Here is a 56,057-nt window from a genome sequence, read left to right as displayed (position 1 = left end):
GGCGCAACGCCCGCCCCATCGCCCCGTACCACAAGGGCGACGGCCACATCACCGACGACACGCTCATGACGCACGCGCTCATCCGCGTGTACGAGAAGGCGCGCGGCCACCTCGACGCGTACGCGATGGCCGAGCACATGGTGCCCGAGCTGATGGCCGAGCGTCAGTGGATCCCCGAGCTGGAGGCCGAGGCGCTGCCGCTGCAGCGGATCTTCCTGGCCGAGAAGTGGATCGTCGCCCGCCTCCACTACGGCCACGCCGACCCGCGCGAGGCCGGCACCGGCAACATCGTCAACTGCGGCGCCGCCATGTACGTGGCCCCCGTCGGCGTCGTCAACGCGGGCGACCCCGACGCCGCCTACGCCGAGGCCGTCGACCTGACCGGCGCGCACCAGTCCAGCTACGGCCGCGAGGCCGCAGGGGTGATGGCGGCGGCGGTGGCCGAGGCGATGCGGCCGGGCGCCACCGCCGACTCGGTCGTCGCCGCCTGTATCCGGCTGGCCAAGGACGGCACCCGCGCCGCCATCGAGGCCGTGTGCGAGACGGCTCGCGGGCTCGGCCACTGGGACGGTTCGTTCGAGGCGCTCCGCACCGCCGTGCGGCCCTACGACACGGTCGCCGACACCTACCGCGACCAGGGCCTCGGCGCCCGCAGGCCGAGCCGCGTGCACAGCATCGAAGAGCTGCCGCTGGCCCTGGCCTTCCTGGTGATCGCCAAGGGCGACTACCGGGAGACGGTGCTGGGCGGCGTCAACTACGGCCGCGACGCCGACTCGATCGCCTCCATGGGCGGCGCCATCGCCGGCGCGCTCGGCGGCCTCGGCACGGTCCCGCAGGAGTGGATCGAGCGGGTCGGCATCGCCAGCCGCACCGACCTGGTGGCGCCCGGCCGCGCCCTCGCCGCCGTCGCCCGCCGCGTGCACGCCGGCGACGTGGCCCGGCGCCGCGCCCACGAGGCCGCGTTCGCCGCGCTCCTGGAGGAGCGATGATCCGGCTCACCTGGGTCCAGCCCGAGGATCTGGTCGGCCACGAGCTGAGGCAGGCCGCCGAGGACGGCAGGGACGCCACGCTGGTCGCGAAGCGCTGGCACGCCGCCGGCGGGCACGACGCCCCGCCCCGCGCCGGCGCGTCCGAGCCCGGCGCGCGGGCGCTGCGCCCGCTCGCCGAGGAGCTCCTGGACGAGCTGGCCGCCCTCCCGTCGCCGCTCGACGAGCCCGGCGACCTGCTCGCGATCATCGCCGCCTGCCCCGGCTGGCCGCGGCCCGCGCGCGGCGTCGTCGCGGCCCACGACCGGGTGCTGGGCGCCTGGCAGGGCCGCGCCGCCGGGTGCGTGCTCGGCAAGCCGGTCGAGAAGATCCCGCGTACGGGCATCAGGGAGATCGCCGAGGCCACCGGGAACTGGCCGATCCGCGGCTGGTTCACCGCCGAGGGCCTGCCGGACGAGGTGGCCGCGCGGTGGCCGTGGAACCGGCGCAGCGCCGTCAACTCCCTGGCCGAGAACATCGACGGCATCCCCGAGGACGACGACCTCAACTACCCCTTGCTCGCCCTGTCCGTGCTCGAACGGCACGGCCGCGGGTTCTCCACCGACGACGTGGCCAGGCTCTGGCTCGACGAGCTGCCCGCCGGGCGCACGTTCACCGCCGAGCGCGTCGCGTACCGCAACCTCCTCGACGGCGTCGAGCCCCCGCGGACCGCCACCCGCCGCAACCCGTTCAGGGAGTGGATCGGCGCGCTGATCAGGGCGGACGTGTACGGGTGGGTCAACCCGGGCGATCCCGGCACCGCCGCCGAGTACGCCTGGCGGGACGCCCGGCTCACCCACACCGCCAACGGACTCTACGGCGCCATGTTCGCGGCCGCCATGTGCGCCTCCTCGATGGTCGCCGGCTCCGCCGAGGAGGTCGTCGAGGCGGGGCTGTCGGTGGTGCCGCCCCGATCCCGGCTGCACCGGGCGGTCCGGCAGGCGGCCGAGGACGCCGCCCGCGAGGACGACTTCGAACGCGTCGTCGACCTGCTGCACGAGCGGCACGGCGACCTGCACTGGGTGCACACGATCAACAACGCCGCCCTCATCGCCGCCGCCCTCGTGCACGGCCGCGGCGACTTCACCGCCACCGTCGCCGGAGCCGTCGCCGGAGGCTGGGACACCGACTCCGCCGGCGCCACCGCGGGCTCCATCGCCGGCGCGCTGAACGGCGGCGTCCCCAGCGAGTGGGCGCTGCGCGACAGCCTGGCCAGCAGCCTGACCGGCTTCGACGGCATCGGCCTGGAACAGCTGGCCCGCCGCACCCAGGAGTTGACGCACCCGTGATCACCGTCTTCGGCAGCGCCAACATGGACCTGGTCGCCTACGTCGGCCGCGCGCCCAAACTGGGCGAGACCGTGACCGGGCGCGACTTCCGCACCGTGCCCGGTGGCAAGGGCGCCAACCAGGCCATCGCCGCCGCCCGCGCGGGCGCCCCGGTGACGTTCCTGGGCGCGGTCGGCGAGGACGCCTTCGGCGCCGAGATGCGCGACACCCTCGCCGGGGCGGGCGTCGACGTCGGGCTGCTGCGCCGGGCGCCCGGCGTGAGCGGCATCGCGCACATCGTGGTCGACGACGAGGGCGGCAACTCGATCATCGTCGTCCCCGGCGCGAACGGCACCGTCACCGGCCCGACCGCGGACGAGCGCGCCGTCATCGCCGCCTCGCGGGCGCTGCTGCTCCAGCTGGAGCTGCCGATGCCGGCCGTCACCGCCGCCGCCCGCGCCGCCCGCGAGGCCGGCGTGCCCGTCATCCTCACCCCCGCCCCCGCGCAGCCGCTGCCCGAGGCTCTGCTGGACGCGGTCACCCTGCTGCTGCCCAACGAGCACGAGGCCGCCGGCATCACCGGCGCCGCCGACCCCGGCGCCGCCCTGGACAAGCTGCTCGAACGGGTCGAGGAGGCGGTCATCACGCTCGGCTCCCAGGGCGCGCTGTACGGATCGCGCGCGGGGGAGCGGCTCCACGTGCCCGCCGTACCGGTCAAGGCGGTCGACACCACGGCGGCGGGCGACACGTTCGCCGGGGCGCTCGCGGTGGCCCGCGCCGAAGGGCGTCCTGCGGCGGAGGCTCTCCGCTTCGCCGCGGCGGCGGCGGCGCTTTCCGTGCGGCGCGAGGGGGCGTCCACCTCGATGCCGCTCCGCGCCGAGATCGACGCCGAGCTCGCCGGCTGACGCCGGCCCCATCGGATCCGGGCCCGCCCGCATCGAACCATGAGGTGAGGGCACGGGGAAGGTATGAGCGAGAACCCCGGCGACACGCCCCCTGCGGCGGACGGCCTCGGCGCGGAGAGCGACGTGGTCGCGGAGCGCTCCGGCGCGAGCACCGAGAAGTCCCGCCGCCCCATCCCCGCGGACCCTCCCGAGGCCCGCGACGAGCCGGAGCGGCCCGACGAGGACCGCCCCGAGGAACGAGACCACGCCGAGGGCGAAGAGGAACGCCCCGACATCGGCCCCACGGGCTGATCGCCGAGCACGTCTTTCTGATGCCGCCGCCGCGTGTGGATGTCGTGCTCGGCCTCGGCGTCCAGCCCGGCGCTCGGCTCGTCGAGGATCATCAGGTCGCGGTCGCCGCGCAGGAAGGCCCGGGCGAGCGCGACCCGGTGCCATTGCCCGCCGGACAGCATGGCCCCCACCTGCGGGTCCTCTTCGGGGAACGTGCCGGCGAAGGTACGGGTCAGCAGCGTGTCGTAGCCGTGCGGCAGGCTCGCCAGCACGTCGTGCACCCCGGCGCGGCGGGCCGCCTCCTCGATCCTGGCGGGGGAGTTCACCGCCGCCAGGTCGCCGACGGCCACGTTGCCGGCGGCGCTGAAGTCGTACGCGACGAAGTCCTGGAAGGCGGCACCGATGCGGGCGCGCAGTTCGGCGGCCGGGACGTCCCGGATGTCCGCTCCGTCCCACAGGATCGCGCCTCGCGCGCAGCGGCTTGACCAGCATGCTCTTGCCGGCTCCGTTGCGCCCGACGAGCGCCGTCGAACAGCCGTGCGGGATGCGCAGGCTGACGCCACGCAGCACCCACGGGTGCTCGTCGCTGTAGCGGAACCAGACGTCGCGCAGTTCGATGCCGCTCCGAAGCGGCGGCAGGGCGCGGGGCGCGGCCGGCTCCGGCAGGTCGGAGCCGCTCCTGATGATCGCGGTGTAGTGACCGAACAGCCGCACCTCCTTGGCCGCCACCCGGAGTCAACGCGACAGTTGCAGGAGGCACTCGTCGCGTAACGCGCCGCGGCGGCCGGCGGTCTAGATGACCGGCACATCAGCCAGAGGCGGGAACTCCGCTACTCGGACCCGCACGCTCGACGGGTCCCGCGGCAGGCTGATGACGGCCCAGTGCTCCTTGGTCTCCTGCGCTAGGTGGTCGCTCTTGTACTTGGTGGGGGTGCACAGGCAGTAGAGCCGGGAGCCTTGCCGGCCGTAGACGACCGCGGCCCCGTGGAGGGTCTTGCCCCGGGGGTCCACCACGTCGACGTTCGTGGCGCCGCCGATGCCGCCCCTGCCCGGCAGGGCCGTCGGGCGATCGCTGAGGTCGTGCAGCCAGGTCTCCTTGATGCCGTTGTTGGTGGTCCTGAAAACCATGAGGCCGATCCCCTCGCCGATGACGCGGATGGGGTCGACCTCGACCGTGAAGGGTTGTCCCTTGACGTTCGTGCTGCTGCTACCGCCGGGACGCCCCGACTCGACAGGGCTCGGCGTGCTGCTCGGGGAAGGCGCGGGCAGTGTCCCCGGCCGGTCGAAACTGACCGTTACCCGGCGGTTCTTGCGCCGGCCGTCCGCGTCGGCGTTGGAGTACAGCGGCTGGGCGGAACCGTGGCCCCGCGCACGGAACGTCACCCCTTCCCGGGTGACCAGCGACGCGAGATCCTTGCGCACGGTGTCGGCCCTGCGTTCGGAGAGCGGCTGGTTGATGGCGTCGGTGCCGGTCGAGTCCGCGTGGCCGTCGATCGCGACCTCGGCGGCGTCCGACTCGTCGATCTGGCCCGCGGTGCGTTCGAGCACGTGGCGCGCGCCCGCGGACAGGTCCGCCTTGTTCACCTTGAAGAGCACGTCGGAGGAGAGGTTGATGCGTACCCGCCGATCGTCCGTGGTCGTCTCCATGCTGTTGTCCAGGCTGGCCGAGGGCAGTTCCACCGGATAGGAGAGCGGCGTGAGCTGGGCTGTTGCCGGGTCCGGGATCTGCTGGTTGGGCGGCGGCTGCGGTGGTTCGTCGCTGATGGGGACGTTGACGAAGGGCGGGGCGAACGGGGTGTACACGGTCGCCGAGGTGGCGCCCCCAGAGGGCGCGGGCACCAGCGCGAAGAAGGTGCGTGGCTTGCCCGGTTCGAGCCACGGCCTCTCGAAGTCGTCCTCCACGGTGCAGGCGCAGCCGCCGTCAGGCGTGGTCGACGGCATGAGCAGGCGGCCGGCGGCGGCGTCGATGATGCCGAGGCCGGATGCCATGTCGTCCTTGTCGCGCCCGCTTGCCATGCGGTCCTCGACGTGGTGCCACACGTACATGGAGCGTTCGCCCGTTTCGGTGAGACGTACCTGGACCGCGACATGGTCGCCGATCCGGTTGAGTCCGACTAGGTCGGCCCGGACGGTGCGCTTGCCGTGGTCCGCGTGGGTGGCGAGGGCGCTGGCGGAGGGGCCGGCGGGCGTCGGAGTGCGGATCGCTGTAGGAGGGGCTCGTGGAAGCGGCAGGGGCGGCTGTGCCTTGCGAGGGCTGGGGCGCCTCGGGCTCAGCCGGAGCGGGCGACGACGCGTCCGCGGCCGGAGAGGCGGCGCGATCCGGCTGGGGCAGCACACCGCAGGACGTCAACACGGCCAGGGCGCACGCGGCGGCGGTGAGTCTCAGCGGACGTGACTTCCCACGGACATCATGTGCCACAGCGGTGTCAGTCATCGGGGAACTCTATAGAAGAGGATCTCTGAAAAGCGGCCAGTTCGCCGCAATTGCCGGCGAATGTCCGTACGGCATGGCCTGGCCGGTGGTGATGCGGCGAACACCCGCCCCACGTCGGCCGGCGTCGTTCCCTGGGCGCCCAGCCCCGGCGCCAGGATCGGGCCGTTGAGGCGGTCGAGCGGGTAGCCGGGGTCGGTTACCGTCGCGCCCACCACCACGCCCACCGGGCCGAGCGGGTCGCGCCCGGCGTTCGCGGCCCGTAACCCCTCGCAGATCTCCCCGGCATCGGCCTCGTCGGCTGATGCCGGTCAGTCGGTGAGGTTGAGTGGTGTGGTGATGACCAGCTCCCAGCCGGGTTCCGGGGCGGCGTCGTAGTCCAGCCACACGATCACCGGTCTGCCCCTGTCGTCCAGGGTCATCGCGAGTGCTTCGCCGGCGCCGCCGCGGATCCTGGCCACGGGAGTGCTCGTGCAACGGCCCCCGGTGCACGTCGCCAGCATGATCCGGGTTCCCTCGGCGTTCTGGAAGGCGACCAGGATCCGGCCCGCCCGGTCCAGGACCAGCGCCGGGGTGGCCAGGTCCGTGTCGCCGGCGTCCAGGGTGACGACGTCCGCCCGCGCGCAGTCAGGGGTGCGGCAGTCCAGCAGCTTGGCCGCACGGTCGCGTACGTCCCGGTACGCGATCACCGGGCGGCCGTCCGCCCGCACCGCCAGCGTGAGCCCGGTCTCCTGGCGCAGCCCGGCGTCGTCCCGCGCCGGATACGGCGGCACCGGCCTGGTCACGCGCGGTCGCCGGCAGCCTGCGTCCGCGCACGAGATGACGTGGATCTGGCCGGTGACGACGTCGAACCGGGCGGCCACCGGCCGGTCCCCGGGCCCCGCCGCGACCGCCAGGACGGGCGGGCCGTGCAGATACGCGGCGGGGGCCAGCCGCGCGGCCTCGGTCGGCTCCGGCCGGGAACAGGCCGCGTCCGCACAGGAGATGAGGGTGACGAGGTCGTCGCCGTCGTCCGCCCGCTCCCTGTCGGCGAAGGCCACGACCAGCCCGCCGTCCCGTCGTACCGCCATCGCCACCCCCGCGTGGAACGGCCGGTCGCGCGCCTCCGCGACGACCGCCCCGCCCGGGGCCGCCGCGCAGGCGAAGGTCCCGCAGTGTGACACCCTGAGCCGCGGCCCCGACCAGGTGGTCACCGCCATCCTGCCGTCCGGCAGCCGCGCGGCGGCGTACCCGTTCCTCGCCCTGTCGGAGAGAGCCGCCACGTCGTCCGCCCAGGCGAGGCCGGCCCGCTCGCACGAAGGATCGCCGCACGTCAGCACGCCCGCGGCGGTGTACAAGCCGTCCACCACCACCTTCAGCTCGCCGTCGTGACCGGCGTGCGCGCTCCGCAGCTCCCACGGCCGGAACGACGGCGGGCGGGAGAGCGTCCCGGCTCCCGACCCCAGGGCCTCGGAATCCTCGCCTCCGGACACCACCGTCTCGGTGACCTCTGTCCACCTGAACGGGTTGACCAGCACGATCCCGCCGAACAGCAGCCCCGGCGCCAGCACCACCGGCCACAGCGCCGCCCTGACCGGCCGCGCCGTCCCGGCCGGCACGCCGTGCTCCAGATCCTCGTCATGCGTCTCGGTACGCCAGGCCACGCAGTGCAGGAACTGCCGCGCCACCACGGCCGCCTGGACCGGCGTCACGGCCAGCGCCAGGACCGTCCCGGCCACCGCCCACCCCGCCGTGGACAGCGGCCCCGGCAGCGGCGCCAGGGCATGTTCCGCCGCCCGCGCCACCGCCACGGGCACCACGACCACCCCGAGAGCCAGCGTGCAGGCCGTCGGCAGTTCCCGGTAGCGGACCAACCGGTAGGCGCGGACGACCGCGCCCGGCGCCGTGCACCCGTGCAGCATGACCGACGGCACGGCCAGCAGGCCGGGCATCGCCACCAGCCCCAGCACCACCATGACCACCGTGGCCGGCCATTCCCGGCCGGTCACCACCAGCACGCCGAACCCGGCGGCCGTGATCGCCGCGTACGCCACCGAGGCCAGCACGACCAGGAGGAACATGGCCGGGAACCGCCGCGCGGCCATCCGCAGCGCCACCACGGGCGGAACCCGGCGGCCCACCAGCCACCCGGCCGCGAGCACCACCGTCGCCGGGAACACCACCGCCTGCGCGAGCACCACCAGCGCCGCCAGCGTCACCGTCCAGGCGAGCAGTTCCCCGCCGGACGCCCCGATCAGGTCCAGCCGCCCGTCTACCACCGCCGCCGACCCGCCCGCCCACACCACCATCAGCAGCAGGACGAACCCGGACAGAGGCGCATGCACGAGCGCGCCGGGCACCGCGAGCGGCACCAGCCGCCGTACCCCGTCCAGAGAGCCCCGCCACAGCACCCCGGAGCCGCGCATCCGCTCCACCAGCTCGATGCGTGTCATGGGGGAACGGTGACAGAGGGCCGCCTCCGTCCACGTCTCATGTGTCGCGAACGGTCTGATTTCGCCCGGCGGCTAGCGTCGTACAGGCGACGATATCCACACCGGTATGAAAGCCAGCCCAATACCACTATTAGACGGACCCGGCCGGTTTCTGATCTTCTTCTCGGCATGACACGACTGCGACTAGGGGTCCTGACATCGGCCGTCGCCGTGCTGCTGGGTGGCCTCGCGCCCGGGGCGGGCGCCGCCACCGGCTCCGGGCTGGACAAGACGTTGCGGAAGCTGGAGAAGACCTACGACGGGCGTATCGGCGCGGTCGGCATCGACCTGGCGACCGGCAGGACAGTCGGCTACCGGGCCGGCGAGCGCTTCCCGTTCAACTCCAGCTTCAAGGTGTTCGCGTGCGCGGCGGTGCTGCACAAGGCGCGCACCAGCGCCCCCGGGCTGATGGACAAGGTGATCCGCTGGAAGCCCGCCGACATGGCCGAGCTGACCGGGAACTCCCCGGAGACCACCGAATACACCGACACCGGGATGACACCCGCCCAGCTGTGCCGCGCCGGCATCACCAAATCGGACGGCTTCGCGGGCAACACCCTGCTGAAGCAGATCGGCGGGCCGCCCGGCCTCACCCGGTTCTTCCGCGCCACCGGTGACCAGACCAGCCGCCTGGACCGTACGGAGCCCACGCTCACCCACTGGGCGCCCGGCGAGAAGCGCGACACCACCACCCCCGCGGCGGCCGCCCGGACCTTCGCCGAGCTGACCACCGGCAAGACCCTCCACGCGCAGGACCGGGCGCGGCTGGTCGGCTGGCTGAAGGCCAGTCTCACCGGGGCCAACCGGATCAAGGCGGGACTTCCCAAGGACTGGACGGTCGGCGACAAGACCGGCACCGGCGGCGCGAGCAACCACGGCACGGCCAACGACCTCGCGATCGTCTGGACCCCCGGATCGAGCGCGCCGATCATCCTGTCGGTCTTCACCAACCGCAACGACGACGACACTCCGCACGACGACAAGGTGATCGCCTCCGCCGCGACCGCCCTGGCCAAGGCCCTCGGCAAGCTGTAACAGCCACCGGGCAGTCGCGACGCCGCCCCTGTCAGGGGGGGCACAGTCCGTGCGGCAGCCCTTCGGAGAGACGTACGCGGAACAGCCGGTCACGCGCAGCCGGGGCGGGAACGCGCCGGGCGTGCGCACAATGCCCGCTCCGCCGCCTCCTGCTGCCGCAACAGCTCGGCGAGCTGGGCGACGTCGTCAGCGTCGATCGTCTGGCAGAGACCGTGTCGGCGACCCGGAGAGTGACGTCACACGACGACTCGCCCATGCTGCACCTGAGGCGTCATCAGGACGACGGCCTGTTCGATCGGTTCGCCTTTCACATCTCGGAGCTGTGGAGCAGCGGCAGGGACGTGTGGCAGCAGCCTGGGACGCCGGGTCAGCCCGGACGGGACCGGGTCCAGGAATGATCGGGGATCGTCTCACCAGGGGCGACAGCCGCCGGGCGGAGCCCGGCACAGCAGGACGTCCGAGCGTCAGCGAGGGCCTTTGTGGACGGGTGGGCTGGCGGGGGCAAGGGGCGGGCGTGTGGGAAAGCGACGGGTGGTGTCAGGGGCTCAGGTGGTGGGCGCACTCGTCGCGGTAGCGTTCCGTACGGGCCCGCAGTCCGGGCTGGTCCGCCAGCAGGGACCGGGAGGCCGACGGCAGCACCGCGTGCCGTACGGTCGCGAACAAGCGTCCGACGTCGGCCGGAGTCGCTCCCTGGGCGCCCAGCCCCGGCGCCAGGATCGGGCCGTTGAGGCGGTCGAGCGGGTAGCCGGGGTCGGTGACCGTCGCGCCCACCACCACGCCCACCGAGCCGAGCGGGTCGCGACCGGCGTTCGCGGCCCGTACCCCCTCGTAGATCTCCCCGGCCACCGCCTCCTGCAGGCGCGCGCCCTCGGGGTTGGAGGTGCGGGCGAGGACGAACACGCCCGCGTCGGCGGCCAGCGCCGAGGTGATCGCGCCCGCCAGGCTGCCGAACCCCAGATAAGGGCTGAGCGTGACCGCGTCGGCCGCCAGCGGGCTGCCCCGGTCGAGGTAGGCCTCGGCGTAGGCGGCCATGGTGGCGCCGACGTCGCCGCGCTTGACGTCGAGCAGCACCAGCGGGCCGGCGTCGCGCAGGTCGGCGACGGTGCGCTCCAGCACCGCGACGCCCCGGCTGCCCCAGCGCTCGTAGAAGGCCGACTGCGGCTTGACCACGGCGGCCAGGTCGCTCACCGCGTCGACCACACCTCGGCTGAAGTGTTCGAGACCGGCGGGGGAGTCGTCCAGCCCCCACGCGTGCAGCAGCTCGGGACTGGGGTCCAGCCCCACGCAGAGCGGTCCGTACTTGTCGATCCTGGCTCGTAACCGTGTTCCGAACGACTCGGTCATCACACGCCCCCTTCGTGAAGTCGCATGGGCAGTCTTCCCGAGCGGGCGCTCCGGGTAAAGCGACGAACATGTACGAGATCGCTCGCCGCACGCTGACGTTGCGCACCGAGCCCCCTCGGGAGGTGGTCGCCGCCATCGGCATGCCGTACGCGGAGGCCGGGGGAGACTGGTCCTGCCCGTACCGGATCGACGGGCTGGCCGGCTGGGAGCACGAGCGGAAAGCCACGGGAGCCGAATCCATGCAGGCAGTGGAGCTGGCGATGGCGATGGTGCGGGCGGCGCTGGCGGGCTCGCACGAATCCAGGGAGGGCCTGCTCGCCTCGGAGGAGGAGCCGGGCGGCAGACGTCCGTGCACCGTCTACACCAGCTGGGACCGCTACCACAACATCGCCTATATATCGATGAAGCATGAGATCGTGGCGGGCGAGGCGGCGCGGCAGGTGGTCGCCGACGGCGTGGTGCTCGACTTCGGCGGCGGCGGCGAGCTGCTGGGCGTGGAGCTGTCCGACGCCGAGACCCTGATGCCGGCGCAGATGCGGCTGTAGGCCGCCGCTCGACCGATCCGCTGTGCTAATACGAATTAGTTCTTGACCGCGCAGTGCGTGCGGTCGCACAATGTCGCACTAATGCGCATTAGCAACGGAACGGGTGACGGACTGTGACGAGTTCGGGGCGGCGTCTGACGCAGCAGGACATCGCGCGGATGGCCGGGGTGAGCCAGACCACGGTGTCCCTGGTGCTCAACGGAAAGGCCGAGAGCGAGGTGCGGATCTCGCCCGAGACCCGCGACCGGGTGCTCCAGGTGATCCGCGACACCGGCTACGTGGCCGACCCGGCGGCGCGCCGGCTGGCCGAGCGGCGCAACCGCATCTACGGCGTGTTCACCTACGAGGCGGTCTTCCCCGCCGAGAGCGCCGACTTCTACCACCCGTTCCTGGTCGGCATCGAGGAGTGCGCCGAGGAGGCGGGCTGCGACCTGCTGCTGTTCACCAGCGCCAAGGCGGCGCAGAGGGAGCGGCGGCGGATCTTCAGCGCGGAGAGCCGGATCCGGCTGGCCGACGGCTGCGTGCTGCTCGGCCGCACCGTCGACCGCGACGACCTGGTCAGGCTGCTGGCCGAGCGCATCCCGTTCGTCTCGGTCGGCCGCCGCGACGACGCGGGCGGGCCCGTGCCGTACGTGGGCGCCGACTATCCGCCGGCGGTGCGCGCGCTGGTCGCGCGGGCCGCCGCGCTCGGGCACCGGCGGATGGCCTACGTCGGCGTGGGCCGGGGCGCGGAGTCGTACGCCGACCGGCTGCGCGGCTTCATCGCGGGCGTCGCGGAGACCGGCGCGGAGGGTCTGCACCTGACCACCACCGCCGGGCTGTTCGAGTCCGGCGCGACCGTGGTGTTCGCCGAGGAGCTGGCCGACGGCGCGGCCATCGCCGAAGCGGCCCTGGCCCGGGGCCTGGACGTGCCGCGCGACCTGTCGATCGTCGCGCTCGGCGCGCCCACCAGGCCGGTCTCCACCGACATCGACTTCACCGGGTTCCGCATCCCCCGGCGCGAGATGGGCCGCAGGGCCGTCGAGCTGCTCACCCGGGTGCTGGAACGCGGCGGAAACCCGCAGGAACTGCTGGCGTGCGAGCTCGTCGACGGATCGACGCTGGCGCCCGTCCCCGACGAAAGGTGATCCCCCACGTGGTTGAGATATCGGCAGACGCGCTCGTCGTGGGCGGCGGGCTGGGCGGCGTGGCCGCCGCCCTCGCCCTGCTGCGGGCGGGCCGCTCGGTGGTGCTCACCGAGGAGTACGACTGGCTGGGCGGCCAGCTCACCAGCCAGGCGGTGCCGCCGGACGAGCACACCTGGGTGGAGCGGTTCGGCGTCACCGCCAGCTATCGGGCGCTGCGCGACGGCATCCGCCGCTACTACCGCGACCACTACCCGCTGACCGAGCGGGCGCGGGCGTGGGGCGAGCTGAACCCCGGCGCCGGCCACGTCAGCAGGCTCTGCCACGAGCCCAGGGTCGCGGTCGCGGTCATCGAGGCCATGCTCGCCCCGTACCGCGGGTCGGGCAGGCTGCGCGTGCTGCAGCCGTACCGCCCGGTGGCGGCCGAGACCGACGGCGACCGCGTGACGGCGGTGCGGCTCGCGCACCGCGACGGCGGCGGCGAGATCACCGCGACCGCCGCGTACGTGCTGGACGCCACCGAGACCGGCGAGCTGCTGCCGCTGGCCGGGGTCGAGTACGTCACCGGGTTCGAGTCGCAGGCCGAGACGGGCGAGCCGAGCGCGCCGCAGGAGGCCCAGCCGCTCAACATGCAGGCCGTGTCCGTGTGCTTCGCGATGGACCACGTGGACGGCGACCACACCGTCGACCGGCCGGCCTCGTACGACTTCTGGCGGTCCTACCAGCCGTCGTTCTGGGGCGACAAGCTGCTGTCGTGGCGCTGCCCCAGCCCGCGCACGCTGGAGATCGTGGAGCGTTCCTTCACCCCCAACCCCGGCGACGACCCCCGGCTGGTGGAGGCCGACCAGCGGGTCAACCCCGGCGACGCCAACCTGTGGACCTTCCGCAGGATCGCCGCCCGCGACAACTTCCTGCCCGGCGCGTACGAGAGCGACATCACGCTGGTCAACTGGCCGATGATCGACTATCTCGAAGGCCCCGTCATCGACGTGCCGGACGCCGGCCGGCACCTGGCGGCGGCCCGCGAGCTGTCCCTGTCGGTGCTCTACTGGCTGCAGACCGAGGCGCCCCGCCACGACGGCGGCACCGGCTACCCCGGCCTGCGCCCGCGCGGCGACGTCACCGGCGGCGCCGACGGCCTGGCCATGGCCCCCTACATCCGCGAGTCCCGGCGCATCCGGGCCCTCACCACCGTCACCGAGCAGGACCTGTCCGCGGCGGTGCGCGGCGACAAGGGCGCCGTCTCCTACCCCGACCCGGTGGGCGTCGGCATGTACCGCATCGACCTGCACCCCTCGACCGGCGGCGACAACTACATCGACGTCGCCTGCTCCCCGTTCGAGATCCCCCTCGGCGCGCTCATCCCGCGGCGGACGGTCAACCTGCTGCCCGCCTGCAAGAACATCGGCACCACGCACATCACCAACGGCGCCTACCGCCTGCACCCGGTGGAGTGGAACGTCGGCGAGGCCGCCGGCGCGCTCGCCGCGTTCTGCCTGGACCACGCCACCACCCCGCACGCCGTGCGGGAGGACGAGCGGCTCCTGGCCGACTACCAGCACCGCCTCACCCGCGACGGGGTGGAGCTGCGCTGGCCCGACGTCACCGGATACTGACGAAGGAGAACCCCCCATGAAGACGAAGCTGGCCGCCCTCACGCTGAGCGCCCTGCTCACGGTCACCGCCTGCGGCGGCGGAGGCGGCGACGCGCCGGCCGCGCAGGGCCCGCAGCCGCTCCGGATGACGATCTGGACCTCGAACGAGGCCCACCTCAAGCTGTTCAAGGAGATCGCCGACGACTACCGCAAGACCCGCCCGGAGACCGGCGAGATCACCTTCGACCCGCTGCCGTTCGAGAACTACACGACCACGCTCACCACCCAGATCGCCGGCGGCAACCCGCCCGACCTGGCCTGGATCCTGGAGAACTCGGCCCCCGACTTCGTCGGCTCCGGCGCGCTCGTCCCGCTCAAGAGCAAGATCCAGAACCCGGGCGAGCTGGTCCCCGCCGCGACCAAGCTGTGGGAGAAGGACGGCGAGCTGTTCGCCTACCCGTTCTCCACCTCGCCGTTCGGCGTGTTCGTCAACACCGACCTGGTCAAGGCCGCCGGCCAGAAGACGCCCCAGGAGCTGATCAAGGCGGGCCAGTGGGACTGGGAGCACGCCAACGAGATCAACAAGGCGGTGGCCGCCAAGGGCAAGCACGGCCTGACGATCTGGGACTTCGACTACAAGGGCTGGGACAACCTGGCCACCATCTGGCGCGGCTGGGGCGCCACCGCCTACAGCGAGGACGGCACCACCTGCCGGTTCAACAGCCCCGAGATGGTCGAGGCGATGACGTTCCTGCACACGATGATCTTCAAGGACAAGGCCATGCCCGCCCCCGGCACCGTCGCCGACTTCTTCGCCGGCGACGCCGCCATGGTCGTCGCGCAGATCTCGCGCGCCGCCATGCTGGAGGACGGCGAGTTCGGCTGGGACCTGGTGCCGCTGCCCGCGGGGCCCAAGGGTGAGTACGCGGTCATCGGGCAGGCCGGGATCGGCGTGCTGAAGAAGTCGCCCAACGCCGAAGCGGCCGCCGACTTCCTCGCCTTCTTCACCGACGAGGCGAACTCCGCCAAGCTCGCCGCCTACTTCCCGCCCGCCCGCGACTCCCTGCTCACCGCCGAGACCATGGCCAAGACCAGCCCGCTGCTCAAGCCCGAGCAGCTCCAGGAGGTCGTGATCGACGGCATCGAGACCGGCGTCGTCAAGCCGAGCCACACCGGCCAGGCCGAGCTGGCGCAGACCGTCCGGGCCTCGCTCGACGCGCTGTGGGTGGCCGACGCCGACGTCAAGACCGTGCTGGACGGCGTGTGCGCGAAGATCCAGCCCATGCTCGGCGCGTGACATGACCGCGACGGACATCGGCGACCGGGTGGCGGGTCGCGCCGCCGCCCGGCGCCGCCCCTTCTGGACCATCCCGCGCCGCGACGCCCTCGTCGGCTACCTGCTCGTCTCGCCGCAGCTCGCCGGCAGTGTCCTGTTCGTGCTGCTGCCGTTCGGCCTCGTCGTTTGGTACAGCCTCCAGGAGTGGAACGTGCTGGCCGGGACGTTCGAGTTCGTCGGCGGCCGGAACTACGAGAAGCTGCTCGCCGACCCCAACATGGGCGCGGTCCTGACCAGCACCGCGCTGTTCTCAGCAGGCCTGGTCGTGCTCAACCTCGCCCTCGCGCTCACCCTGGCCATCCTGCTCAACCAGAAGCTCGCCGGCACCACGTTCTTCCGCACCCTGTTCTTCTCGCCGGTGCTGGTGTCGCTGGTCGCCTGGACCATCGTCTGGCAGTTCCTGCTCCAGGGCGAGGGCGGCGTCAACGGGCTGCTCGCCGTCGCCGGCGTCGACGGGCCCAACTGGCTGCGCGGCGAGGGCACCGCGCTGCTGTCGGTCGTCGTCGTCCAGGTGATCAAGAACGTCGGCCTCAACATGGTGCTCTTCCTGGCCGCGCTGCAGGGCGTGCCCAGGCAGCTCTATGAGGCCGCGCACCTCGACGGGGCCGGCGCGTGGACCCGCTTCCGCCGCGTGACGGTGCCGCTGATCAGCCCGACCATCCTGCTCACCTCGATCATCACCGTGGTCGGGTCGCTGCAGGTGTTCGCCCAGATCGCGGTGCTCACCCAGGGCGGGCCCGGTATGTCGACCACGGTCCTCGTCTACTACCTCTACCAGCAGGCCTTCCAGTTCCGGCACTTCGGGTACGGGGCGACGCTGTCGGTCCTGCTGTTCCTGATCGTCGCCGTGCTGACGCTGGTGCAGTGGCGGATGCGCCGGAAGTGGGTCTTCCATGAGTCGTAGGGTCAAGCTCGCGTTGTACGGGGCGCTGTGCGCGCTGTGCGTGCCGTTCGTCTTCCCGACCTGGTGGATGGTCACCTCGTCGGTCAAGCCGATCAGCGACATCTTCTCCTTCCCGCCGTCGCTGCTGCCCGGCCGGTGGGACTTCGCCTCGTACGGGCGGGTGTTCGAGCTGCAGCCGTTCGCCCAGCAGTACTGGAACAGCCTCTACATCGCGGCCGTCGTCACCGTGGGCACGATGGCGGTCGCCGCCATGGCCGGCTACGCCTTCGCCCGCATCCGCTTCCCCGGGCAGAACGCGCTGTTCGTGGTCGTGCTGGTCGGGCTGCTGATCCCGAGCGAGGTGACGATCGTCCCGTTGTTCCAGATGTTCCACACCGCCGGTCTGACCGACACGCACTGGCCGCTGATCCTGGTGCCCATCCTGGGCGCGCCGAGCGTGCTGGCCACGTTCATCATGCGGCAGTTCTTCATCGCGCTGCCCGGCGAGCTGGAGGAGGCGGCCCGCGTCGACGGGCTCGGCCGGTTCGGCACCTTCGCCAGGGTCGCGCTGCCGCTGTCCCGGCCCGCGCTCGGCGCCGTCGCCATCTTCACCTTCCTGCACTCGTGGAACCTCTACCTCGAACCCATCGTCTACCTGTCCACGCCCGCCAACTTCACGCTCCCGCAGGCGCTCACCCAGTTCGTCGACGCCTACGGCGGGCCCATGTGGAACGTGCAGCTCGCCGCGGCCAGCATGACGGCGCTGCCCGTCCTGGTGGTGTTCGTGCTGGCGCAGCGCCAGTTCATCGAAGGACTGGCGCACACCGGGCTGAAAGGCTGACCACGTCATGCGCCCGCCCTGTCCTGCGCCGCCATCACCTCCTCGGCATGCTCGAACGCCCACGCGCCGAGCGCGCCGATCGGCTCGACGAGGCTCCGGCCCAGGTCCGTCAGCTCGTACTCGACGCGGGGCGGCGCCTCGGCGTAGGCCCGGCGGTGGACCAGGCCGTTGAACTCCAGGCGGCGCAGCGTCTCGGTGAGCACCTTCTGGCTGATGCCGCCGATCTGGACGCGCAGGTCGGCCGGGCGGCGGGGGCCGTGGCGCAGCGACCACAGGACGACCGCGTTCCAGGTGTTGGCCAGCAGGTCGAACGCGAGCCTGGCCTGGCAGTCGGCGAGGAACAACGCGGCCTCCGTAAGGCACCGGATGGTGCGTATCGGGCTTTCTAGGGTCTCTCCTACATGTACCAGCACGTGGAGGAGTGACATGCGGATCGGGATCCTGGGAGCGGGGAACATGGCCGGCGCCCTCGGCGCCCAGTGGACGAGGGCCGGGCACGAGATCATGGTCAGCGGACGCGACCCGGCCAGGGCGTCGGCCCTGGCCGCGACGACGGGCGCCCGGGCGGGGACGTTCCGGGAGGCGGCCGGGTTCGGGGACGTCGCCGTGGTGGCGGTCCTGGCCGAGGCGGTGCCCGCGGTGCTGGCCGAGGCCGGGGACGCGGCGCGGGGGAAGCCGGTGATCGACGTCACCAACGACGTGGGACCGCACGGTTTCCGGCCCGTCGCCCGCGAGATCGCCCGGCTGAGCGGCGGGCACGTGGTCAAGGCCTTCAACCTGTGTCACGTGGACGTGTGGCGGATGACGCCGCCCGTCTTCGGCGGGCGCCCGCTCGCCGTGCCGCTCTGCGGCGACGACCCGGACGCGCTCGCGCTCGCCCGCGGGCTGGCCGAGGACCTGGGGTGCGCACCGGTCGACGGCGGCGGGCTCGGCCGGGCCGAGCTGCTGGAGGCGACGGCCGCGTTCATGATCGGCCTCTGGTCCGGCGGCGCCGACGCCCAGGCGGTGCTGCCGCCCCTGGAACACTCCGGCGCCCACCCGCCCGCCTGACGGGCCCCGGGTACGACTCCTGGTGTACACGCGATGACGACCGGCGGCGGATGCCCGCGGGGGCGGGGGCCGCGATCCTGGTGATCTCGTACGAGGTCGAAGGAGAAACCAGTGGTCACCCAGGTCGTGCAGCGCAGCGGATATCTGACGGCGTTCCGGGCGGCGGCGCTGCTCAACGCGGCGGCGGTGCTCTTCCAGGCCGTCACGGCCGGCCAGATGCTCGGCGGCGCGGGGCCGGGCATGCACGGGGCGGGCTCGGGGGCCGTCCACGTGCTCGGCCTGGTCCTGCTGGTCACGGCCGTCCTGTTGTGGCGGCCGGGGCGCGGCGCGGGCTGGCCGGCGCTGGTCAGCCTGGTGGCGCTGCTGCTCGGGTTCGTGCAGACCATGCTGGGCGGTTCCGGCCAGGTGCTGGTCCACGTCCCGCTCGGGGCGGCGCTGTTCGGGGTCAGCGTGTGGCTCGTGACCTGGTCGTGGCGGCCCTAGCGGCCGGGTCCCGATGTCTGGCCAGGTGGTCGGCCCTGCGGACCGGCTCGGGCAGCCGGTAGCGCGGCGTCAGGGCCAGCACCTGGCCGGTCGCCGTCTCCAGCGAGATGCGGTGCCCCTGCGACACGTACACCGGCTTGACGCCGTCACGGGTGCGCAGGGCGCGTCCGACCACGACGCCGTCCAGCTCGATGGGCGACCACGCGCCACGCTCCGGCGGCGGCGGCTCGTGCGCGCCCACGAACGGGGTCTTGCCGACGCCCAGCGCCGGCAGGCCCGTCAGCACGCCCACATGGCAGGCCAGGCCGAAGCCGCGCGGGTGCGCCAGCCCGTACCCGTCGCACACCAGCAGGTCCGGCGTGACGGTGAGCCGCTCCAGCGCCTCCACCAGCGCGGGCAGCTCGCGGAAGGCGAACAGGCCCGGCACGTAAGGGAAGGCCGCCTTGCCGTTCACCACCACCTGCTCCACCACGGACAGCGTGGCCGCGTCCAGCACCACCACGGCGGCGGACAGGTCGTCGTCGCCGTGGTAGTGCACGTCCAGGCCCGCGACCGTGGCGAACCGGTCCGGGCCGGTCAGCTCGACGCGCGGGCGGAGCAGCTCCTGGACGGCCTCCGCCTCGGCGACGCTCTCCGGCCAGGGATGAAGAAGATCGACACGCACCCGGTCAACCTACGCCGGGCCACTTCTATACCGATACAAGATTAAGCAAAGGCCCAGATGGTGAAACTTCTGTAGTGTCGGAAGTCATGAGCGATGTCCTGGTGCTGATCGGCCCTGGACTGGCCGCGGACGAGGCCCTCCTGGGCGAGATCGCCGAACGCGAGTTCGTTTCCCTGGGCGTGCGCGGGGTCATCACCCGCGTCCGCGACCCCGACGACGTCCGGGCCCGCACCCGCCGCCGCCATCCGGGCTCGGGCGGCGGGCAGGGGGAGCGGCACAACTCGGCCGGCCACGCGGTCGTCATCCTGCCGGGACCCGGCGAGCTGCGGACCCTGATGGCCGAGCCGCTCGGACCCGTCACCTGGCTGGACATCTGGCGGGCGGACGGCGTCGAGGTGGCCGAGGACGCCACCCACCTCCACGGCCGCGGCCTCGCCGGCCTCCGGTGGGCCGTCCGCCACGCGGTCCACCGCATCAGACACCCCCACGTCCGCATCCCGTACGGCCCGCATCGAGACCAGTGGGGCCACCTCTACCTCCCGTCAGCGCGCGAGACGCCCCCCGCCCGCGCGGACGCGGGGGAGCAGAGGGCTCCCTCGCTGCCCCGGAGGCGTGCCGCGGCGCCGGGGGTTCGGGCCGGGGAGGCGGCCGGGGGCCCGTCGCCGGTGGTGGTGCTGGTGCACGGCGGATACTGGCGGTCCGTCTGGGCGGCCGACCTCATGGAGGCGCTCTGCGCCGATCTGACCGCCCGCGGGTTCGCCGTCTGGAACCTCGAGTACCGCCGCCCCGACCTGCACGGCTGGGACGCCACCACCGCCGACGTGGCCGCCGGGATGGAGGCGCTCACCCGCCTGGACGCGCCGCTCGACCTGGGACGGCTGGCGGTCGCGGGACACTCGGCCGGGGGCCAGCTCGCGCTGCGGGCCGCCGCCGACGGCGCCGGGGTGGCGCTGGCCGTGTCCCTGGCCGGGGTGCTCGACCTGGTCGAGGGCGACCGGCGCTGGGTCGGCACGGGCGCGGTGCCCGCCGCGCTCGGCGTCACCACCTGGGACGACCTCCCCGAGCGGGAACGCTCCACCGCCGAACGCGTCTACGGCGGCGCGTCGCCGCTGGTACGGGTGCCGATCAAGGTGCGGCAGCTGATCGTGCAGGGCTCCGGCGACGACCTGGACCTGGTGGACTTCGGCCGGCGGTACGCGCGCGCCGCGGCGAACGCCGGAGACGAGGTGACCTATCTGGAAATGGTGGGTGACCACTTCGCCGTCATCGACCCCCGCACCCCCATCTGGGAAGCCACCGCCCACGCCATCGCCGAAGCGCTCCACTAGCTCTGGACATCACGCGGCCTCGCCCGTACGAAAGAGTGATGGAGGTCACGATCGTCGGCGCGGGGCTCGTCGGGTGCCTGCTCGCCTGCTTCCTCGCCCGCCGCGGACACGAGGTCACCCTGTACGAGCGACGCCCGGACCCGAGAAGGGCCGGGGCCGGCGGCGGCAGATCCATCAACCTGGCGATCTCCGAGCGGGGCGTCGACGCGCTGCGCCGGCTGGGCCTGGACCGGGAGGTGCTCGGAGCCGCGATCCCGATGCCGGGCCGGATGATGCACGCCCTCGACGGCGAGCTCACCTTCCAGCCCTACAGCGCCGACCGCGGGCACGCGATCAACTCCATCGGCCGCGCCGAGCTCAACAGGATCCTGCTGGACGCGGCCACCGCCATGCCGGGGGTCAAGGTGCTGTTCGAGCACCGGCTGACCGGGCTGGACGAGCGGACCGGCAGGCTGGAGTTCGGGTCGGGCGCCACCGCCCGCGCGCGGGTGGTGATCGGCGCCGACGGCGCCCACAGCGCGGTCCGGGCCAGGTTGCAGGCCCTGCCGGGCGTCGGCTTCATCCAGGAGTACCTCGACTACGGCTACAAGGAGCTGACCATCCCGCCCAGGGACGGCGCGTACGCCATGGAGCCGGGGGCGCTGCACATCTGGCCGCGCGGCCGCGCCATGATGATCGCCCTGCCGAACCCCGACCGGTCGTTCACCTGCACCCTGTTCTGGCCGCACGACGACCTGGCCGCCCTCGACACCCCGCAACGGATCAGGGCGCGCTTCGCCGCTGAGTATCCGGACGCGTTCGAGCTGATGCCCGGCCTGGTCGAGCACTACCAGGCCAATCCCGTCGGCCACCTCGTCACCATGCGCTGCAGCCCCTGGCACGTGACCACCGGCGAGGTGACGGCGGGGCTGATCGGCGACGCCGCGCACGCCATCGTCCCCTTCTACGGCCAGGGCGCCAACTGCGGCTTCGAGGACTGCGTCGAGCTCGACCGGTGCCTCGACGAGACGGGCGACGACTTCGCCGCGGCGCTGGAGCTGTTCGAGCGGCGCAAGGCCGACACCGACGTGATCGCCCGGCTGGCGCTGGACAACTTCGTGGAGATGCGCGACAAGGTCGGCTCCCGCCTGTTCCTGGCCGGCAAGCGGCTGGAGCACGCGCTGGAGCGGGCGCTGCCCGGCCGGTACGCGTCCCGCTACGAGCTGGTGTCGTTCTCCACCACCCCGTACTCCGAGGTGGAGCGGCGCGTCACCCGCCAGCGCCGCTGGGCCGCCGCCGCCGGACTGGCCGCCGCCCTCCTGGCGGCGGGACTCACCCGTACGGCGCGCCGCAGATGAGGCGATCCTGACAGTCCAGGCCACCGCGAGCCCGTTCGGCGCGCCGCAGGTGAGGCGATCCTGACAGCCCCGGCCACCGCGTGAGGACGGACGCCGCCTAGCATGTCCGGGTGATCGTGGGAGAGGTGCTCGGCCTGCTCGCCGTCGGCGCGTTCGCCGGCGTGGTCAGCACCGTGGTGAGCCTCGCCTCGATCGTGTCCTATCCGGCGCTGCTCGCGTTCGGGCTGCCGCCGCTCACCGCCAACGTCACCAACACGGTCGCGCTGCTGTTCACCGGCCTCGGCGCGGCCTTCGGCTCGCGGCCCGAGCTGGCCGGGCAGGGGCCGCGGGTGCTCAGGCTGGGCTGGCTGACCATGCTCGGCGGCGCGACGGGCGCCTTCCTGCTGCTGGTCACCCCGTCCGAGACGTTCGAGCAGATCGCCCCGTGGCTGATCGGCCTGGCCTCGCTGCTGCTGATCCGCCCGCCCCGGGGAGAGCTCGACAGCGAGCACGGGCCGCTCATGCGCTGCGCGCTGTTCGCCGTCGCGATCTACGTCGGCTACTTCGGGGCGGCGGGCGGCATCCTCATGCTGGCGGTCCTGTCGTCGATGCTGGAGGGCAGCCCGGCCAAGCTGAACGCGCTGAAGAACGTGCTGTCCGGGATGGCCAACGCGGTCGCCGCCACCGGCTTCGCGGTGTTCGGGCCGGTCGACTGGGGCGCGGCGGTCCCGCTGGCCCTGGGGTTCCTGCTCGGCGGCTGGTTCGGCCCCAAGATCGCCCGGCGCCTCCCCGGCCAGAGCCTCCGCTACCTCGCCGCCGCCTGCGGCCTGGCGGTCGCGGTGAAGCTCGGCTACGACGCGTACACGAGCTGACCGCCGTTCAGACGAGCCCGGCGAAGCGGCGGGCCACCTCCCGCCAGATCGGCGCGGAGACCGGCTCGTCCGCCACCGCCCGCGCGTACACCTCGTCCGGGTCGAACCCGTCGGCCCGCCACTCCCTGATCCTGCCCGGCGGCACCTCCGGGTGGAACTGCACCCCCCACGCCCGGCCGCCCACCCGGAACGCCTGGTACGGGCAGCGCGCGGTCTCCGCCAGCCACACCGCGCCGGGCGGCAGCGCGGTGATGGCGTCGACGTGGTGCTCGATGGCCGGCACCACGCCGGGCAGGTCGTGGAAGAGCGGGTCATCGGCGGCCTCCGGCCGGATGGTGACCGGCAGGCTGCCGTTCTCGGGGGCGCCCGCGTCGGCGGTCACCTCGCCGCCCGCCACCTCGGCGATCATCTGCCCGCCCAGGCAGATGCCGAACAGCGGCACCTCCGCCGCCAGCGCCTCGGCCACCAGCTTGCGGGCCGGCGCCAGCCACGGCGCCCGGTCGTCGTCGCCCGGCAGGTAGCCGCCGCCCAGCATGATCATGGCGTCGTGCCGCAGCCGGTCGGGCACCGGCTCGCCGTCGTAGGCGTGCACCACGTCCAGCCGCAGCCCCGCCTCCTCCAGCCAGCCGCCCCACCGGCCCGGGCCGCCGCTCCGGCTGTTCTGCACCACCAGGACGTCACGCATCGCGGGCCTCCGCCATCGAGCCGATCATCAGTTCGTCCACGTCCCCGGCCCGGCCGAGCCTGCTCACGGGAGGTTCGCCGCCCTCGCGGTGTGGCGCAGCAGCAGCGCCGTGGTCACCGGCCCCACGCCCCCCGGCACGGGGGTGAGGGCCCCGGCCCTGGCCGACACCGGCTCGAAGTCGACGTCGCCGGCCAGGCCGCCGTCGTCGGTGGGGTTGGTGCCGACGTCGATGACGACCGCGCCAGGGGCCACGTGATCGGCGCCGATCAGCCCCGCCCGGCCCACGGCCGCGACCAGCACGTCGGCGGTGGCGGTGACGGAGGCCAGGTCGTGGGTGCGCGAATGGCACACCGTCACCGTGGCGTGCCGGTCGAGCAGCAGGTGGGCCAGCGGCTTGCCGACCACCGTGGAGCGGCCCACCACCACCGCGCGCCTGCCCTTCAGCTCGACGCCGTAATGGTCGAGCAGCGCCATCACCGCCGCCGCCGTGGCGGGCGCGAACGCGGGCAGCCCGGCGGCCAGCCTGCCCAGCGAGAGCGGGTTGGCGCCGTCGACGTCCTTGCGGGGGTCGATGGCCCCGGCCAGTTCCTGCGCCGAGGCGCCCGGCGGCAGCGGCGTCTGCAGCATCAGGCCGTGCACGCCGCCGTCCCCGCTGAGCCTGACGAGGCTCTCGCGGATCTGCCCGGGGCTCGCGGCGGGGCCGAGGTCCACGATGTCGGCCGCGATGCCCACCCCGGCCGCCGCCTTGGCGATCGAGCGCACGTACCACAGGCTCGCCTCGTCGTCGGTCGCCACCACCACGGCCAGCCGCGGCTGCGGCCCGGCCGCCACCTCGGCGGCCGTCTGCGCCCTGATCGCCTGCGCCAGCTCCTTGCCGGTCAGCTTCCTCACGCGCCCGCCCTCTCGCCCGCCAGTGTCCTCAACTCCCGTCCGTTCCCCTGCGCCCGTCCTACGGGGCGAAGGGGTCGCTCACGTCTTCAGGCCGGTGCGTACCTCGGCCGTCACCCGCTCGGCGCGGGCGGCGGCGGAGTCGACCTCGGCCAGGCGCGACAGCAGCGCGCCGCGGGTGCCCTCGTCGGTGATGCCGCCCAGGTTGACCTCGACGTTCACCCGGGCCGTGGTCAGCGCGGCACGCGCCGCCTCGGCCGCCGCCGCGACGTCGGTGAGCAGGTTGCGGTTGCCGATCGGCAGCAGCGTCTCGCAGAGCTCCACCAGCCGGTACGCCGTCTCGGCCACCCGCGCGGGCGGCTCGGCCGCGCCGGCCAGCGCGCGGGCGATGGAGAGGCTGCGCTCCTCGCCCTTGGGCAGCCGGTAGGCGTCGGTCACCGCGGTGAACGCCGCCGCGTCGGCCTCCGCCAGGTCCAGCGCCCGCGCCCGCAGCTCGTCGGTCTCGCCGATCACGGCGTAGACGACGGCCGCGTGCTCGGCGTACTTCTCGCCGGTGGAGTAGCGGGCCACCATGCCCAGCAGCGCCGCGGCCTGCGCCGCGTGCAGGGCCGCGGTGGCGCCCCCGCCCGGCGCGGGCACCTTGCCGGCGAGCTCGGACAGGAAGGCGGCGATGGTGGTGTCACGCATGCCAGGCATTCTGCCAGCCCCGTGCCTCCGGCCGGTCAGTCGCGGCGCATCGGGCGGGTGGCGTCGTCCCCGCGCCACGGCTCACCGGCGTACGGGTCGCGCTCGGCGGCGGGCGGCGGGCCGGAAGGACCGGCGGGGCCGGAGTAGGCATGTGGACCGGGGGCGTAGTAGGGCGCGGGCTGGCCGTCCGTCCTGGGCCGGCCGCGCCACCGCGACGGGAACGCCGACGCCGCCAGCAGCAGCACGCCGAGGAGCAGCAGGAACCCCAGGTAGCCGGCGTTCATGTAGCCCCTGGCCAGGGGCAGCGGCAGCCAGTTCGTCGGCAGCAGGCGCGTGCCGCCCAGCTCCAGGATCGGCAGCAGGCCCAGCACCGTGTACTGCAGCCCGCCCAGCAGCGACGCGACGGGGGACAGCCGCGACCCCACCAGGAACGCCAGCCCGATCGCGGTGACCACCAGCACCCCGATCGCCGCCCAGGAGACGGCGAAGAACCGCTGGGCGGAGAGGGTGATCTCGCCCGTGCCGTACAGCAGGCCGACCAGAATCAACGACGGGAGGAACAGGCCGGCGACGAACCCGAGCACGTGACGAACACCGTTGGTCATGACATTCCCCGTTGTTCGGTTGGCCCCCCAAGCTACCGCGTCGATTCCCGCACGACGAGGTCGGGCTGGAACATGATCTGCTGGTGGGCGTGCGTGTCGGGGTTGTCGCACTCGTCGAGCAGCAGCTCGGTGGCCGCCCGACCGAGCTGGTAGGTCGGCTGCCTGATCGAGCTGAGCGACACGGTCGAGGCCGAGGCGAAGTCGATGTCGTCGTACCCGATGAGCGACACCTCCTCCGGCACCCGCACCCCCGCCTGCAGCAGCCCGCGCAGCACGCCCAGCGCCAGCAGGTCGTTGGCGCAGAACAGCGCGTCCGGCAGCACGTCCTGGGCCAGCAGCTTCTCGGCGGCCTGCTGCCCGGCGGCGGCGGTCATCGCCGGCATGGCCACCTCGCGCAGGTCGCGCGGGTCGCGCCCGGCGGCGGCCAGCGCCCGCTCGGCGCCGCGCCGCCGGTCCTGGCACTGGCGCATGGCGGCCGGCCCGGTGACGTAGGCGACCCGGTCGGCGCCGCCCGCCAGCAGGTGCTCGACGGCCATCGCCCCGCCCGTCACGTCGTTGACCGCGACCGCGCACTGGTCGGGCCGCTCGGCCGGGTGGTCGACGAGCACCACGCTGATGCCGCGCTCGCGCAGCCGGTCGAGCCGGATCGGGTCCTGGTCGGAAGGGGTGATGAGCACCCCGCGCACCCGCTGCTCGGCGAAGACGAGCAGGTTGCGCTCCTCCTTGACCCGGCTGCCCGAGGAGTTGCCCAGGATGACGGCGTAGCCGCGCTCGCTGGCCAGGTCCTCGACCCCGGCGGCCACGTCGGTGAAGAACGGGTTGCCGATGTCGATCACGGACAGGCCGATGGTGCGGCTGTGGCCGGCGCGCAGCGTGGACGCCGAGCCGTGCCGGACGAAGCCCAGCTCCCTGATCGCGCTCTCCACCCGGTCGCGGGTGGCCCCGGCGACCTTCTCGGGCCGGTTGAGCACGTTGGAGACGGTGCCGGGCGACACCCCCGCCAGGGCCGCGACATCCTTGATGGACGGGCTCGGCCGGGTTGCCCCGGCCGGCGCCTCGTCCCAACCGTCGATACTCATCCGCGTTCCCGTGGTTCGTAGGTGCGCACGCCCGCGCTGCGCCGGACCAGCTCCCGCATCTCGGCCAGGCCGCCGACCAGGCCGCGCGCGCGAGCCTGCACCAGCGCGTTGCCGAGCGCGGCCGCCTCGACGGGACCGGCCACGACCGGCAGCCCGGTCGCGTCGGCGGTGAGCCGGCACAGCAGCGTGTTCAGCGACCCGCCGCCCACCAGGTGGACGACCTCGACCGGCCGGCCGCTGAGCCGGACGGCGTCGGCGATCGCCCGCTGGTAGGCGAGGGCGAGGCTCTGCAGGATGCATCGTACGACCTGCGCGCGCCCCTCCGGCGCCGGCTGCCCCGTGCGGGCGCAGTAGGCGGCGATCCTGGCCGGCATGTCGCCCGGCGGCAGGAACGACGGATCGTCCGGGTCGACGACCGTGTCCGTGCGCGCGGTCTCCGCCTCGGCCAGCAGCGGCTCCAGGGGCGGGCCGCCCCAGGCGCGCAGGCACTCCTGGAGGATCCACAGGCCCATGACGTTGCGCAGGTAGCGGGTGGTGCCGTCGATCCCGGCCTCGTTGGTGAAGTTGGCCAGGCGGCTCTCCTCGGTGAGCACGGGCGCGGGCAGCTCGACGCCGACCAGCGACCAGGTGCCGCAGGAGACGTAGGCGAAGCGGTCGGTCGCGGCGGGGACGGCCACCACGGCCGAGGCGGTGTCGTGGGAGGCGACCTTGACCACGTCCGTGCGGTAGCCGACCTCGTCCGCCACGTCCTTCCGCAGTGGGGAAGCGCTTTCCAGAAAGCCAGGGAAAATCCGCCTGGGCAGCCCCAGCTTGTCGATCAGCTCCCAGGCCCACTCCCGCCCGCTCACGTCGTACAGGGCGGTGGTGGAGGCGTTGGTCCGCTCGGCCCCGATGGTCCCGGTCAGCCAGTAGCCGAGCAGGTCCGGGATCAGCAGCATGGTCTCGGCCCGGTCGAGCGGCTCGCAGAGCAGCTGGTTGACGGTGTTGAAGGGCAGGAACTGCATCCCCGTCACCTCGTACGGGTCCACCCGCTCGGTGAAGCGGGCGGTGCGCGCGTCGCGGTAGTGCACCGGGTTGCCGATCAGCCTGCCGTCGCCGTCGAGCAGCCCGTAGTCCACCGCCCACGAGTCGACCCCGACGGACTCGGCCGGGCCGGCCTCGCGCAGCCCGTCGAGCACCCCCTGGTAGAGGGAGAGGATGTCCCAGTGCAGGGTTCCCCCCACCCGTACGGGCCGGTTGGGGAAACGGTGCACCTCCTCCAGCTCGATCCGTCCGCCGGACACGCCGGCGCTCATCACCCGCCCGCTGGAGGCGCCCAGATCAACAGCTGTGAATCGCACGACCTTGATTAAAACGTAGCAACTCCATCTGCGCCAGACATCGGCTGAAGGCATTGACGGCCACGGGTGCAGCACCTAGATTCCGGAAACATCCAGTTAAAACGTTTGTCGTCCGGAGGACGCATGAGTGGTCCCCCCGCCCTCGCGCTCGCCAACGTCAGCAAGTCGTTCGGCGCCGTGCGGGCCCTGCGCGAGGTGTCGCTGGAACTGTTCGCGGGGGAGGCGCACGCGCTCGCCGGGGAGAACGGCGCCGGCAAGTCCACCCTCGTCAAGACGCTCGCCGGGGTCCACCGCCCGGACAGCGGCCAGGTGCTGCTGAACGGCGAGCCCGTCGTCTTCCACAACCCCGCCGACGCCCAGCGGGCCGGCGTGGCCGTCATCTACCAGGAGCCGACGCTCTTCCCCGACCTGTCCGTGGCCGAGAACATCTTCATGGGCCGCCAGCCCCGCACCTCGCTGCGCCGCATCGACCGCCGCGCCATGCGGGCCCGGTCCGCGGAGCTGTTCGCCCGGCTCGGCGTCACCGTCGACCCCGAACAGCCGGCCCGCGGCCTGTCCATCGCCGACCAGCAGCTCGTCGAGATCGCCAAGGCCATCTCCAGGGACGCCCGGGTCCTGATCATGGACGAGCCGACGGCCGCGCTGTCGGGCAACGAGGTGGCCCGGCTGTTCTCGGTCGTGGAGGCGCTGCGCGGGCAGGGATGCGCCGTCCTGTTCATCTCGCACCGGCTGGACGAGATCTTCTCCCTCTGCCAGCGGGTCACGACCCTGCGCGACGGCGCCTGGATCGCCAGCGAGCCCGTCGGCGGGCTCACCCACGACGACCTGATCCGCCGGATGGTCGGCCGCGAGCTCGGCGCCCTCTACCCCAAGCAGGACACCGAGGCGGGCGAGGTGGCGCTCCGGGTCGAGCGGCTGACCAGGGAGGGCGTCTTCACCGACGTCTCGTTCGAGGTGCGGCGCGGCGAGATCGTCGCGCTCGCCGGCCTGGTCGGGGCCGGCCGCAGCGAGGTGGCCAGGGCGGTCTTCGGCATCGACCGGTGGGACGCCGGAGCCGTGCACGTGGACGGCCGGCCGCTGCCCGCCGCCAGCCCGACCGCCGCCATGGCCGCCGGGCTCGCCCTGGTGCCGGAGGACCGGCGGCAGCAGGGCCTGGTCATGGAGCTGTCCATCGAGCGCAACATCGGCCTGACCGGGCTGCGCTCGCTGCGCCGCGGCCTCACCATCTCCCGCGCCGCCGAACGCGACCGGGCCAGGGACTGGGCGGTCCGGCTCCGGCTCAAGTTCGCCGGTCTCGGCGACGGCGTCGGCGTGCTGTCCGGCGGCAACCAGCAGAAGGTCGTGCTCGCCAAGTGGCTGGCCACCGGCCCGTCGGTGCTCATCGTCGACGAGCCCACCCGCGGCATCGACGTCGGCACCAAGGCCGAGGTGCACCGGCTGCTGTCGGAGCTGGCCGGGCAGGGCATCGCGGTGCTGATGATCTCCTCCGACCTGCCGGAGGTGCTCGGCATGGCCGACCGGGTGCTGGTCATGCACGAGGGCCGGATCACCGCCGAGATCCCGCGCGCCGAGGCCACCGAGGAGAGCGTCATGTCCGCCGCCACCGGGAGGGCCGCGTGACCGCCACCACCACCCGGCCCGAGCCCGCGGCCCGCGACCGCAGCGCCCGCAGCCTGGTCGACCTGGTGTTCAGGGCCCGCGAGCTGAGCCTGGTCCTCGCGCTGGCCGCGCTCGTCGGCGGCACCGCCGCCGTCAACCCGAACTTCCTGTCCGGGCAGGGCGTCGAGGACATCCTGCTCAACACCGCGATCCTGGCGCTGCTGGCCGTCGGCCAGTCGATGGTGGTCATCACCCGCAACCTCGACCTGTCCGTCGGCTCCGTGGTCGGGCTGGTCGCGTTCGTGGTGGGCGACGCCCTGGCGAGCGGCTGGGGGCTCGTGCCGGGCGTCGTGCTCGGCATCGCCATCGGCGCCGCCTGCGGCCTGCTCAACGGGCTGCTGGTCAGCTTCTGCCGGGTGCCCGCCCTGGTCGTGACGCTCGGCACGCTCTACGTCTTCCAGGGCGTGTGCCACTACGTCGCGGCCGGTCGCCAGATCAACGCGGTCAACCTGCCGCCCGCGCTGCTGTCGCTGGGCAACGGGGCCGTGCTGGGTGTGCCGTACCTGCCACTCATCACCGTGGTGATCATGTTCGCGATCGGCTACTACCTGCGGGCCTACCCGAGCGGGCGGGAGTTCTACGCGATCGGGTCCAGTCCGGAGGCCGCCCGGCTGGCCGGCGTCCCGGTCCGCCGCCGCGTCCTGGCCGCCTACCTGGTCAGCGGCTGCCTGGCCGGGCTCGCCGGGGTGCTCTGGCTGGCCCGCTTCGGCACCGTCGTCGCCGACTCCGCCAACGGCTGGGAACTGCTGGTGATCAGCGCGGTCGTGGTCGGCGGCGTGGCCATCACCGGCGGCGTGGGGAGCGTGTACGGGGCGGCGCTCGGCGCGCTGCTGCTCACCGTGATCGGCGGCGCCCTGGTCGTGCTCCGGGTCAACCCGTTCTGGCAGCAGGCCATCACCGGCGCGCTGCTCCTGATCGCCATCAGCGTCGACCGGGTGCTGGCCCTGCGGGTCGCCCGGCTGCTCAGAAGGAGGAGCCGCCATGGCTAGAGTGCTCCGCTGGGACGTGATCATCGGGCTGCTGCTGGTCGCGGTGTTCGCGGGCGGCGCCCTCGGCTCGCCCTCGTTCGCCACCGCGGGCAACCTGTCGTTCGCGCTCGGCGACCTCGGCGAGATCGCGCTCATCGCGCTCGCCATGACCATGCTCGTGGTGGCCGCCGAGGTCGACCTGTCGGTCGCGTCCGTGCTGGGCCTGTCGAGCGCGCTGGTCGGCGCGCTGTGGGACGGCGGCATGGCGATCGAGACCATCATCCCGCTCGTGGTGCTCACCGGCGCGCTCTGCGGGCTGGTCAACGGGCTGCTCGTCACCCGGCTCGGGCTGCCGTCGCTGGCGGTCACGATCGGCACCCTCGCCCTCTACCGGGGGCTGGCGTACGTGGTGCTCGGAGACAAGGCGGTGGCCCGGTTCCCGCCCCAGTACACGGCGCTGGCCGTGGACGACGTGCCCGGCACGTTCGTCCCGTACCCGGTCGCGCTGTTCGTCCTGCTGGCCGTGGTCGTCGCGGTGGTGCTGCACGCCACCGGCTTCGGCCGGGCGCTGTTCGCGATCGGCGCGCAGGAGCAGGCCGCGTTCTTCAGCGGCATCCGGGTCAAGCGGATCAAGCTGCTGCTGTTCGTGTTCTCCGGCACGGTCGCCGCCTTCGCCGGCGTCGTCTTCACCCTGCGTTACGGGTCCGCGCGCGCCGACAACGGGCTCGGCATCGAGCTGGCGGTGATCGCGGCCGTGCTGCTGGGCGGCGTCGACTTCGACGGCGGCAAGGGCACGCTCGGCGGCGTCATCGCCGGCGTGCTGCTCATCGGGCTGCTGCGCAACCTGCTCATGCTCAACGACGTCTCGACCGAGATCCAGTCGATCGTCACCGGCCTCCTGCTCATCGTCTCGGTGCTCACCCCCCGTCTCATCTCCCTGCTCAGACCGGTCAGAACCGGCACGTCGGCACTGAAAGGAACCCCATGAGACCGATGCGCCTCGCCGCACTCACGGCAGTGCTCGCCCTCGGCGTCGCGGCCTGCGGCGGCACCACCAAGTCGAGCGTCACGTCCGCGCCCGCGCAGCCGCCCGCCTCGTCCGCGGCGGCCGCCGCCGACCCGGACGCGCCGATCAAGCAGGGCCTGAAGCTGGCCTTCCTGCCCAAGCAGATCAACAACCCCTACATGACGATCGTCGCCGAGGCGGGGGCCGAGGCCGCCGGGGAGTTCCAGGGCGAGGCCAAGGAGGTCGGCCCGTCCGACGCGTCCGCGTCCTCGCAGATCTCCTACATCAACACCCTCACGCAGCAGGGCCACGACGCCATCCTCATCTCGGCCAACGACCCCAACGCCGTGTGCGGCCCGCTCCAGCAGGCGAGGGACAAGGGCATCAAGATCGTCTCGTACGACTCGGACGCCGCGCCCGAGTGCCGTGACCTGTTCATCAACCAGGCCAGCTCCGAGGAGGTCGGCCGCAGCCAGGTCCAGCTGCTCGCCGAGATGATCGGCCACAAGGGCGAGATCGCGATCCTGTCGGCCACGGCCAACGCCACGAACCAGAACACCTGGATCGAGTTCATGAAGGACGAGCTGACCAAGGCCGAGTACAAGGACATGGAGCTGGTCAAGGTCGCCTACGGGGACGACGACGACCAGAAGTCGTTCACCGAGACGCAGGGCCTGCTGCAGGCCTACCCCGACCTGAAGGGCATCATCTCGCCCACCACCGTCGGCGTCGCGGCGGCGGCCCGCTACATCTCCGGCTCCAAGTACAAGGGCGAGGTCGTGCTCACCGGCCTCGGCACGCCGAACCAGATGCGCCAGTTCGTCAAGGACGGCACCGTCGAGAAGTTCGCCCTGTGGAACCCGAAGGACCTCGGCTACCTGGCCTCCTACGCGGCCGCCGCGCTGGTGTCCGGGCAGATCACCGGCGCCGAGGGCGAGACGTTCAAGGCGGGCAAGCTCGGCGAGCGGACCATCGGCGCGAAGGGCGAGGTCATCCTCGGCCCGCCGTTCACCTTCGAGGCGTCCAACATCGACGACTTCGACTTCTGACCCTCACGCATCGACACACAGTGCGCGCGCGTCCCGGGACCGGCCCGGGGCGCGCGTGCGCGGGAAGGAGAGATCTGTGGAGCGGGTGTGCTTCCTGCTGAAGGTCCGGCCGGACCGGCTCGACGAGTACCGCGAGCGGCACCGGCACGTGTGGCCGGAGATGCTCGACGCGCTGCGCGGGGCCGGATGGCGCAACTACTCGCTCTTCCTGAGCGACGACGGCCTGCTCGTCGGCTACCTGGAGACCGACGACTTCGAGGCGGCGCAGCGGGCGATGGCCGCCACCGGGGTGAGCGCCCGGTGGGAGACCGACATGGCGCCGTTCTTCGAGTCGGGCCGGGCCGACCAGGGCCGGGTCCTGCTCGGAGAAGTCTTCCATCTGGATTGAATCGGGGATATGAGAATGATCAAAGAATCGCTCCGCGCCCAGCGGATCGAGACGCCGTCGTGGGCGTACGGCAACTCCGGCACGCGCTTCAAGGTGTTCGCCCAGCGGGGGGTGCCGCGCGACCCGTACGAGAAGATCGCCGACGCCGCCCAGGTGCACGCGTTCACCGGGGTGGCGCCGACGGTGGCGCTGCACATCCCGTGGGACAAGGTCGACGACTACGCCGACCTGGCAAGTCACGCCGCCGGGCTGGGGGTGGGCATCGGCGCGATCAACTCCAACGTGTTCCAGGACGACGACTACAAGCTGGGCAGCGTCACCCACCCGGACCCGAAGGTGCGGGCCAAGGCGCTGGCGCACCTGCTCGAATGCGTGGACATCATGGACGCCACCGGGTCCGACACGCTCAAGCTGTGGTTCTCCGACGGCACCAACTATCCGGGGCAGGACGACATCAGGGCCAGGCAGGACCGGCTGGCCGAGGCGCTGGCCGCCGTCTACCAGCGGCTCGGCGACGACCAGCGGTTCCTGCTGGAGTACAAGCTGTTCGAGCCCGCCTTCTACATGACCGACCTGCCCGACTGGGGCACCGCGTACGCGCACTGCGTGAAGCTCGGCCCGAAGGCGCAGGTCGTGGTCGACACCGGCCACCACGCGCCGGGCACCAACATCGAGTTCATCGTGGCGTTCCTGCTGCGCGAGGGGAAGCTCGGCGGCTTCGACTTCAACTCCCGCTTCTACGCCGACGACGACCTCATGGTGGGCGCCGCCGACCCGTTCCAGCTCTTCCGGATCATGTACGAGGTGATCGGCGGCGGCGGGTTCACCGAGCGGACCGCCTTCATGCTCGACCAGTGCCACAACATCGAGCCGAAGATCGCCGGGCAGATCCGGTCGGTGATGAACGTGCAGGAGGCCACCGCCAAGGCGCTGCTCGTGGACCGGGAGGCGCTGGCCGCGGCCCAGCGGGCCGGTGACGTGCTCGGCGCGAACGCCGTGCTGATGGACGCCTACAACACCGACGTGCGGCCGTTGCTGGCGGAGCTGCGGGAGGAGTCGGGGCTGGCGCCGGACCCGATGGCCGCGTACGCCAAGTCCGGATATTTCGAGAAAATCGCTGCCGACCGGGTGGGCGGCGCCCAGGCCGGGTGGGGCGCCTGATGACCACGCCCGACGAACTCCTGGCCCGCTCCCACCGGCTCGGCGCCGACCCCCGCAACACCAACTACGCCGGCGGCAACACCTCCGCCAAGGGCTCCGCGACCGACCCGGTCACCGGCGGCGACGTCGAGCTCATGTGGGTCAAGGGCTCCGGCGGCGACCTCGGCACGCTCAAGGCCGCCGGCCTCGCCGTGCTCCGCCTGGACAGGATCCGCGCCCTGGTGGACGTCTACCCGGGCGTCGAGCGCGAGGACGAGATGGTCGCCGCGTTCGACTACTGCCTGCACGGCAGGGGCGGCGCGGCCCCGTCGATCGACACCGCCATGCACGCCCTGGTCGACGCCGCCCACGTGGACCACCTGCACCCCGACTCCGGCATCGCGATCGCCACCGCCGCCGACGGCCCCGAGCTGACCGAGCGGATCTTCGGCGACCGCGTGGTGTGGGTGCCGTGGCGGCGGCCCGGCTTCCAGCTCGGCCTGGACATCGCCGCCATCAAGAAGGACCACCCCCGAGCCATCGGCTGCGTGCTCGGCGGCCACGGCATCACCGCCTGGGGCGCCACCAGCGAGGAGTGCGAGCGCAACTCGCTCGACATCATCCGCACCGCCGAGGCCCACATCGCCGCGCACGGCCGTCCCGACCCGTTCGGGCCGGTGATCCACGAGCCGCTGCCGGAGGAGGCCAGGCGCCGCCGCGCCGCCGAGCTGTTCCCCGTCGTCCGGGGCCTGGCCGGCACGGACGCCCGGCAGGTCGGCCACTACACCGCCACCCCCGAGGTGCTCGACTTCCTGTCGCGCGCCGAACACCCCCGGCTGGCGGCGCTCGGCACCTCCTGCCCGGACCACTTCCTGCGCACCAAGGTCGCCCCGCTCGTGCTGGACCTGCCGCCGGACGCCCCCCTGGCCGACGCGGTGACCCGGCTGCGCGAGCTGCACGCCCGCTACCGCGACGACTACGCCGCCTACTACCGGCGGCACGCCACCCCGGACTCGCCGCCGATGCGCGGCGCCGACCCGGCCATCGTGCTCGTGCCCGGCGTCGGCATGTTCAGCTTCGGCAAGGACAAGCAGACCGCCCGGGTGGCCGGCGAGTTCTACGTCAACGCGATCAACGTGATGCGCGGCGCGGAGGCGCTGTCCAGCTACCGGCCCATCGACGAGGCGGAGAAGTTCCGCATCGAGTACTGGGAGCTGGAGGAGGCCAAGCTCCGGCGGATGCCGAAGCCCAGACCGCTGGCCGGGCGGGTCGCCCTGGTGACCGGCGGCGGGTCCGGCATCGGCGCCGCCACCGCCCGCCGGCTGGCCGCAGAGGGCGCCTGCGTGGTGGTCGCCGACCGCGACCTGGCCGCCGCCGAGAAGGTCGCCGCCGAGCTGGGGGCCGCCGCCCACCTGCGGCGGGACGTGGCGATCGCGGCCGGCGTGGACGTGACCTCCGAAGAGCAGGTCCAGGAGGCGATCCGGCAGGCCGTGCTCGCCTTCGGCGGCGTCGACCTCGTCGTCAACAACGCCGGGCTGTCGCTGTCGCGGTCGCTGCTGGAGACCACGCTCGACGACTGGGACCTGCAGCACGACGTGATGGCGCGCGGCTCGTTCCTCGTCTCCCGCGAGACCGCCCGCGTGCTGATCGACCAGGACCTGGGCGGCGACATCGTCTACATCTCCTCCAAGAACAGCGTCTTCGCCGGGCCCAACAACGTCGCCTACGGCGCCGCCAAGGCCGACCAGGCCCACCAGGTACGGCTCCTCGCCGCCGAACTGGGCGCCCACGGCATCCGGGTGAACGGCGTCAACCCCGACGGCGTGGTCCGCGGCTCCGGCATCTTCGCCTCCGGCTGGGGCGCCAACCGGGCGGCCGTGTACGGGGTCGAGGAGGAGAAGCTCGGCGAGTTCTACGCCCAGAGGACACTGCTGAAGAAGGAGGTGCTGCCGGAGCACGTGGCCGCGGCCGTGTTCGCGCTCACCGGCGGCGACCTGTCGCACACCACCGGCCTGCACGTCCCCGTCGACGCCGGGGTGGCCGCCGCGTTCCTGCGCTGATCCGTACCGGAACCCGCCCCCGGCAGGACAGCCGGGGGCGGCGTCTTTGTCGGTGCCGTCGGGCATGATCGGCGCCATGCTGGAATGGCTTCACAAGCTCGAGACGCTCGACCGCGCCATGGACGACCTCCACATCACCGCCCACGACGAGCGGGAGCGGATCCGCGCGAAGGCGCACACGGTGCTGGAGGTGGTCCACCGCCACCTGGCGAAGGCGGACCGGGCCACCTGCCGCGAGGCCGCCGTCCGCCTCGCCCGGCTGCGGGCCGACGCATACGGCCGCGAGCTGTCGCTGGCCGTCCACCGCGGCGGGGCGTGGACCCCGGCCGAGATGACCGAGCTGTTCGCCGCCGCCAGGAAGCGCCGGCTCGACCACGGCGACGTCGGCTGGATCAGCCATCTGGCCGGCGAGAGCGCCGCGCTCCCCGCGGAGGCGCGGCACGAGCCGTGGAAGGCGGTCGAGCCGCTGTTCGACGCGATCGAGGAGTGCCCGCTCAGCCCCGACGAGCGCAAGGGCATGCAGCGCGCGCTCGCCCGGGTCAATCCCAGCCCGCTCGCCCTGCCCCTGGGCAGAGACGGCTGGGGCGCGGCCGTACGCGACCACCTGGGCGAGCCGCCCGCCCCGCACCTCGTCGCCCTCGTCGAGCACCTGGGCGTGGCCGGCGGTCCGCGCCCGGCCAAGGCGTGGCGCGCCCGCTGCCTGGAGCTGCTGGCGGGCGAGGGCGCCGGCGAGCTGGTCGCGGCCGGTCTGCGCGCCTTCGACGGCGCCCGCTACGAGGGCGGCCGTCACGGGGGCCCGGCCCGCCTCCTCATGACCGACGTCAACACCGACGTCGCCCGCGGCTTCGCCTGGGCCGCGGCCCTGGCCCGGGTCGGCGGCGCGGCGCCCGCCCTCACCCGGCTGGTCCTCGCGGCGGGCGGCCACGGCAGCGGCACGGAGCCCGACCTCAAACTGGCGAGCGGCGTCGTCCACGCGCTGGCCGAGTGCGAGGGCGCCGTCGACGCGCTGCGCCGCCTCCAGCAGGACGTCAGGAGCAGATCCCTGCTCAAGCAGATCGCCGCCGCCCTGGCCACGGCCGCCGCCCGTCACGGCGTCACCGCCGCCCAGCTCGTCGAGCGCGGCGTCCCCGGCCACGGGCTGTCCGCCGACGGCAGCCGCGACTGGGCCGACGGCGCGTGGACCGTCACCGTCACCGTCACCGTCGAGGACGCCAGGACCGTGCGCGTCACCGCCCGCGACGCCGGTGGCCGCACCAGGCGCGGCCTGCCCTCCGGGCTCGCCGCCGCCGGCGAGATCAAGGCCCTGGTCAAGGAGGTGCGGCACACCCTGTCGGCCGAGCGTGACCGGCTGGAGGCCCTGTTCGGCGTCGAACGGTCCTGGCCGCCGGGGGAGTGGGCCCGCCTCTACCGCGACCACCCCGTCACCGGCGCCGTCGCCCGCGCCCTCATCTGGCACGACGGCGCCCCGTTCCTGCCCGGCGACCGCGAGCCCGGAGGCGGGGTCACCCTCTGGCACCCCGCCCGCGCCCCTATGGAGGAGATCCGCGCCTGGCGCGAGACCGTCGCCGAGCGGCGGCTGCGCCAGCCGTTCAAGCAGGCCTACCGCGAGGTCTACGCGCTCACCCCGGCCGAGGAGCACGCCGCCTGCTCCGGCAGGTTCGCCGCCCGCCGCGTCGGCCACGACCGCCTCTACGCGCTCGCCAAGCAGCGCGGCTGGCAGCCCGCCTGGCTGCGCCACCACGGCGAGCCGGGCGAGGCGTGGAAGGAGCTGGCCGAGGGCGCGTGGCGGGTCCGGTTCGGCTACGAGCTGACCGGCGACGCCGCGTACGCGACCACCGGCCAGGTCCGCTTCGACCGGCGCGACGGCCGCCAGTGGCGGGAGACGCCCCTGGCCGGGGTGCCGCCGCTGGTCTTCAGCGAGGCCATGCGCGACGTCGACCTGTTCGTCGCCGACCCCGCCCGGGACGGCGACCGCCACGCGCGCTCCGCCGAGGCGTACGAGCTGCCGGCGTCGGCTCGGGTGCGCCGCGACGCGCTGGAGCGCATCCTGCCCGGCACCGCCATCGCCGGCCGGTGCACGCTCACCGACCGCCACCTGGTCGTCCGCGGCGACCTGCGCACCTACAAGATCCACCTGGGCGGCGCGGGCGTCCTCATGGAGCCCGGCGACGTCCCCCTGTCCATCGCCGGCGCACGCAAGCCCGGCGGGCGGATCTTCCTGCCCTTCGAGGAGGACGGCACGCTCGCACTCATCCTCGCCAAGGCGTTCCTGCTGGCCGCCGACACCGGGATCACGGACGAGAGCCTCATGCGCCAGATCTCTTGGGAGCGCTCCCAATCAGGGCTAGGGTGAGGGCGGACCGGTCGCGTGACGACTCTGGAGGAAGACGCCTGATGGCTGCCGTATCCCTGCCCGCGTTCCCCGCCCCGCTGCGCTGGCTGAACGAGCCCGAAGGGTGGCGCGCCGACGGCGACGACACGCTCGTCATCACCGCGGCGGCGGGCACCGACCTGTTCTCCGACCCCGGCGAGCCGAACCGCTACGCCAACGCTCCCGCCCTGGTGGGACGGCTCGACGGCGACTTCACCCTCAGCGCCCGGGTCAGGCTCGACCTCCGTTCCACCTTCGACGCGGGCGTCCTGCTGCTGTACGCCGACGGCGACCGATGGGCCAAGCTCTGCCTCGAACTCTCCCCGCAGGGCACGCCCACCGTCGTCTCGGTGGTCACCCGGGGCGTCTCCGACGACTGCAACTCCGTGCCCATGACCGGCGACGACATCAGGCTCCGCGTCTCCCGCGTCGGCGCCGCCTTCGCCTTCCACGTCGCCGAAGGGGCCGGCGCCTGGAGCCTCATCAGATACTTCGCGCTCGACGGCGACCCCGAGGCCGGCTTCCTCGCCCAGAGCCCCACCGGACAGGGCGCCACGGTCCGCTTCGAGGACATCCGGTACGCGCCCAAACGGCTGACCGATCTGCGCAACGGGGAGTGAACAATCCTCAGAGGTCCCTGTGAAGCCCGCTCCTGGGCCTTTGCGGCGGCCTGCGGCAGGGGGATCGTGGGCCGCATGAGATCAGCGATCCTCAAGACCGCACTCTGCGCGGCGCTCGCGGGCGCCCTCCTGGCCCCGCCCGCCCAGGCGGCCGCCCCGCCCGCCACCTTCCCGCTGCCGGCGGGGTTCCAGCCGGAGGGCATCGAGATCGGCCCTGGCCCGCACGCCTACTTCGGATCGCGGGCGACCGGCGACATCTACCGCGCCGACCTGCGCACCGGCCAGGGGAAGATCATCAGCAAGGGCCCGGGCACCCAGTCGCTCGGCCTCAAGTCCGACGACCGCGGGCGGCTGTTCGTCGCCGGGGGCAACGCCGGCGACGCACGCGTCATCGACCTGCGCACCGGCGCGGTGATCAGGTCGTACCAGCTCGCCACCGGCACCGCGTTCGTCAACGACGTGCTGCTCTTCCGCGACGCCGCCTGGATCACGGACTCGGCCAACCCGGTGCTCTACAAGCTCCCGCTCGGCCGCCACGGCGGGCTACCGCGGGAGGCGGTGACCATCCCGCTCACCGGCGCGATCCAGTTCGCCACCGGCACCAACGCCAACGGCATCGCCCCCACGCCCGACCACAGGAACCTGCTCGTCGTGCAGTCCAACACCGGCAAGCTGTTCAGGACCGACCCGCGCAGCGGCGTCACCACCGAGGTCGACCTCGGCGGCGAGTCGCTCGCCAACGGCGACGGCCTGCTGCTGCGCGGCCGCACCCTGTACGTGGTGCAGAACCGGCTGAACACGGTGGCCGTGGTCCGCATGAGCGCCGACGGCTCGTCGGGACGGGTCGTCGACCGGCTGACCGACGACCGGTTCGACGTGCCGACCACGGTGGCGGCCTTCGGAGGGCGCCTCTACCTGCCGAACGCCCGCTTCACCACCCCGCCGGCCCCCGACACCGCCTACGACGTGGTGTCCGTCAAGGCCCGGCACTGACCGTCAGGACGGGGGCCGGATCGAGGCCAGATACTCCTCGAACGGGACGACGTCCTCGGCCTCCGCGCCGCCGGCCCGCTTCCCGTTCCCGTTCCCGGGCGGCGCGGCGTGCGGGGTCCGGCGGCCCATGAGGTCGGCCAGCTCCGACGCCGCGCGGGCGATCCGGTCGGACAGCCCGTCGGTGAAGGCGTCGCCGCCGCCGCCCCAGTCCTCGGAGGCCGCGTACACGGCGGTCGGCGTCACCACGGCGCGCAGGTACGCGAAGAGCGGACGCATGGCGTGCTCCAGCACCAGCGAGTGCCGGGGCGTGCCGCCGGTGGCGCCGATCAGGACCGGCTTGCCCGCCAGCGCCTGCGGGTCGAGCACGTCGAAGAACGACTTGAACAGCCCGCTGTAGGAGGCGGTGAACACCGGGGTCACGGCGATCAGGCCGTCGGCCCCGGTGACGGCGTCGATCGCCTGCCGCAGCCGGGTGTTCGGGAAGCCGGTGACGAAGTTGTTGGCGATGTCCACCGCCAGGTCGCGCAGCTCGACGACGGTCGTCTCGGCCGCGCCGCCGAGCCGCTCGCCGGCGGCCTGCGCGAGGCGGTCGGCGAGCAGGCGGGTGGAGGACGGCTGGGTCAGCCCGGCCGTCACGACGACGAGCTTCATGCGTTGACCTCCTTGACGTTCTCGGCTTCCCGGGCGGCGACCAGGGACGCGTGGGTGGGGGCGTCGGGGACGCCGGCCGGGCGGCCGATCGCGAACTCCCTGCGCAGCACCGGCACGACCTCCTCGCCGAGGATGTCGAGCTGCTCCAGCACCGTCTTCAGCGGCAGCCCGGCGTGGTCCATGAGGAACAGCTGCCGCTGGTAGTCGCCGAAGTACTCGCGGAACCGCAGCGTACGGTCGATGACCTGCTGCGGGCTGCCGACCGTCAGCGGCGTCTCGGCCATGAAGTCCTCCAGCGACGGCCCGTGGCCGTACACCGGGGCGTTGTCGAAGTACGGGCGGAACTCGCGGATCGCGTCCTGGGAGTTCTTGCGCATGAACACCTGCCCGCCGAGCCCGACGATGGCCTGCTCCGGCGTGCCGTGCCCGTAGTGGGCGTACCGCTGCCGGTAGAGGCTGATCAGCCGGATGAAGTGCTCCTTCGGCCAGAAGATGTTGTTGGCGAAGAACCCGTCGCCGTAGTAGGCGGCCTGCTCGGCGATCTCCGGAGTGCGGATGGAGCCGTGCCACACGAACGGCGGCACCCCGTCCAGCGGGCGCGGCGTCGAGGTGAAGCCCTGCAGCGGGGTCCGGAAGCGGCCTTCCCAGTCGACCACGTCCTCGCGCCACAGCTGGTGCAGCAGCGCGTAGTTCTCGACCGCCAGCGGGATGCCCTGCCGGATGTCCTGCCCGAACCACGGGTAGACCGGCCCGGTGTTGCCGCGCCCCATCATCAGGTCCACCCGGCCGTCGGCCAGGTGCTGCAGCATCGCGTAGTCCTCGGCGATCTTGACCGGGTCGTTCGTGGTGATCAGGGTGGTGGCGGTGGACAGCACCAGCCGCTCGGTCCTGGCGGCGATGTAGCCGAGCATGGTCGTCGGCGAGGACGGCACGAACGGCGGGTTGTGGTGCTCCCCGGTGGCGAACACGTCCAGGCCCACCTCCTCGGCCTTCAGCGCGATCCGCATGATCGCCTTGATGCGCTCGCCCTCGGTGGGGGTCCGCCCCGTGGTCGGATCCATGGTCACGTCGCCGACACTGAAGATCCCAAACTGCATTTTAGTCACCCACCTGTACTGTTGAAGTTTCAACAGCTATGTAAGCGTCCGGGCATACCGCGTTATTCCAGGGTGTCACAGAGCGTTGATCGCGGCCGCGTCGAGAACCCGGACGGGCGCACCGTGCGCGGCCACCGCGATCATAGCCCGCCCGATCTGCTCCGTCGTGGTCACCGACGACGGGAACACCCGCCGCAGGATCGGATAGAACGGCGCCGCCACCACGTACGCCAGCCGGTAGAGCCGGGTCCTGGACGTGGCCCCGTGCAGCGGCTGGATGTATCCGGGGCGGAACACGAAGGCCTCCAGCGGCAGCGCCAGCAGTGCGTTCTCCGTCTCGCCCTTCACCCTGGCCCACATCGTGCGGCTCCGGGCGTCGGCGCCGATCCCCGACACGTACACGAACGTCGAGCCCGGGCTGAGGCCCGCCAGCGTGCCCGCCGCCGACAGCGTGAAGTCGTACGTGACGCGCCGGTACTCCCGCTCGCCCATCCCCGCCGAGGACACCCCCAGGCAGTAGAAGCAGGCGTCGTACCCGGCCAGCTCGCCCGCGACGGGCGCCAGGTCGAGCAGGTCGGCGTGGCGGATCTCGCGGAGCTTGGGATGCGCGAGCCCGGTGGGGGAGCGGCCGACGGTCAGCACCGCCTCCACCCGGTCGTCGGCCAGGCACTCGCGCAGCACGCCCTGCCCGAGCATGCCGGTGGCGCCGAACACGACGACCCTCATGACCGCAGCCTAACCCCCCAGGTCGGCGGCCGCCTCGCGCAGCCTGCGGCGAACCCACGGCGGGATGTCCAGCCCCCGCGTCGAGATCGCGAGGGCCCAGCGCGGGTCCGCGGTCGCCCCCGGCACCGCGACGCCGGCGCACGCCACCTCCTCGCGGAACTGCCCGTGCTCCTCCACCACCTGGTCCTCGCGCATCCCGCCCAGCTCCGCCTCCAGCTCCTCCGGCCGGACCGGCGTCGCGGGCGTGAACCGCCGCATCCCGGTCTCGGCGAGCAGCGCCCGCCGCGCCTCCCGGGGGAGCGTCAGCATCAGCGCCTTGCCGAGCGCGGTCGCGTGCGGCGCCGCCTCCAGCCCCGTCTGCAGATCCTCCAGGTACGGCGACGCGGGCCCTTCCGCCACCCCCGCGACCACCAGCCGGCTGTCGGCCAGCCGCGCCAGATAGGCGGTGTGCCCGGTGGTCGCCGCCAGGTGGGTGAGCACCGCCCACGCCTCAGGAGGCCGGCGGAAGGCGTCCAGCATGTCGTGGAAGCGCTCGGCCACCTGAGGCCCGAGCAGGTAGTCCCCGGTGGGCCGCCGATGCAGGTAACCCTCGTAACAGAGCGTGCGCACCAGATGGTAGGACGTCGACAGATTCAGCCCGCACCGGCGCGCGATCACCTTGACCGTCAGCGGCCGGTCCGACTGGGAGACCTCCTCCAGCACGCGCAGCGCGCGGGACACGCTACGGATGAGATCGCTGGGTTCCTCGCCATTCATGCACACCAGCATCCGCCGGACCTCCGGTGTGCGCCATCTGAAAACCGGCAGGCTACCCCCGGCGACACCCCGCCGACCCCTCACCGGCCGAGTGTCAATCCAGTGATCACGGCCACGGCCATGATCGCGACCAGCACCCCCGCTCCGATCTTCATCGCCCTGGACCTCATCAGGAGGCCGAGGCAGAACAGCAGTATGGCCGGCGTGAGCAGGACGACACTCATCACCGGGACGGCCCTCCACACGCCTCGGGCCCCGGTGGGGAGTGCCTGGTCTCCCTGCGGGCCGATCGCGGCCGGGAACGTCTCGCCCACCTCCACGTCCGCCACGGTTTTGATGACGATCGGCGCTCTGGCCGGGTCCTCGAACACGAACCGGGCCTCGCAGTCGTAGCGGGTGCTGCGTCTGACCCGGTACGCCCTGCAGGACAGGACGGTCGCGGTCCCGGGCGTCCCTCTCATCCCGAGCGCCGTCCGCACCTCGGGCACGTTCGAGTCGAGGATGAGGAACGGAATCCCCACCAGTGCGAAGACCAGCATGAGCACCCCCAACCCGGCGAACACCTTCGCGCTGGCCTCACCCGCCGGAGAGGAGCCGTCCGCGGTGAGCCGCCGCTCCCGCGCCCGCGCACCGGCGGCCTTCCGCCGCTCCCGCACCGGCGTAGGCTCGGGCCGCCTCCCACCGCTGCCGCCTGTTACGGCGCTCCCGCGTCCTCTTCCCCATGAGATCGTGGACGGCGGCACTTGAGGACTGGTTGTGATCGACTAGTGCGTCCGAGTGGCCCCCAGGATGTCGACCAGGCGTCGGGCTTCGCCGTAGGCAAAAAGAAGGACTCGTGGCTCGGCGGTCAGGTAGAAGACGAGCTCCCGGCCGCGATCCGCGCCGCTGACCCGGCGACGCATCCGCACGAGAAAAGCCCTCGGCGGAGGGCCGAGGGCTGGTGGTGGACGATACTGGGATTGAACCAGTGACCTCTTCCGTGTCAGGGAAGCGCTCTCCCGCTGAGCTAATCGTCCGCGTGGGGAAACCGAGCGGAAGACGGGATTCGAACCCGCGACCCTCACCTTGGCAAGGTGATGCTCTACCACTGAGCCACTTCCGCGCCCGCCCGGATGAACTCCGGGTGACGAGAGAACCATAGCGAATACTCGCCGACTCCCCAAACCGGATTGTCCGTCAGATAGGGATCGACGTGTGCCCGCCGTTGACGGTGACGCGCTGCCCGGTCAGGTACGCGGCCTCGTCGGAGGCCACGAACGCCACCGCCGCCGCGACGTCCCTCGGCGTGCCGATCCGCCCCACCGGCACCTCCGCGACGTAGTCGCCGGCCTCCAGACCGGCGTGCCGCTCGACCGGGATCCAGCCGGGCGCGACCACGTTCACGGTGATCCCGTACGGGCCGAGCTCGCGCGCCCAGCAGCGGGTCATCGCGTGCTGCGCCGCCTTGGCGGCGGTGTAGGCGGAGGTACGCGGCAGCGACCGGTCCACGATGTCGGAGCCGATCTGGATCACCCGGCCCCGGGCGCGCTCCCGCATCGCGGGCAGGCAGGCCTGGACGAGCAGCGTGGGGCTCTTGACGAAGAACGTGAGCTGGTCGAGCTGCGCCTGCCAGGTGAGCTCCTCGACGCCGACCTCGGGCTGCGGGCCGGTGGCGTTCAGCACCAGCGCCTCGACCGGCCCGAGCGCCCGCGCGACCCGGGCCACCAGGCCGGTGACGGCGGCCTCGTCCGTCACGTCCGCCTGGAACGCCTCCGCGTGCCCGCCGGCCGCCCTGATCTCGCCGGCCACCACCTCGGCCCCCGCCGTGTCGGAACGGTAGTTGACCGCGACGGCCCACCCGTCGGCGCCCAGCCGGCGCGCGATCGCGGCGCCCAGGCCGCGCGATGCGCCGGTGACCAGCGCGACTCTTCCCTGCTCATGCACGTCCGCCACCCTATCGAGGCGCATGCGGCGCGCATCGCGGGGTAGCGGTGTGTGAGCCGGAAACCCGTACGAGGGGGAAGGGTCTCATGGTCACCCCGAAGTCTCACGCCGGTACCACGCGCTCGCCCGTACAGAAGGCGGCGCTGCTCGTGGGGGTGGCGTTCCTGATCGTCGGCCTGCTCGGCTTCGTGCCGGGCGTCACCACGAACTACGACACCATGCAGTTCGCCGGGCACCACTCCGACGCGCGGCTGCTCGGCCTGTTCCAGGTGTCGGTCCTGCACAACATCGTGCACTTGCTGTTCGGGGTCGCCGGTCTGCTCATGGCGCGCACGGCGGCCGCGGCCAAGGCGTTCCTCATCGGCGGCGGGGTCATCTACCTGCTGCTGTGGGTCTACGGGCTGCTCGTCGACAAGGAGAGCGCGGCCAACTTCGTGCCGCTGAACACCGCGGACGACTGGCTGCACTTCGTGCTGGGCGTCGGCATGATCGTGATCGGCGGGCTGCTCGGCCGCCGCACCCTCGGAACCAGGCACCGGTGACGCTTCGACCGGCGTCGAAGGGTACCTGGGCTACGGTCACGGTATGGGTAACCCATCCGATGCGGACATCGCGCCGGTCGCGGCGCTCATCGCCGACCCGACCAGGGCCGCGATCCTTACGGCGCTGCTCGGCGGGCGCGCGCTGGCGGCCGGCGAGCTGGCCCGGGTGGCCGGGGTGAGCGCGGCCACCGCCAGCGCCCACCTGGCCCGGCTGCTCGACGGCGGGCTGGTCGGCGTGGTGCGGCAGGGCCGTCACCGCTACTACCGGCTGGCCGGGCACGAGGTCGCGGAGGTGCTGGAGGTGCTGGCCAGGGTGAGCGCGCGGCCGCCCGTGCGGTCGCTGCGGCAGTCGCGGCAGGCCCGGCTGCTGGAGGAGGCGCGCACCTGCTACGACCACCTGGCCGGGCGGGCCGGCGTGGCGCTGCTGGACGCGCTGCGCGGGCTGGGCTGCCTGGACGGTGAGCGGGTCACCCCGGAGGGGGAACGGCTGCTGGCGGAGCTGGGCGTGGACGTCGCGCGGGCGCGCCGGGCCAAGCGCAGGTTCGCGCCCGAGTGCCTCGACTGGACCGAGCGCCGCGCCCACCTCGGCGGCGCGCTCGGCGCGGCCGTCACCGCGATGCTGCTGGAGCGCGGCTGGTACCGCAGGGGCAGTCTGCCGCGCGCGGTCGTGCTCACCGGGGAGGGACGGGAGGGGCTGGCCGCGTTGTTCTCCGGTAAGGAGCTAACATCGCATTCGCCGGTTACCTAAGCGGGAGAAGCACATCATGCGCGACAACGAGGTCGTGAACGTCGGTCCCGATCCCCTCACCTTCGACGACGTCATCCGGGTGGCCAGACACGGCGCCCCCGTCCGGCTCACGGACGACGCGGTCGCCGCGGTCGCCGCCGCCCGTCAGCGGGTGGACGACCTGGCCGAGGCCCCCGTCCCCGCGTACGGGATCTCGACCGGGTTCGGCGCGCTGGCCACCCGCCACATCGACCCGGCGCTCCGCGCGCAGCTGCAGCGCTCGCTGGTGCGCTCGCACGCCGCGGGCAACGGCCCCGAGGTGGAGACCGAGGTGGTGCGCGCGCTCATGCTGCTGCGCCTGCACACGCTCGCCACCGGCCACACCGGCATCCGCCCGACCACGGCCAAGACCCTCGCCGCGCTGCTCAGCGCGGGCATCACGCCGGTGGTGCACGAGTACGGCAGTCTCGGCTGCTCGGGCGACCTCGCGCCGCTCGCGCACGTCGCCCTGACGCTGATGGGCGAGGGCGTCGTACGCGACAAATCCGGAAATGTCACCCCGGCGGCCGAGGCGCTCAAGCAGGCCGGCATCGAGCCGGTCGAGCTCGCAGCCAAGGAGGGCCTGGCCCTCATCAACGGCACCGACGGCATGCTCGGCATGCTCATCCTCGCCATCGACGACCTGATCCGCCTGGCCAGGACCGCCGACGTCAGCGCCGCGATGAGCGTCGAGGCGCTGCTCGGCACCGACCGCGTGTTCGCCCCCGAGCTCCAGGCCCTGCGCCCGCACCCCGGCCAGGCCGCGTCCGCGGCCAACATGGTCAGGATCCTGGCCGGCTCCGGCATCATGGCCAGCCACCGCGACCCCGAGGCGTGCACCCGCGTCCAGGACGCCTACTCGCTGCGCTGCGCCCCGCAGGTCGCCGGCGCCGCCCGCGACACGATCGCGCACGCCGCCGCCGTCGCCGCGCGTGAGCTGGCCAGCGCCGTCGACAACCCGGCCGTGCTCGACGACGGCCGGGTCGAGTCCAACGGCAACTTCCACGGCGCGCCGCTCGCGTACGTGCTGGACTTCCTCGCCATCGTGGCCGCCGACCTGGCCTCGATGTCCGAGCGGCGCACCGACCGCTTCCTGGACGTGGCGCGCAACCACGGCCTGCCCGCGTTCCTGGCCGACGACCCCGGGGTCGACTCCGGCCACATGATCGCCCAGTACACGCAGGCCGCCATCGTCTCGGAGCTGAAGCGGCTGGCCGTGCCCGCCAGCGTCGACTCCATCCCCAGCAGCGCCATGCAGGAGGACCACGTCTCGATGGGCTGGTCGGCGGCCCGCAAGCTGCGCCGCTCCGTCGACGGCCTCACCCGGGTGCTGGCCGTCGAGGTGCTCACCGCCGCCCGCGCGCTCGACCTGCGCCGCCCGCTCACGCCCGCCCCGGCGACCGCCGCCGTGGTCGGGGCGCTGCGCGAGACCGTGCCGGGGCCGGGTCCCGACCGGTTCCTCGCCCCGGAGATCGACGCGGCGGTGCGGCTGGTGGCCGAGGGCGGCGTGGTCGCGGCGGCCGAGTCCGTCACCGGCCCGCTGGGCTAGGACGGCAGCGCGACGATCGCGTCCACCTCCAGCAGCAGCCCCGGCATGAACAGCTTCGACACCTCCACGGTCGTGCTGGCCGGGGGAGTGCCGGTGATGTACTTCCTGCGCACCTGCCCGTACTCGACACGGTCGTCCATGTCGGTCAGGTACGTGCGCAGGAACGCGATGTCGCCGAACCCCGCGCCCTGGTCGGCGAGGATCTCGCCCAGGCACCGGAAGACGTGCTCGGCCTGCTCGGTCATCGACCCCTCGCCGACCAGCCGGCCCCGCTCGTCGAAGGCCGCCTGGCCGGACACGTAGAGCATGTCGCCCACGCGCACCGCGTGCGAGTACATCCCGTTCGTGGCCGGCACCGTCGCGGGGTTGAGCGGCACCGCCCGCCGTTCTCCCGCGACCGGGTCACGCCCGCCCTCGACGTGCCCGGCGACGGCGGTCAGGTCCCGCTCGCCCAGGCCCGCCGCCTCGGCCTCCCGCAGCCGCCGGTGGGCCGCGGTCGCCAGCGTCGCCCCCGGCCACGCGGCCAGGTCCAGGTCCTTGGCCGCCAGCCCGAGCGCGTAGCGGGTCTCCCGCGCGGGCTCGCGCAGCCGCTCCGCCACCGGTCCGAGCGGGGTGCCCGCCAGCACCTCCAGCAGCGCCGCACGATCCACCCCGTGCGCGGTCCCGTACGCGAGCGTCTCCGCGACCAGCACCTGGGCGGGCACGAGAGCGCTCATGACGGCGAGCTTCATGGCCGCGCCCGCGCCGAGCGGGCCGCACTCGCGCACCGTGCCCAACACCTCCAGCACCTCGCGGCAGCCGGACACGTCACCGCCGGCCAGCACCGTCAGCGCGCCCTCGGCGGCCGGGCCGACACTCCCCAGCACCGGCGCGTCCACCAGGCGCACCTCCGGCGGCAGCAGCGAGCGCAGCCCGCGCACCTCCTCCGGGCCGATCGTGGACATCTCCACCACCGTCGCCCCGGGCCGCAGCCCCGGCAGCGCCGCCGCCAGCACCTCACGCACCGCGGCCGGGTCCCGCAGCATCGTGATGACGAGGCCGGCGCCCTCCACGGCCGAGGCGGCCGTCACCCCGGTCCCGCGCCGCCACGTGGTCACCTTGTGCCCGGCGCGCTCCAGCCGCCGGGCCATGGGGACGCCCATGCGTCCCTGTCCGAGAAATGCGATCACGTCCCATAGTGAAGCCGAACGCGTGGTATTCCACCAGCGACTAGATTGCATGGCAGCCATGCCTGACACGAATGCCTTCGACACCGCCACGCTCCGTCTGTTCGACGAGGTCGCCAGGAGCGGATCGTTCACCGCCGCCGCCGAGCTGCTCGGCTACACCCAGTCCGCCGTCTCCCGCCGCGTCGCCGCGCTCGAACGCGCCGCCGGCGGGCCGCTCTTCGAACGCCTGCCCAGAGGCGTCCGGCTGACCCCCGCCGGTCACCTGCTGCACCGGCACGCCGCCGGGGTACTCGACCGGCTCGAACGGGCGGGGGAGGAGCTGGCCGCGCTGCACCGCGGCAGCGGCGGCACGCTGCGCGTCGGCTCGTTCGCCACCGCGAACGCCGACCTGGTGCCCGCCACCCTGAAACGGTTCGCCGACCGCCGGCCGGCCGTCGACCTGCGGCTCGTCGAAGCGCTCAGCCCGCGCCTGATCGAGCGCCTGCACGCCGGGGCGCTCGACGTGGCCGTGATCAGCGACTACCTGGTCGCGCCGCCCGGCGGGCTCCGCCTGGTCCCGCTGCTGGAGGACCGCCTGCTGGTCGCGCTGCCGCGCGACCACCCGCTGGCCGGTCAGGACGACGTCGACCTGCGCGACCTGGCCGGGGAGTCGTGGATCGAGGCCGCCCCGCGCGGCCAGCCCACCCTGCTCCTGGCCGCCTGCGCCGCCGCCGGCTTCACCCCGCGCGGCGGGCTGCGGGTCGCCGAGTGGTCCGGCAAGTTCGGCTTCGTCGCCGCGGGGCTCGGCGTCACGCTCGTGCCGGAGCTGGCCGCCCGCGCCGTGCCGGCCTCGCTCGTCCTGCGCCGCCTGCGCGGGCAGCTGCCCGCGCGGACCGTGTACGCGGCCCTGCCCGAACCGGCGCTCCCGGCGGCGACGGAGCTCGCCGGAATGCTGGGAGAATGGAAGGCGTGTACGACGGATACGCGCACTTAGGAGATCGGTTCGCCTCCGGGCTGCGCGACGTGACGACCGACCTCGCCGCGCTCGACGGCGAGGGCTGGTGGGCCGTCGTGGTCGACTACGAGGGCAAGGTCACCTGCGCCCGCTTCGACCGGGTGCGCCGGGCACCGCTGCCCCCGCCGCGCGGTCCCTGGCACGGCCCGCGCCCCGGCGAGTGGCACAGCTCCCTCGACCGGGCCGCCTACGAGGCCGGCGTGCGCGCCATCCGCGACCACATCGAGCAGGGCGAGGTCTACCAGGCCAACCTCTGCCGCGTCCTCACCGCCCCGCTGCCCGCCGGGTCCGACCCGCTGGCGCTGGCCGCCCGGCTCGCCGCCGGCAACCCCGCCCCGCACGCCGCCGTCATCCACCTTCCCGGCCTCGACGTGGTCTCCGCCTCGCCCGAGCTCTACCTGTCGCGCGACGGCGACGTGGTCGAGTCCCGCCCCATCAAGGGCACCGGCGTCACCGCCGGCGACCTGCTCGAGAAGGACCACGCCGAGAACGTCATGATCGTCGACCTGGTCCGCAACGACCTCGGCCGGGTCGCCGTCCCCGGCAGCGTCGAGGTGCCCGAGCTGTGCGCCGTCGAGGAGCACCCCGGCCTCGTCCACCTCGTCTCCACCGTCCGCGCCCGTCTGGAGCCGGGAGTGGGCTGGGCCGAGCTGTTCGCCGCCACGTTCCCGCCCGGATCGGTCACCGGCGCGCCCAAATCCTCGGCCCTGCGCATCATCAATCAACTCGAACCCGAGCCGCGCGGGCCCTACTGTGGGGCCGTGGGCTGGGTCGACGCCGACCGGCGCACCGCGGCGCTGGCCGTCGGCATCCGCACGTTCTGGATCCGCGCCGGCCAGATCCGCTTCGGCACCGGAGCGGGCATCACCTGGGGCAGCGACCCCGGGCGGGAGTGGCTCGAAACCGAGCTCAAGGCGTCCAGGCTGATCACACTGGCATCCTCAGGAGGAAAGCGATGAACGTCCCGGTCTGGGTCAACGGCGAACTGCACGACCCCGCGCGGGCCACCGTCTCGGTCTTCGACCACGGCCTCATGGTCGGCGACGGCGTGTTCGAGACGATCAAGATCGTCAACGGCAGGTCCTTCGCCCTCACCCGCCACCTCGACCGGCTCAGGCTCTCGGCCCGGCGCATGGACCTGCCCGAGCCCGACCTGGATGCCATCGCCGGCGGCATCGAGCAGTGCCTGGCCGCCGCCCCCGCCTGGCCGCTCGGCCGCATCCGCGTCACCTACACCAGCGGCCCCGGCCCGCTCGGCTCCGACCGGGGCAACCAGGGCGCGACCTCCGTGGTGATCGTCGACGAGCAGAAGCCGTTCCCCGCCGCCGCGGACGTCACCGTCGTGCCCTGGCCGCGCAACGAGCGCGGCGCCCTGTCCGGCGTCAAGAGCACCTCCTACGGCGACAACGCCAAGGCCCTGGCCTACGCCAAGGCCCGCGGCGGCGGCGAGGCGATCTTCGGCAACCTGGCCGGCAACCTGTGCGAGGGCACCGGCTCCAACATCTTCATCGTCCGCGACGGGCGGCTGCTCACCCCGACGCTGGAGGCGGGCTGCCTGGCGGGCGTCACCCGCGCGCTGGTCGTCGAGTGGTCCGGGGCCGAGGAGTCCGACGTGCCGCTGTCCGCCCTCTACTCCGCGGAGGAGGCGTTCCTCACCTCCACCACGCGCGACGTCCAGCCGATCGCCCGCGTCGACGACACCGTGCTGCCCGTCGCCCCCGGCCCGATCACCGCCAAGGCCATGCGGGTGTTCGCCGAGCGCGCCGCCGCCGACCTCGACCCCTGAGTCCGCGCCGGGCCGCCCCCGCCGGGGCGGCCCCGCTCAGGTCAGTAGCTCTTCTGGGTCTGGACGTTGAAGTCGTCCATCTTGACGTCCTTGGCCGGATCCGTCAGCGGGTCGTCGATCTTCAGGACGTCCAGGCCCATCTGGATGTCGGCCGAGTACACGTACCCGTTGTAGTAGTACGCCGACCACGACCCGGCGATGCCCTCCTCCGGGTACGGGCCGCGCTCGAAGAAGCCGATCTCCTTGATGGCGTTGGAGTCGGTGAAGTCGAGGAAGGACACGCCACCCTGATACCAGGCCTGGACCATGATGTCCTTGTCCGGGATCGGCAGCAGCGAGCCGTTGTGGGCGACGCAGTTCTCGGTCTCCTGCTGCTCACGCGGGATCTTGAAGTAGCCGCGCTTCTCCAGCTTGCCGCCGACGATGTCGTACACGGCGTTGGCGCCCTTGGTGGCGGGGATCTCCGAGGTGCAGGTCGGGGACGAGCCGCCGCCCAGCTCGTCGGTGAACAGCACCTTGGTCGCGTCGTTGTTGAAGGTGGCCGAGTGCCAGATCTGGAAGTTCTCCTGGTCGGTGACCTGCTGGATCAGCTTAGGGCTCACCGGGTCGGTGATGTCGAGCAGGAAGCCGTCGCCGAAGCAGGCGGCCGCGGCCAGGTTCTTCTCCGGGTAGGCGGTGATGTCGTGGCAGCCGGTGCCCTCACCCTGGTTCTCGATCGGGAGCTCCGGGGTCGCCAGCACCTTCGCGGAGGCCGGGTCGTCCATCGGGATCTCCACGATCTGCAGCAGCTGGTGAGGCGGCGGGCAGGTCTCGGAGGAGGGCTCGGGCCCGGGGGAGGAGACGTAGACGAGCAGCTTGTCGTCCGTGGGCACCATCGTGTGCGTGTGCGAGCCGCACTCGGTGGCGACGGCTCCCACGTACTTCGGGTTCTTCTTGTCGCTGACGTCGAAGATGCGCAGGCCCTCCCACGCGCCCCGGTCCTCCGTCGAGTCGCAGCCCTCGCCGCTGCGCGGCGCGTCGATCGACAGGATCACCAGGTTCTCGTGCACCGACACGTCGTTCTGCTGCGCCGGGCAGGTGACCTGGCTGACGATCTTCGGGGCGGTGGGGTCGCTGATGTCGAAGATCGAGAACCCGCCGAAGTTCCCCATGTAGAGGTAGTCACCCTGGAAGGCCAGGTCGGTGTTCCAGTCCATCGGGCCGTTGAGCGGGGCGGTGCGCGGCACGTTCGCCACGTGCGTGACGTTCTCGCTCGTCATCACCTCACCCGGCGAGGCCTCGCTCTGCGACGACTGAGGCCGCTGGCTGGCGGGCGGCGCCTCCGCCTCCGGCTCTGGGCTCCCCGCGCATGCGGTGACCAGCAGAAAGGCCGCCCCCAGCGCGGCCCACCGAACCTTGGCGAAGATCACGCCTGTCCCCCTCGTCTCATAGCTCAGTATGGAAGCTATGCCAGAGAGGTCCGGAATGCGCGCGCTATTGGTCACAGTTCTGCTGACATCGTCGGCCCTCGCGGCCTGCGGTGCGGAGGCGCCGCAGCCGTCACCGGTCGGCACCGAGGCACCGGTGATCGTCCCCCAGAGCCCCGGCGCGAAGGCCCGCACCGCGACCCCCGGCGAGCGGATCGGGCAGGTGCCGGCCACCCCCACGGCGGCGGACGTGCGCTTCGCCGAAGGCATGATCCCCCACCACCGGCAGGCGCTGGAGATGACCGCCCTGGCGGCGAACCGCACCACCACGGCCTCCGTGCTCGGCTTCGCCGAGCAGATCGCGCTCAGCCAGCAGCCCGAGATCACCATCATGTCGGAGTGGCTGGCCGCCCTGGGCCGCCGCGTCCCGTCCGGTCACGACCACCAGGGCATGGACGGCTACGGCATGGCGACGGAGGAGCAGCTGAAGGCGCTACGCGCGGCCGAGGGCGGCGTCTTCGACCGCATGTTCCTGCAGCTCATGATCAGGCACCACGAGGGCGCGCTCAAGATGGCGGAGGAGGAGCTGGCCGGGGGCAGGGACCAGCGGATGCGTCTCATGGCCAGGGACATGTATGCGGGCCAGGGCATCGAGATCGCCAGGATGCGCAAGATCCTGGACAAGCTGCCCGCCCGTTGACCCGCTCAGCTGGACCAGAGCATGTTGGACAGCTCGGAGTCGAGATCCATGTAGTCGGTCTCCCGCCCGGCCGGCACCTTCTCGTAGGTGCGGTGCAGGAACTCCGTCAGCGGGGCCAGCGGCACCTCGAACAGCGCCTGCCCGAAGGGGGAGGTCAGACTGATGTGCAGCGTGCGCTCGCCGTCGGCGCGCGCCGGCCACACCTGCACGTCGCCGTCGCCGACCCGCCGGACGATGCCGACGGTCAGCAGCTCACGGGCGAAGATCCACTCGACCGGCTCGTCGTTCCCCACGTGGAAGGCCATGCGGATGGCGTACGGGTCGTCGGCTGTGTAGCTGAGCCCGGCGAGAAGGGGGACGGTAGTACGGTCGGGGACCACAAGCCGAAGGCCAAGCTCGGCGGAGACGGTGGTGCTGTTCATCGTCAGCCAAACCTTTTCGTCGTAGGTCCCCTCTACGGGGCTTTCACTGCTCGGGCGTACTTCGTCCTCGTCCGAGCTATGACGGCGGAACGAAGAAACCCGTTGGAAAGATTCCGCTCCGAGGGCCTTCTGTAACGCAACTCACAGCTGGACATTTAGGCATCTACCTGGCTAAACGGGATCAGTTGGGCCGTATTTGCAAGGGTTTTGCGTGCAGTGGATCTCGTTCAGGGAGCCGCCGACGACCGTTCTCGATAGTGAGCACGTCGGGCGTCTACCCGGGACACGACGATGGTATGCCACGAGCCTGCCACGGCGGTGGGCAACCGCCGCGTTTCACCCCGAATCCTCACCCTGCCGTCTATCGTTTCGCCAGCGGGTGCCGGAGTGCGGTATGGTTTTCCCCGTCGGGCCCCAGCGGGGGCCAGGCGGGGCGGGCGATTAGCTCAGCGGGAGAGCGCTTCGTTCACACCGAAGAGGTCACTGGTTCGATCCCAGTATCGCCCACCACATAGCAGCAGGTCAGAGGCCGGTTCTCCAAGGGAGCGACCGGCCTTTTCGCTGTCTGGACCGTCGTTGGACCGTGGCCCGGGTCGTCACCCGCCCGGGTGGACCGTCACGGGACGGCAGGTCTCGGCACCCTCACCGCGGTCCAGACGGTCCGCGATGTTCAACTGGCCGGCTTCGCTCGGGCCTCTATCCGTGAGCGTGGGTATCGGCGAGGGATGCATACGACGAGATCTACAGTGTAAAGCTGTCGGCCATGCTCAGCGAGTACCTTCCACAAGCCCTTGGCGTGATCCATCAGATTGCCATCGGGCACGGGAGGCCGGGCGGGTCCTCGACGCCCCGGCGCACCTGTCTTGCAGGCCATCCTCCACGCCGGCGGGCGAGATCAGAAACTTGGTGAAGGTGTGGAGATGGCTCGCCACCTCATCGGTAACCCGCTGCGTCTGCCCGCCCAGGCCGACGGCTCGCGAGTCGCTTCGTCCGGGAGATTCGTGCGGAACTGACGTTTCCTCCTCGGGCTCCTGGTTCGCCTCGCTGAGCTATTGACCGGGCCTCAGGTCAGAACCTGGCGACAAGCACGCCCTGCAGGATTTCGAACCTGATGACTTCTGTGGACGGTCAGGAATTTCTCCAGGTGGGCGGCCAGCCTGATCCAGGCTGGCGGCCATGAAATCTCCAGGTAGACGGACACGTAAAGTCCAGGTGGACGGTCAGGTGAGAGGGACGACACCCTTTC

53 protein-coding genes, 3 tRNA genes and 1 pseudogene (1 of these 57 running past the window's edge) are annotated in these 56,057 nt (G+C 72.8%); 34 read left to right on the top strand and 23 right to left on the bottom strand.

What is annotated here, in order from left to right; translation table 11 throughout:
- The 4 genes from KME79_RS31415 to KME79_RS31400 form a co-directional block, all read left to right on the top strand.
- Positions 1 to 989: the 3' portion of an ADP-ribosylglycohydrolase family protein gene (locus tag KME79_RS31415; RefSeq protein ID WP_219548254.1), read on the top strand. Its footprint begins 154 nt before the window's first position; 989 of the gene's 1,143 nt are visible here — the last part of the coding sequence; its start codon lies off the left edge, out of view; the stop codon is at positions 987 to 989.
- Positions 986 to 2,314, top strand: a complete 1,329-nt coding sequence (locus tag KME79_RS31410) for an ADP-ribosylglycohydrolase family protein (RefSeq protein WP_219548253.1) — start codon at positions 986 to 988, stop codon at positions 2,312 to 2,314. Before KME79_RS31415 ends, KME79_RS31410 begins: the two co-directional genes overlap by 4 nt.
- Positions 2,311 to 3,198, top strand: a complete 888-nt coding sequence (rbsK, locus tag KME79_RS31405; RefSeq protein WP_219548251.1) for a ribokinase — start codon at positions 2,311 to 2,313, stop codon at positions 3,196 to 3,198. Before KME79_RS31410 ends, rbsK begins: the two co-directional genes overlap by 4 nt.
- 63 nt (positions 3,199 to 3,261) lie before the next feature.
- Positions 3,262 to 3,489: a hypothetical protein gene (locus KME79_RS31400; RefSeq protein ID WP_148030730.1), complete on the top strand. Its 228-nt coding sequence runs from the start codon at positions 3,262 to 3,264 to the stop codon at positions 3,487 to 3,489.
- 131 nt (positions 3,490 to 3,620) lie between these two features.
- Here KME79_RS31400 and KME79_RS47540 read toward each other — a convergent pair.
- The 3 genes and pseudogenes from KME79_RS47540 to KME79_RS31385 all read right to left on the bottom strand — a co-directional run.
- Positions 3,621 to 4,038: pseudogene (locus KME79_RS47540) on the bottom strand (ATP-binding cassette domain-containing protein); the annotation flags it as partial.
- Positions 4,039 to 4,260: 222 nt separating this feature from the next.
- Positions 4,261 to 5,484 (bottom strand): OmpA family protein, encoded by a 1,224-nt coding sequence (locus KME79_RS31390; protein WP_219548249.1) that lies wholly within the window; start codon positions 5,482 to 5,484, stop codon positions 4,261 to 4,263.
- Between the two features lie 726 nt (positions 5,485 to 6,210).
- A complete protein-coding gene (locus KME79_RS31385; RefSeq protein WP_219548247.1) occupies positions 6,211 to 8,331 on the bottom strand; it encodes a hypothetical protein in 2,121 nt (706 codons plus the stop codon).
- Between the two features lie 168 nt (positions 8,332 to 8,499).
- Between KME79_RS31385 and bla the strand changes: the two genes are divergently transcribed.
- Entirely contained in the window at positions 8,500 to 9,405 is a 906-nt protein-coding gene (bla, locus tag KME79_RS31380; RefSeq protein ID WP_219548245.1) for a class A beta-lactamase, read from the top strand.
- Between the two features lie 537 nt (positions 9,406 to 9,942).
- Here the strand turns inward: bla and pyrF are convergent.
- The gene (pyrF, locus tag KME79_RS31375; protein ID WP_219548243.1) at positions 9,943 to 10,749 is read right to left on the bottom strand and encodes an orotidine-5'-phosphate decarboxylase; all 807 of its coding nucleotides are present in this window, start codon (positions 10,747 to 10,749) and stop codon (positions 9,943 to 9,945) included.
- Between the two features lie 68 nt (positions 10,750 to 10,817).
- Between pyrF and KME79_RS31370 the strand changes: the two genes are divergently transcribed.
- The 6 genes from KME79_RS31370 to KME79_RS31345 all read left to right on the top strand — a co-directional run bounded on the left by KME79_RS31370 (position 10,818) and on the right by KME79_RS31345 (position 17,073).
- Positions 10,818 to 11,294 carry a DUF6968 family protein gene (locus KME79_RS31370; RefSeq protein WP_219548241.1) on the top strand — a complete coding sequence of 159 codons (477 nt, stop codon included), beginning with the start codon at positions 10,818 to 10,820 and terminating at the stop codon, positions 11,292 to 11,294.
- A 113-nt stretch (positions 11,295 to 11,407) separates the two neighbouring features.
- Positions 11,408 to 12,421: a LacI family DNA-binding transcriptional regulator gene (locus KME79_RS31365; RefSeq protein WP_219548239.1), complete on the top strand. Its 1,014-nt coding sequence runs from the start codon at positions 11,408 to 11,410 to the stop codon at positions 12,419 to 12,421.
- An 8-nt stretch (positions 12,422 to 12,429) separates the two neighbouring features.
- Positions 12,430 to 14,034 carry an FAD-dependent oxidoreductase gene (locus KME79_RS31360; RefSeq protein WP_219548237.1) on the top strand — a complete coding sequence of 535 codons (1,605 nt, stop codon included), beginning with the start codon at positions 12,430 to 12,432 and terminating at the stop codon, positions 14,032 to 14,034.
- Between the two features lie 16 nt (positions 14,035 to 14,050).
- On the top strand, positions 14,051 to 15,310 hold the full coding sequence (locus tag KME79_RS31355; RefSeq protein WP_219548235.1) for an ABC transporter substrate-binding protein: 1,260 nt from the start codon (positions 14,051 to 14,053) through the stop codon (positions 15,308 to 15,310).
- A gap of 1 nt (position 15,311) precedes the next feature.
- Positions 15,312 to 16,253, top strand: a complete 942-nt coding sequence (locus tag KME79_RS31350; RefSeq protein ID WP_219548233.1) for a carbohydrate ABC transporter permease — start codon at positions 15,312 to 15,314, stop codon at positions 16,251 to 16,253.
- On the top strand, positions 16,243 to 17,073 hold the full coding sequence (locus tag KME79_RS31345; RefSeq protein WP_219548231.1) for a carbohydrate ABC transporter permease: 831 nt from the start codon (positions 16,243 to 16,245) through the stop codon (positions 17,071 to 17,073). The genes KME79_RS31350 and KME79_RS31345 overlap by 11 nt, the downstream gene beginning before the upstream one ends.
- Positions 17,074 to 17,078: 5 nt before the next feature.
- On the opposite strand, the gene KME79_RS31340 is transcribed toward KME79_RS31345, so the two are convergent.
- Positions 17,079 to 17,417: a winged helix-turn-helix transcriptional regulator gene (locus tag KME79_RS31340; RefSeq protein ID WP_246640733.1), complete on the bottom strand. Its 339-nt coding sequence runs from the start codon at positions 17,415 to 17,417 to the stop codon at positions 17,079 to 17,081.
- 82 nt (positions 17,418 to 17,499) lie between these two features.
- Here KME79_RS31340 and KME79_RS31335 point away from each other — a divergent pair, with 82 nt between their 5' ends.
- Positions 17,500 to 18,123: an NADPH-dependent F420 reductase gene (locus KME79_RS31335; RefSeq protein ID WP_148030742.1), complete on the top strand. Its 624-nt coding sequence runs from the start codon at positions 17,500 to 17,502 to the stop codon at positions 18,121 to 18,123.
- A 111-nt stretch (positions 18,124 to 18,234) separates the two neighbouring features.
- Positions 18,235 to 18,606: a hypothetical protein gene (locus KME79_RS31330; RefSeq protein ID WP_148030743.1), complete on the top strand. Its 372-nt coding sequence runs from the start codon at positions 18,235 to 18,237 to the stop codon at positions 18,604 to 18,606.
- Here KME79_RS31330 and KME79_RS31325 read toward each other — a convergent pair.
- Complete coding sequence (locus KME79_RS31325) at positions 18,569 to 19,270, bottom strand: endonuclease V (protein ID WP_219548221.1); 702 nt, start codon at positions 19,268 to 19,270, stop codon at positions 18,569 to 18,571. The genes KME79_RS31330 and KME79_RS31325 overlap by 38 nt on opposite strands.
- A gap of 86 nt (positions 19,271 to 19,356) precedes the next feature.
- On the opposite strand from KME79_RS31325, the gene KME79_RS31320 reads away from it, so the two are divergent.
- The 3 genes from KME79_RS31320 to KME79_RS31310 all read left to right on the top strand — a co-directional run bounded on the left by KME79_RS31320 (position 19,357) and on the right by KME79_RS31310 (position 22,786).
- Positions 19,357 to 20,598, top strand: a complete 1,242-nt coding sequence (locus KME79_RS31320; protein ID WP_219548219.1) for an alpha/beta hydrolase — start codon at positions 19,357 to 19,359, stop codon at positions 20,596 to 20,598.
- Between the two features lie 38 nt (positions 20,599 to 20,636).
- The gene (locus KME79_RS31315) at positions 20,637 to 21,935 is read left to right on the top strand and encodes an FAD-dependent oxidoreductase (RefSeq protein WP_219548218.1); all 1,299 of its coding nucleotides are present in this window, start codon (positions 20,637 to 20,639) and stop codon (positions 21,933 to 21,935) included.
- Positions 21,936 to 22,045: 110 nt separating this feature from the next.
- Complete coding sequence (locus KME79_RS31310) at positions 22,046 to 22,786, top strand: sulfite exporter TauE/SafE family protein (protein WP_261808462.1); 741 nt, start codon at positions 22,046 to 22,048, stop codon at positions 22,784 to 22,786.
- 7 nt (positions 22,787 to 22,793) lie between these two features.
- On the opposite strand, the gene KME79_RS31305 is transcribed toward KME79_RS31310, so the two are convergent.
- The 6 genes from KME79_RS31305 to KME79_RS31280 all read right to left on the bottom strand — a co-directional run bounded on the left by KME79_RS31305 (position 22,794) and on the right by KME79_RS31280 (position 28,025).
- Entirely contained in the window at positions 22,794 to 23,471 is a 678-nt protein-coding gene (locus KME79_RS31305; RefSeq protein WP_219548217.1) for a type 1 glutamine amidotransferase, read from the bottom strand.
- Positions 23,472 to 23,534: 63 nt separating this feature from the next.
- A complete protein-coding gene (locus KME79_RS31300; RefSeq protein WP_219548216.1) occupies positions 23,535 to 24,362 on the bottom strand; it encodes a bifunctional 5,10-methylenetetrahydrofolate dehydrogenase/5,10-methenyltetrahydrofolate cyclohydrolase in 828 nt (275 codons plus the stop codon).
- A 78-nt stretch (positions 24,363 to 24,440) separates the two neighbouring features.
- Complete coding sequence (locus KME79_RS31295) at positions 24,441 to 25,046, bottom strand: cyclodeaminase/cyclohydrolase family protein (RefSeq protein ID WP_219548215.1); 606 nt, start codon at positions 25,044 to 25,046, stop codon at positions 24,441 to 24,443.
- Positions 25,047 to 25,081: 35 nt separating this feature from the next.
- Positions 25,082 to 25,651: a hypothetical protein gene (locus KME79_RS31290; RefSeq protein WP_148030749.1), complete on the bottom strand. Its 570-nt coding sequence runs from the start codon at positions 25,649 to 25,651 to the stop codon at positions 25,082 to 25,084.
- A 32-nt stretch (positions 25,652 to 25,683) separates the two neighbouring features.
- The gene (locus KME79_RS31285) at positions 25,684 to 26,730 is read right to left on the bottom strand and encodes a LacI family DNA-binding transcriptional regulator (RefSeq protein WP_219548214.1); all 1,047 of its coding nucleotides are present in this window, start codon (positions 26,728 to 26,730) and stop codon (positions 25,684 to 25,686) included.
- The gene (locus KME79_RS31280) at positions 26,727 to 28,025 is read right to left on the bottom strand and encodes a rhamnulokinase (RefSeq protein ID WP_246640740.1); all 1,299 of its coding nucleotides are present in this window, start codon (positions 28,023 to 28,025) and stop codon (positions 26,727 to 26,729) included. Before KME79_RS31280 ends, KME79_RS31285 begins: the two co-directional genes overlap by 4 nt.
- Positions 28,026 to 28,193: 168 nt before the next feature.
- Here KME79_RS31280 and KME79_RS31275 point away from each other — a divergent pair, with 168 nt between their 5' ends.
- From KME79_RS31275 to KME79_RS31230, 10 genes are all read left to right on the top strand, one after another.
- Complete coding sequence (locus KME79_RS31275; protein WP_219548212.1) at positions 28,194 to 29,690, top strand: sugar ABC transporter ATP-binding protein; 1,497 nt, start codon at positions 28,194 to 28,196, stop codon at positions 29,688 to 29,690.
- The gene (locus KME79_RS31270; RefSeq protein WP_219548210.1) at positions 29,687 to 30,718 is read left to right on the top strand and encodes an ABC transporter permease; all 1,032 of its coding nucleotides are present in this window, start codon (positions 29,687 to 29,689) and stop codon (positions 30,716 to 30,718) included. Before KME79_RS31275 ends, KME79_RS31270 begins: the two co-directional genes overlap by 4 nt.
- Complete coding sequence (locus tag KME79_RS31265) at positions 30,711 to 31,685, top strand: ABC transporter permease (protein ID WP_219548208.1); 975 nt, start codon at positions 30,711 to 30,713, stop codon at positions 31,683 to 31,685. Before KME79_RS31270 ends, KME79_RS31265 begins: the two co-directional genes overlap by 8 nt.
- Positions 31,682 to 32,752, top strand: coding sequence for a rhamnose ABC transporter substrate-binding protein (gene rhaS / locus KME79_RS31260; RefSeq protein ID WP_219548206.1), 1,071 nt, complete (start codon positions 31,682 to 31,684; stop codon positions 32,750 to 32,752). The genes KME79_RS31265 and rhaS overlap by 4 nt, the downstream gene beginning before the upstream one ends.
- 76 nt (positions 32,753 to 32,828) lie before the next feature.
- A complete protein-coding gene (locus KME79_RS31255; protein ID WP_219548204.1) occupies positions 32,829 to 33,140 on the top strand; it encodes an L-rhamnose mutarotase in 312 nt (103 codons plus the stop codon).
- A gap of 9 nt (positions 33,141 to 33,149) precedes the next feature.
- A complete protein-coding gene (rhaI, locus tag KME79_RS31250) occupies positions 33,150 to 34,301 on the top strand; it encodes an L-rhamnose isomerase (protein ID WP_219548202.1) in 1,152 nt (383 codons plus the stop codon).
- Entirely contained in the window at positions 34,301 to 36,340 is a 2,040-nt protein-coding gene (locus tag KME79_RS31245) for a bifunctional aldolase/short-chain dehydrogenase (RefSeq protein ID WP_219548200.1), read from the top strand. Before rhaI ends, KME79_RS31245 begins: the two co-directional genes overlap by 1 nt.
- A 76-nt stretch (positions 36,341 to 36,416) precedes the next feature.
- Positions 36,417 to 38,693 (top strand): DUF4132 domain-containing protein, encoded by a 2,277-nt coding sequence (locus KME79_RS31240; protein ID WP_219548198.1) that lies wholly within the window; start codon positions 36,417 to 36,419, stop codon positions 38,691 to 38,693.
- A gap of 41 nt (positions 38,694 to 38,734) precedes the next feature.
- Positions 38,735 to 39,331 (top strand): DUF1349 domain-containing protein, encoded by a 597-nt coding sequence (locus tag KME79_RS31235; RefSeq protein WP_219548196.1) that lies wholly within the window; start codon positions 38,735 to 38,737, stop codon positions 39,329 to 39,331.
- Between the two features lie 75 nt (positions 39,332 to 39,406).
- The gene (locus KME79_RS31230; protein ID WP_219548194.1) at positions 39,407 to 40,324 is read left to right on the top strand and encodes an SMP-30/gluconolactonase/LRE family protein; all 918 of its coding nucleotides are present in this window, start codon (positions 39,407 to 39,409) and stop codon (positions 40,322 to 40,324) included.
- A gap of 3 nt (positions 40,325 to 40,327) precedes the next feature.
- On the opposite strand, the gene KME79_RS31225 is transcribed toward KME79_RS31230, so the two are convergent.
- The 8 genes from KME79_RS31225 to KME79_RS31190 form a co-directional block, all read right to left on the bottom strand.
- Positions 40,328 to 40,975, bottom strand: coding sequence for an FMN reductase (locus KME79_RS31225; protein ID WP_219548192.1), 648 nt, complete (start codon positions 40,973 to 40,975; stop codon positions 40,328 to 40,330).
- Positions 40,972 to 42,072: an LLM class flavin-dependent oxidoreductase gene (locus KME79_RS31220; RefSeq protein WP_219548190.1), complete on the bottom strand. Its 1,101-nt coding sequence runs from the start codon at positions 42,070 to 42,072 to the stop codon at positions 40,972 to 40,974. Before KME79_RS31220 ends, KME79_RS31225 begins: the two co-directional genes overlap by 4 nt.
- A gap of 75 nt (positions 42,073 to 42,147) precedes the next feature.
- Positions 42,148 to 42,798 carry a Rossmann-fold NAD(P)-binding domain-containing protein gene (locus tag KME79_RS31215; protein WP_219548189.1) on the bottom strand — a complete coding sequence of 217 codons (651 nt, stop codon included), beginning with the start codon at positions 42,796 to 42,798 and terminating at the stop codon, positions 42,148 to 42,150.
- Between the two features lie 9 nt (positions 42,799 to 42,807).
- The gene (locus tag KME79_RS31210) at positions 42,808 to 43,554 is read right to left on the bottom strand and encodes an IclR family transcriptional regulator (protein WP_219548188.1); all 747 of its coding nucleotides are present in this window, start codon (positions 43,552 to 43,554) and stop codon (positions 42,808 to 42,810) included.
- 80 nt (positions 43,555 to 43,634) lie between these two features.
- A complete protein-coding gene (locus tag KME79_RS31205) occupies positions 43,635 to 44,210 on the bottom strand; it encodes a hypothetical protein (RefSeq protein ID WP_219548187.1) in 576 nt (191 codons plus the stop codon).
- Positions 44,211 to 44,495: 285 nt separating this feature from the next.
- A tRNA-Val gene (locus tag KME79_RS31200) sits at positions 44,496 to 44,570 on the bottom strand.
- A 14-nt stretch (positions 44,571 to 44,584) separates the two neighbouring features.
- Positions 44,585 to 44,656, bottom strand: a tRNA-Gly gene (locus tag KME79_RS31195).
- A gap of 74 nt (positions 44,657 to 44,730) precedes the next feature.
- Complete coding sequence (locus tag KME79_RS31190) at positions 44,731 to 45,477, bottom strand: SDR family oxidoreductase (RefSeq protein ID WP_308249114.1); 747 nt, start codon at positions 45,475 to 45,477, stop codon at positions 44,731 to 44,733.
- An 86-nt stretch (positions 45,478 to 45,563) separates the two neighbouring features.
- Between KME79_RS31190 and KME79_RS31185 the strand changes: the two genes are divergently transcribed.
- Genes KME79_RS31185 through hutH form a run of 3 tightly spaced genes read left to right on the top strand, consistent with a single transcriptional unit; the run spans position 45,564 to position 48,334 of the window.
- Entirely contained in the window at positions 45,564 to 46,019 is a 456-nt protein-coding gene (locus tag KME79_RS31185) for a DUF4383 domain-containing protein (protein WP_148030770.1), read from the top strand.
- 43 nt (positions 46,020 to 46,062) lie between these two features.
- Positions 46,063 to 46,767, top strand: a complete 705-nt coding sequence (locus KME79_RS31180; protein WP_219548185.1) for an ArsR/SmtB family transcription factor — start codon at positions 46,063 to 46,065, stop codon at positions 46,765 to 46,767.
- A gap of 16 nt (positions 46,768 to 46,783) precedes the next feature.
- Positions 46,784 to 48,334, top strand: a complete 1,551-nt coding sequence (gene hutH, locus KME79_RS31175) for a histidine ammonia-lyase (RefSeq protein ID WP_219548184.1) — start codon at positions 46,784 to 46,786, stop codon at positions 48,332 to 48,334.
- Here the strand turns inward: hutH and KME79_RS31170 are convergent.
- Positions 48,331 to 49,503 carry a Rid family hydrolase gene (locus tag KME79_RS31170; protein WP_308249113.1) on the bottom strand — a complete coding sequence of 391 codons (1,173 nt, stop codon included), beginning with the start codon at positions 49,501 to 49,503 and terminating at the stop codon, positions 48,331 to 48,333. The two genes, hutH and KME79_RS31170, sit on opposite strands and share 4 nt — an antisense overlap.
- Before the next feature lie 58 nt (positions 49,504 to 49,561).
- Here KME79_RS31170 and KME79_RS31165 point away from each other — a divergent pair, with 58 nt between their 5' ends.
- Genes KME79_RS31165 through KME79_RS31155 form a run of 3 tightly spaced genes read left to right on the top strand, consistent with a single transcriptional unit; the run spans position 49,562 to position 52,283 of the window.
- Positions 49,562 to 50,476 carry a LysR family transcriptional regulator gene (locus tag KME79_RS31165; RefSeq protein WP_246640732.1) on the top strand — a complete coding sequence of 305 codons (915 nt, stop codon included), beginning with the start codon at positions 49,562 to 49,564 and terminating at the stop codon, positions 50,474 to 50,476.
- A complete protein-coding gene (locus KME79_RS31160) occupies positions 50,452 to 51,456 on the top strand; it encodes a chorismate-binding protein (protein WP_372452499.1) in 1,005 nt (334 codons plus the stop codon). The genes KME79_RS31165 and KME79_RS31160 overlap by 25 nt, the downstream gene beginning before the upstream one ends.
- On the top strand, positions 51,453 to 52,283 hold the full coding sequence (locus KME79_RS31155; RefSeq protein WP_219548178.1) for an aminotransferase class IV: 831 nt from the start codon (positions 51,453 to 51,455) through the stop codon (positions 52,281 to 52,283). The genes KME79_RS31160 and KME79_RS31155 overlap by 4 nt, the downstream gene beginning before the upstream one ends.
- 41 nt (positions 52,284 to 52,324) lie before the next feature.
- On the opposite strand, the gene KME79_RS31150 is transcribed toward KME79_RS31155, so the two are convergent.
- Positions 52,325 to 53,692 carry an LVIVD repeat-containing protein gene (locus KME79_RS31150; RefSeq protein WP_219548176.1) on the bottom strand — a complete coding sequence of 456 codons (1,368 nt, stop codon included), beginning with the start codon at positions 53,690 to 53,692 and terminating at the stop codon, positions 52,325 to 52,327.
- Between the two features lie 154 nt (positions 53,693 to 53,846).
- On the opposite strand from KME79_RS31150, the gene KME79_RS31145 reads away from it, so the two are divergent.
- Positions 53,847 to 54,389: a DUF305 domain-containing protein gene (locus KME79_RS31145; protein WP_308249112.1), complete on the top strand. Its 543-nt coding sequence runs from the start codon at positions 53,847 to 53,849 to the stop codon at positions 54,387 to 54,389.
- Positions 54,390 to 54,394: 5 nt separating this feature from the next.
- Here the strand turns inward: KME79_RS31145 and KME79_RS31140 are convergent, their stop codons facing one another.
- Positions 54,395 to 54,811, bottom strand: coding sequence for an SsgA family sporulation/cell division regulator (locus tag KME79_RS31140; RefSeq protein WP_148030778.1), 417 nt, complete (start codon positions 54,809 to 54,811; stop codon positions 54,395 to 54,397).
- A 435-nt stretch (positions 54,812 to 55,246) separates the two neighbouring features.
- On the opposite strand from KME79_RS31140, the gene KME79_RS31135 reads away from it, so the two are divergent.
- Positions 55,247 to 55,321, top strand: a tRNA-Val gene (locus tag KME79_RS31135).
- The last annotated feature ends 736 nt before the right edge of the window (positions 55,322 to 56,057 follow it).

Origin of the sequence: Nonomuraea harbinensis (assembly GCF_019396385.1) — a bacterium.
Classification (GTDB): domain Bacteria; phylum Actinomycetota; class Actinomycetes; order Streptosporangiales; family Streptosporangiaceae; genus Nonomuraea; species Nonomuraea ferruginea.
Note: the sequence above shows the minus strand (reverse complement) of the source record. Positions and strands in the feature narration are given on the sequence as shown.

Coding starts and splice junctions, on each gene's coding strand:
- KME79_RS31410 (WP_219548253.1), top strand. CDS start 986: ATGATCCGGCTCACCTGGGTCCAGCCCGAGGATCTGGTCGGCCACGAG.
- KME79_RS31400 (WP_148030730.1), top strand. CDS start 3,262: ATGAGCGAGAACCCCGGCGACACGCCCCCTGCGGCGGACGGCCTCGGC.
- KME79_RS31390 (WP_219548249.1), bottom strand. CDS start 5,484: ATGGCAAGCGGGCGCGACAAGGACGACATGGCATCCGGCCTCGGCATC.
- KME79_RS31385 (WP_219548247.1), bottom strand. CDS start 8,331: ATGACACGCATCGAGCTGGTGGAGCGGATGCGCGGCTCCGGGGTGCTG.
- bla (WP_219548245.1), top strand. CDS start 8,500: ATGACACGACTGCGACTAGGGGTCCTGACATCGGCCGTCGCCGTGCTG.
- pyrF (WP_219548243.1), bottom strand. CDS start 10,749: ATGACCGAGTCGTTCGGAACACGGTTACGAGCCAGGATCGACAAGTAC.
- KME79_RS31370 (WP_219548241.1), top strand. CDS start 10,818: ATGTACGAGATCGCTCGCCGCACGCTGACGTTGCGCACCGAGCCCCCT.
- KME79_RS31355 (WP_219548235.1), top strand. CDS start 14,051: ATGAAGACGAAGCTGGCCGCCCTCACGCTGAGCGCCCTGCTCACGGTC.
- KME79_RS31350 (WP_219548233.1), top strand. CDS start 15,312: ATGACCGCGACGGACATCGGCGACCGGGTGGCGGGTCGCGCCGCCGCC.
- KME79_RS31345 (WP_219548231.1), top strand. CDS start 16,243: ATGAGTCGTAGGGTCAAGCTCGCGTTGTACGGGGCGCTGTGCGCGCTG.
- KME79_RS31335 (WP_148030742.1), top strand. CDS start 17,500: ATGCGGATCGGGATCCTGGGAGCGGGGAACATGGCCGGCGCCCTCGGC.
- KME79_RS31320 (WP_219548219.1), top strand. CDS start 19,357: ATGAGCGATGTCCTGGTGCTGATCGGCCCTGGACTGGCCGCGGACGAG.
- KME79_RS31315 (WP_219548218.1), top strand. CDS start 20,637: ATGGAGGTCACGATCGTCGGCGCGGGGCTCGTCGGGTGCCTGCTCGCC.
- KME79_RS31305 (WP_219548217.1), bottom strand. CDS start 23,471: ATGCGTGACGTCCTGGTGGTGCAGAACAGCCGGAGCGGCGGCCCGGGC.
- KME79_RS31295 (WP_219548215.1), bottom strand. CDS start 25,046: ATGCGTGACACCACCATCGCCGCCTTCCTGTCCGAGCTCGCCGGCAAG.
- KME79_RS31290 (WP_148030749.1), bottom strand. CDS start 25,651: ATGACCAACGGTGTTCGTCACGTGCTCGGGTTCGTCGCCGGCCTGTTC.
- KME79_RS31285 (WP_219548214.1), bottom strand. CDS start 26,730: ATGAGTATCGACGGTTGGGACGAGGCGCCGGCCGGGGCAACCCGGCCG.
- KME79_RS31280 (WP_246640740.1), bottom strand. CDS start 28,025: ATGAGCGCCGGCGTGTCCGGCGGACGGATCGAGCTGGAGGAGGTGCAC.
- KME79_RS31275 (WP_219548212.1), top strand. CDS start 28,194: ATGAGTGGTCCCCCCGCCCTCGCGCTCGCCAACGTCAGCAAGTCGTTC.
- KME79_RS31265 (WP_219548208.1), top strand. CDS start 30,711: ATGGCTAGAGTGCTCCGCTGGGACGTGATCATCGGGCTGCTGCTGGTC.
- rhaS (WP_219548206.1), top strand. CDS start 31,682: ATGAGACCGATGCGCCTCGCCGCACTCACGGCAGTGCTCGCCCTCGGC.
- rhaI (WP_219548202.1), top strand. CDS start 33,150: ATGAGAATGATCAAAGAATCGCTCCGCGCCCAGCGGATCGAGACGCCG.
- KME79_RS31245 (WP_219548200.1), top strand. CDS start 34,301: ATGACCACGCCCGACGAACTCCTGGCCCGCTCCCACCGGCTCGGCGCC.
- KME79_RS31240 (WP_219548198.1), top strand. CDS start 36,417: ATGCTGGAATGGCTTCACAAGCTCGAGACGCTCGACCGCGCCATGGAC.
- KME79_RS31235 (WP_219548196.1), top strand. CDS start 38,735: ATGGCTGCCGTATCCCTGCCCGCGTTCCCCGCCCCGCTGCGCTGGCTG.
- KME79_RS31230 (WP_219548194.1), top strand. CDS start 39,407: ATGAGATCAGCGATCCTCAAGACCGCACTCTGCGCGGCGCTCGCGGGC.
- KME79_RS31225 (WP_219548192.1), bottom strand. CDS start 40,975: ATGAAGCTCGTCGTCGTGACGGCCGGGCTGACCCAGCCGTCCTCCACC.
- KME79_RS31220 (WP_219548190.1), bottom strand. CDS start 42,072: ATGCAGTTTGGGATCTTCAGTGTCGGCGACGTGACCATGGATCCGACC.
- KME79_RS31215 (WP_219548189.1), bottom strand. CDS start 42,798: ATGAGGGTCGTCGTGTTCGGCGCCACCGGCATGCTCGGGCAGGGCGTG.
- KME79_RS31210 (WP_219548188.1), bottom strand. CDS start 43,554: ATGAATGGCGAGGAACCCAGCGATCTCATCCGTAGCGTGTCCCGCGCG.
- KME79_RS31185 (WP_148030770.1), top strand. CDS start 45,564: ATGGTCACCCCGAAGTCTCACGCCGGTACCACGCGCTCGCCCGTACAG.
- KME79_RS31180 (WP_219548185.1), top strand. CDS start 46,063: ATGGGTAACCCATCCGATGCGGACATCGCGCCGGTCGCGGCGCTCATC.
- hutH (WP_219548184.1), top strand. CDS start 46,784: ATGCGCGACAACGAGGTCGTGAACGTCGGTCCCGATCCCCTCACCTTC.
- KME79_RS31165 (WP_246640732.1), top strand. CDS start 49,562: ATGCCTGACACGAATGCCTTCGACACCGCCACGCTCCGTCTGTTCGAC.
- KME79_RS31155 (WP_219548178.1), top strand. CDS start 51,453: ATGAACGTCCCGGTCTGGGTCAACGGCGAACTGCACGACCCCGCGCGG.
- KME79_RS31140 (WP_148030778.1), bottom strand. CDS start 54,811: ATGAACAGCACCACCGTCTCCGCCGAGCTTGGCCTTCGGCTTGTGGTC.